This window comes from Pseudomonas sp. V98_8 (genome assembly GCF_029967975.1).
GTDB classification, from domain to species: domain Bacteria; phylum Pseudomonadota; class Gammaproteobacteria; order Pseudomonadales; family Pseudomonadaceae; genus Aquipseudomonas; species Aquipseudomonas umsongensis.
Genome location: NZ_JASCAE010000073.1, coordinates 1 through 47,021, shown reverse-complemented (window position 1 = coordinate 47,021; position 47,021 = coordinate 1). Strand labels below are relative to the sequence as shown.

At 62.8% G+C, this 47,021-nt stretch carries 21 protein-coding genes and 1 pseudogene; 15 read left to right on the top strand and 7 right to left on the bottom strand.

Going from position 1 to position 47,021, the window contains the following annotated elements; translation table 11 throughout:
- The first annotated feature begins 311 nt into the window (after positions 1-311).
- Positions 312-2,204 (top strand): penicillin-binding protein 2, encoded by a 1,893-nt coding sequence (gene mrdA / locus QLG10_RS22635; protein WP_282488065.1) that lies wholly within the window; start codon positions 312-314, stop codon positions 2,202-2,204.
- 190 nt (positions 2,205-2,394) lie between these two features.
- Here the strand turns inward: mrdA and QLG10_RS22630 are convergent, their stop codons facing one another.
- Both QLG10_RS22630 and QLG10_RS22625 read right to left on the bottom strand, forming a co-directional pair.
- A complete protein-coding gene (locus QLG10_RS22630) occupies positions 2,395-3,042 on the bottom strand; it encodes a c-type cytochrome (RefSeq protein WP_282488064.1) in 648 nt (215 codons plus the stop codon).
- A gap of 10 nt (positions 3,043-3,052) precedes the next feature.
- Positions 3,053-4,294: a molybdopterin-dependent oxidoreductase gene (locus tag QLG10_RS22625; protein WP_282488062.1), complete on the bottom strand. Its 1,242-nt coding sequence runs from the start codon at positions 4,292-4,294 to the stop codon at positions 3,053-3,055.
- A gap of 426 nt (positions 4,295-4,720) precedes the next feature.
- Between QLG10_RS22625 and QLG10_RS22620 the strand changes: the two genes are divergently transcribed.
- The 4 genes from QLG10_RS22620 to QLG10_RS22605 are packed head-to-tail and all read left to right on the top strand — an operon-like array spanning position 4,721 to position 10,334.
- On the top strand, positions 4,721-6,625 hold the full coding sequence (locus tag QLG10_RS22620; protein ID WP_282488061.1) for a sigma-54-dependent Fis family transcriptional regulator: 1,905 nt from the start codon (positions 4,721-4,723) through the stop codon (positions 6,623-6,625).
- Positions 6,625-8,343 carry an ABC transporter ATP-binding protein gene (locus QLG10_RS22615; RefSeq protein ID WP_110749385.1) on the top strand — a complete coding sequence of 573 codons (1,719 nt, stop codon included), beginning with the start codon at positions 6,625-6,627 and terminating at the stop codon, positions 8,341-8,343. Before QLG10_RS22620 ends, QLG10_RS22615 begins: the two co-directional genes overlap by 1 nt.
- 21 nt (positions 8,344-8,364) lie before the next feature.
- Positions 8,365-9,042, top strand: coding sequence for a S8 family serine peptidase (locus QLG10_RS22610; protein WP_282488060.1), 678 nt, complete (start codon positions 8,365-8,367; stop codon positions 9,040-9,042).
- Positions 9,039-10,334 carry an FAD-dependent monooxygenase gene (locus QLG10_RS22605; protein WP_110749381.1) on the top strand — a complete coding sequence of 432 codons (1,296 nt, stop codon included), beginning with the start codon at positions 9,039-9,041 and terminating at the stop codon, positions 10,332-10,334. Before QLG10_RS22610 ends, QLG10_RS22605 begins: the two co-directional genes overlap by 4 nt.
- Before the next feature lie 141 nt (positions 10,335-10,475).
- Here QLG10_RS22605 and QLG10_RS22600 read toward each other — a convergent pair whose 3' ends face one another.
- Positions 10,476-11,966 (bottom strand): aldehyde dehydrogenase family protein, encoded by a 1,491-nt coding sequence (locus tag QLG10_RS22600; protein ID WP_282488059.1) that lies wholly within the window; start codon positions 11,964-11,966, stop codon positions 10,476-10,478.
- Between the two features lie 500 nt (positions 11,967-12,466).
- On the opposite strand from QLG10_RS22600, the gene peaA reads away from it, so the two are divergent.
- From peaA to peaD, 4 genes are all read left to right on the top strand, one after another.
- Positions 12,467-14,047: a quinohemoprotein amine dehydrogenase subunit alpha gene (gene peaA, locus QLG10_RS22595; protein WP_282488058.1), complete on the top strand. Its 1,581-nt coding sequence runs from the start codon at positions 12,467-12,469 to the stop codon at positions 14,045-14,047.
- An 82-nt stretch (positions 14,048-14,129) separates the two neighbouring features.
- The gene (gene peaB, locus QLG10_RS22590; RefSeq protein ID WP_179055902.1) at positions 14,130-15,560 is read left to right on the top strand and encodes a quinohemoprotein amine dehydrogenase maturation protein; all 1,431 of its coding nucleotides are present in this window, start codon (positions 14,130-14,132) and stop codon (positions 15,558-15,560) included.
- A gap of 1 nt (position 15,561) precedes the next feature.
- On the top strand, positions 15,562-15,885 hold the full coding sequence (qhpC, locus tag QLG10_RS22585; protein WP_007971075.1) for a quinohemoprotein amine dehydrogenase subunit gamma: 324 nt from the start codon (positions 15,562-15,564) through the stop codon (positions 15,883-15,885).
- A 24-nt stretch (positions 15,886-15,909) separates the two neighbouring features.
- Positions 15,910-17,028 carry a quinohemoprotein amine dehydrogenase subunit beta gene (gene peaD / locus QLG10_RS22580; protein ID WP_188264640.1) on the top strand — a complete coding sequence of 373 codons (1,119 nt, stop codon included), beginning with the start codon at positions 15,910-15,912 and terminating at the stop codon, positions 17,026-17,028.
- Between the two features lie 121 nt (positions 17,029-17,149).
- Here peaD and QLG10_RS22575 read toward each other — a convergent pair whose 3' ends face one another.
- Positions 17,150-17,551: a lysozyme inhibitor LprI family protein gene (locus QLG10_RS22575; RefSeq protein ID WP_179055904.1), complete on the bottom strand. Its 402-nt coding sequence runs from the start codon at positions 17,549-17,551 to the stop codon at positions 17,150-17,152.
- A gap of 146 nt (positions 17,552-17,697) precedes the next feature.
- Here QLG10_RS22575 and QLG10_RS22570 point away from each other — a divergent pair, with 146 nt between their 5' ends.
- A complete protein-coding gene (locus tag QLG10_RS22570; protein WP_033042975.1) occupies positions 17,698-18,186 on the top strand; it encodes an SRPBCC family protein in 489 nt (162 codons plus the stop codon).
- 261 nt (positions 18,187-18,447) lie between these two features.
- On the opposite strand, the gene inhA is transcribed toward QLG10_RS22570, so the two are convergent.
- Positions 18,448-19,128, bottom strand: a complete 681-nt coding sequence (inhA, locus tag QLG10_RS22565; protein WP_248679197.1) for an isonitrile hydratase — start codon at positions 19,126-19,128, stop codon at positions 18,448-18,450.
- Between the two features lie 89 nt (positions 19,129-19,217).
- On the opposite strand from inhA, the gene QLG10_RS22560 reads away from it, so the two are divergent.
- A complete protein-coding gene (locus QLG10_RS22560; protein ID WP_282488057.1) occupies positions 19,218-20,201 on the top strand; it encodes a GlxA family transcriptional regulator in 984 nt (327 codons plus the stop codon).
- Positions 20,202-20,213: 12 nt separating this feature from the next.
- Here QLG10_RS22560 and QLG10_RS22555 read toward each other — a convergent pair whose 3' ends face one another.
- Together QLG10_RS22555 and QLG10_RS22550 are read right to left on the bottom strand one after the other, a co-directional pair.
- Positions 20,214-20,603, bottom strand: coding sequence for a hypothetical protein (locus tag QLG10_RS22555; protein ID WP_248679198.1), 390 nt, complete (start codon positions 20,601-20,603; stop codon positions 20,214-20,216).
- A gap of 236 nt (positions 20,604-20,839) precedes the next feature.
- A complete protein-coding gene (locus tag QLG10_RS22550) occupies positions 20,840-22,666 on the bottom strand; it encodes a glycoside hydrolase family 15 protein (protein WP_282488056.1) in 1,827 nt (608 codons plus the stop codon).
- A gap of 136 nt (positions 22,667-22,802) precedes the next feature.
- Between QLG10_RS22550 and QLG10_RS22545 the strand changes: the two are divergent.
- From QLG10_RS22545 to QLG10_RS22530, 4 genes and pseudogenes are all read left to right on the top strand, one after another.
- Positions 22,803-22,990, top strand: a pseudogene (locus QLG10_RS22545) (MFS transporter); the annotation flags it as partial.
- A gap of 237 nt (positions 22,991-23,227) precedes the next feature.
- Positions 23,228-23,962 carry an alpha/beta fold hydrolase gene (locus tag QLG10_RS22540; RefSeq protein ID WP_282488055.1) on the top strand — a complete coding sequence of 245 codons (735 nt, stop codon included), beginning with the start codon at positions 23,228-23,230 and terminating at the stop codon, positions 23,960-23,962.
- A gap of 228 nt (positions 23,963-24,190) precedes the next feature.
- The gene (locus QLG10_RS22535; RefSeq protein ID WP_282488054.1) at positions 24,191-35,170 is read left to right on the top strand and encodes a non-ribosomal peptide synthetase; all 10,980 of its coding nucleotides are present in this window, start codon (positions 24,191-24,193) and stop codon (positions 35,168-35,170) included.
- On the top strand, positions 35,170-46,929 hold the full coding sequence (locus QLG10_RS22530) for a non-ribosomal peptide synthetase (RefSeq protein WP_282488053.1): 11,760 nt from the start codon (positions 35,170-35,172) through the stop codon (positions 46,927-46,929). The genes QLG10_RS22535 and QLG10_RS22530 overlap by 1 nt, the downstream gene beginning before the upstream one ends.
- Positions 46,930-47,021: the final 92 nt, after the last annotated feature.

The following is a 47,021-nucleotide window of genomic DNA, read 5'->3' as shown; positions in this document are numbered from 1 at the left end:
ATCGTCAAGATTAAATTCCAAAACCCCTATCTGCGCATGCAGGTAGGGGTTTTGTCTTTGTGGCCATCGATAACCCTCTTGTAGGAGCGAGCATGCTCGCGAAGAAACGGAGAGCGCCACGGAATATCAGGCCCCAGCCTTATCGTTAACGCCCACCGTCGAAACGCCGCCCGGAGCATGCTCGCGCCTACACAACTTAAAGAAAATGACACGAAAGTGATCACTCCGTTTTGGTATGGTGCAGCTCGTTTTTTTAGCGGCCCGTTTTCAAACCAGGGATCGGTGTTTCTTTCCAAAGAGTTGCCACAGAAATGCCTCAGCCGATTCCGATCAAAGACCACGAAAAAGAGACGCGACTGGTCAACAAGCGACTGATGGCCTGCGCCTTGTTCGTCGGCGCCATTACCTGTGCACTGGTGGTGCGCCTGTACGTCCTGCAGGTGGTGGAATTCGAGTATCACTCCACGATTTCCGAAAACAACCGTGTGCATGTGCTGCCGATCACGCCTACCCGTGGCTTGATCTATGACCGCAATGGCGTAGTTCTGGCCGACAACCGACCCAGCTACAACCTGACCATCACTCGCGAACGTGCGTCCGATGTCAACCAAGAGCTGGACGAAGTCGTCAACCTGCTGCACCTGCCGGCTGAAGACCGCACGCTGTTCGACAAGGCGATGAAACAGGCGCGGCACCCGTTCGTGCCGGTGACCTTGTTCTATGAGCTGAGCGAGGAGCAGATTGCGGTGCTGGCGGTCAACGAGTTCCGCTTGCCGGGCATCGATGTCGAGCCGCAGTTCGTGCGCCATTACCCGTTGGGCGAACACTTCGCGCATTCGGTCGGCTATGTCGGACGGATCAACGAGAAAGAGTCCAAGGTTCTGGATACGGTCGAGTATCGAGGCACCCAATCCATCGGAAAGACCGGGATCGAAAAATTCTACGAGTCGCAACTGCACGGTCATGTCGGTTACGAGGAAGTCGAAACCAATGCCCAGGGCCGCGTGTTGCGCGTACTCAAGCACACGGATCCGGTGCCCGGTGAAAACATCGTCCTGAGCCTGGACGTCAAGCTGCAGGAGGCCGCCGAGCAAGCCTTGGGCGATCGTCGTGGCTCGGTGGTCGCGCTTGATCCGTCGACCGGTGAAGTGCTGGCCATGGTCAGCAACCCAAGCTTCGATCCGAACCTGTTCGTCACCGGTATCAGCTCCAGGGAATATTCGACGCTACGCGATTCCATTGACCGACCGCTGTTCAACCGCGTGCTGCGCGGGCTCTATGCGCCGGGCTCGACCATCAAGCCGGAAGTCGCGATTGCCGGGCTCGACGCCGGCATCGTCACGCCGCAGACCCGAGTCTTTGATCCGGGGTATTACCAACTCCCGGACTTCGATCACAAGTACCGCAACTGGAACCACAGCGGCGACGGTTGGGTGGACATGGACGCGGCGATCATGCGTTCCAACGACACCTACTTCTACGACCTCGCGCACAAGCTGGGCATCGATCGGCTGCATGACTACATGGCCATGTTCGGCCTCGGGGAAAAGGTCTCGCTGGACATGTTCGAAGAGTCTCCCGGCTTGATGCCGTCCCAGGCCTGGAAACGCGCCACGCGTCGTCAGCCATGGTTCCCTGGTGAAACCGTGATTCTTGGCATCGGCCAGGGATACATGCAGGTCACGCCGCTGCAACTGGCCCAGGCCACGGCCCTGATCGCCAACAAAGGCGTGTGGAACCGGCCGCACCTGGCCAGGACCGTGGACGGTGTCGCGCCCGTAGACGAGCATCCGATGCCGAACATCCTGCTCAAGGACCCACGCGACTGGGAGCAGGTCAACCACGGCATGCAGATGGTCATGCACGATGCCCGCGGGATCGCCCGCGCGGCGGCAGCGGGGGCGCAATACCGTATTGCCGGCAAGAGCGGTACCGCGCAAGTGGTGGCGATCAAGCAGGGCGAGCGTTATAACCGCGAGAAAACCCGCGAGCGCAACCGTGACAATGCCTTGTTCGTCGGTTTCGCCCCGGCCGAACATCCGCAAATCGTGATTTCGGTGATGATCGAAAACGGCGAGGCCGGTGGTCGTGTCGCCGGCCCTGTCGTGCGGCAGATCATGGACGCCTGGCTACTTGATCAGGACGGTCATCTCAAGCCGCAATACGCAGTGCCGAGCAAGGCACCAGGCGATCCTCACGTCTGAACCCTGCGTTCGGCATGGATGATCCCATGTCATCCATGCCTTGAAGATCGATCCTTTGTCAGGCCCTGTGTCGCGTTCTCCAATGTCGGAAAGCTGAGTGATCCAGGTCACGCTCCCGTGTAGGAGCGAGCTTGCTCTTGCAATGGAATGCGTCCAGACCTGTAATCAGGTCGGCTGTCTCACGGCCGGCTCACTGGTGCAGGATGAACGTCGCCAGGCTGTGCAGATCCTTCGGGCTTAACTGCGCGAAAGGCGGCATCGGGATATCCCCCCATTTGCCGCTACCGCCGTGCGCAATGCTGGACGTTACCTTGGCCAGGGCCTGCGGGTCGTTGGCGTACCTGGCAGCCACATCGTGATAGGCCGGGCCGACGACCTTGTGATCGATCGCATGGCAGGACAGGCACGCGTTGTTCTGCAGCAAGGCCGTGGCGTCGACTGTTGCCACAGGGGCTGGCGTGGGTTGGCCCGCCGACGGATTCGAGGCGGCTTGCACATCGGCATCGCTCGCCTTTGCACTGCCGTACGTGGCCGCCAGGTAGGCGCCAATAATGGTCACGTCCTGATCGCTGATCGGCGCACCGTACACGTGCTGCATCTTGCCCGCTTCTGCCGTCCACTGCGCCAGGCTCATGCCCGGAGGCTGGAAGCTGATGTAGTCGGCTGAATGGCAGATGGAACATTTCTGCTGGGCCAATGGGTAGCCAGGCAGCGCACTGGGTTTGAACGCAGCAGTTTCGGGCGGCAAGGTTATCGACAGTGGTGCTGCGCTGGTCATGCCAGCCAGGCAAATTTGCGCCGCGCACAGCCAGCGGGTCATGAATTTCATGGATTTCATGCAGCTCTCCTCAGGCGACGGTCACGTGGCTGGTTTCGATGACGTGGCGGCGGTAACCGGCAGGGTTCCAGTCGGCTTGCAGCGGTTGCGTCTCGCCCGCGCTGTTGCTGGCGCGCACCATCAACTGCGTGGCGCCCTTGCTGGTGAAGGTGATTGCCAGGGTCCACTCGCGGAAAGAAAAACGGCCAAGGTCCTGCCCGAGGGTGGCTTCACGCCAGACATTTCCGCCGTCGATGGATATTTCCACCTTGTTGACCCCGGCACCGCCATCGAACGCAATGCCCTTGAGCACCACGCTTTTATTCAACGGCAACACATCGCCCTGGTTAACGCTGGTGATGAAGCTGCGCACCGGTAGCTTGGAGATCGGCCGGGTTTGCGCCGGCGTGGTGCCGGGGGCGATGCAGAAGCAATCGTTATCCGGGACTCGATAACCTTTAGCCATGAAGAAGCCGTCGTAAACATGGTCGAGCACTTCGATCTCGCTCAGGTGCTTGACCCAGTACGTGCCGAAATAGCCGGGCACTACCAAACGTATCGGGTAACCGTTGAGGAAGGGCAGGTCGGTGCCGTTCATCGACCAGGCGATCATGGGTTCACCGTCCATGGCATGGCTGAAGTCCAGTGCCTTGATGAACTCCGGGGTACTTGGCAGCACGGGCTTGTCGAGGCCGCGGAACGTCACTTGCCTGGCATCGGTTTTCACCCCGGCCTTTTCCAATACGGCCTTGAGCGGCACCCCTATCCAGCGTGCATTGCCCATCGAACCATTGCCCAACTGAGCACCAAAGACGCGCGGCATCGAGAAACCTCTGCTGTTCCCCGAGCACTGATTGACGGCCACCACTTCTACCGGCTGCGCCAGCGTCTTGAGTTCTGCAAGGGACAGTGACAGCGGAGTGTCGACCGCACCCTTGACTGTCAAACGGTACGTATCCGGATCGATGCTGGTCGGGAAATTGGCCAGGTGATAACGCACGAAAAACGCGTCATTGGGCGTGATCGGCCCTTCGTTGAAGACTGCGAAGGGTGTTTCCAGGTGCGGTGGGCGAGTGGTCACCAGGGTCAAAGGCTGTTTTTGCGGGTATTGCACCAGCGGCCGTGGACCCGCCGCGAAGGTCACTTCTTCGGCGGTTTCGCCGGTTGCCCTGGCAATGCTTGCCAAGGGTGAAGCGGCCAAAGCCAGGGTGACAGCATCGCGTAGAACGCGTCGGCGGGTGAGCTTGCTGTTATCGAGAAAACTGAATTTCATTCTGCGCTCTCTTTGATTGTTTTTCTGAGATGCAACCGACAACCCCCGTCAGGGCTCAGAGGTATCGGGCTAGACGTGTCGCGTCACTGTTCGAAGAGCAAACCAGTATCGTCACGCGCAGGTTGTCTGCTTCTCATTGGGCGTCAGGGATTTAGCAATCGATGACAGTTTGGCGGCGCTGAGTCTTTCGGTGTCTGCTCCATGGCTTTCGCGGGCAAGCCCGCTCCCACAGTGACCGAGCTGAGTCAAAAAACTGGGAGCGATGCGAGCCTGTGGGAATTGGCTTGCCAGCGATGAACGATGCCCCGGTCCACCTGCCGGAACACAAGCGCCATGCGGCACTTGCCATCGCCCTTACGTTAACGTAAAGATTGCTCCAGGGCGCCGACGCATGAAGGCGCAAGGGCGGACGACCCGGAGCGCTTGATGACGCTAATAAAAACAAACTCCCCCAAATTGCACCGCGAAGCCCGGCTGGCCCGGGAAAAACTGCATCTGGAAGGCGAAGTCCCGGACGGCGTCCTGCGCGCGGAAATCGATGCTTCCTGGCGGCGCAGCCTCAGCCATGGCGTGCATTACAATGCCAAGCATGAGCTGGCGCTGGAATCGAGTGCCAGCGTCGATGTATTGCTGGCGAGCAATCGCCTGCTGATCGATGCAGCGTTGCCGGCGATCGATTACCTGGCCGAACGCCAAGGCAAGGAAGGGCTGATCATCCTCGCCAACTCCGACGCCACCATCCTTGCCGTCGAAGGTCGCGCCGACCGCCTCAAGGGCAGTGGCCTGCAAGACATCACCCTCGGCGCCTGCTGGAGCGAAGCCGCGCGTGGCACCAACGCCCTGGGCACGGCACTGGTCGAAGCCCGGCCAACCCTGATCGATTGCGGTGAGCATTACCTGGACCGCCTCAGTGACTTTTCCTGCACCTCGGTGCCGATCCATTGCCCCCAGGGCGACATCCTCGGCGTCCTCGACCTGACCCGCGAAGGCCCGCTGGGCCGCGCCCATGACAGCACCGCGCTGCTGGCCATGGCCGTCAGCCAGATCGAGAGCCGTGTCTTCAACGCCAGCTATCCGGACGAAATCGTCCTGGCGTTCCACAGTCGCCGGCAGTATCTCGAGTCGCCATGGCAGGGCCTGCTGGCGGTAAGCCTGGGCGGGCAAATCCTCGCGGTCAGCGCCCAGGCCTGTCAGCTGTTGCATGCCGAACGTTCAGCGCTGGTCGGTCGGCGCTGCGAAGAATTTCTTGGCGTCGATGGCCTGCAATTGCTGGCACGTCTGCACCAGGGCGGCGTCGGCAGCCTGCAGACCGCCAAAGGCGAATACTTCTACAAAACCCTGCGCGCGCCGCAACGTTCGATCAACGTCGGCAACCCACCCCGCAGCGTCGCAAAAACCGCCAAGGCGCAACCAGACCTGGAGGCCCTGGCCGGCAGCAATGCCCGTTATGCCCGTGCCTTGCGCATGGCCCGACAAGGCCTGGCCAACCAGTTGCCGGTATTGCTGTTGGGGGAAACCGGCACCGGCAAGGAAGTCATTGCCCGCGCCCTGCACATGGCCGGTAGCCGCTGCGACAAACCCTTCGTCGCGGTCAACTGCGCGGCGATCCCCGAAGGCCTGATCGAGTCGGAACTGTTCGGCTACCGCGAGGGCGCGTTCACCGGATCGCGCCGCGGCGGCATGGTCGGACGACTGCAACAGGCTCACGGCGGCACCTTGTTTCTCGATGAAATCGGTGACATGCCGCTGGCCTTGCAGGCCCGCCTGCTGCGCGTACTGCAGGACCGCAAGGTCGCGCCACTGGGCGCCGGCGAAGAGCAGGACATCGACGTCGCGCTGATCTGCGCGACCCACCGCGACCTCAAGCGCCTGGTGCAGGACAAGCACTTTCGCGAGGACCTGTTCTACCGGGTCAACGGCATCAGCGTGATGCTCCCGGCGCTGCGCGAACGTGAGGATTTCACTGCGCTGGTCGGCCGACTGTTGGTCCGGCTCGATGCGCCAAACGTAGTCCTGCACGACGACTTGAACCGCTTGCTCGAGGGTTATCACTGGCCGGGCAACATCCGCCAGCTGGAAATGGTCCTGCGTACCGCGCTGGCCATGCGCGAACCCGGGGAGACCGTGCTCAACCTCGATCACTTGCCCGACAGCATGCTCGATGACCTCAATGCCGGCGAACGACCCCAGGCCGGCAGTATCCGGGAAAACCAACTGGAGATGATCCGCCAGTCCCTGGACAGCCACCAGGGCAACGTCTCGGCCGCTGCCGACGCCCTGGGCATCAGCCGCGCGACTTTGTATCGCAAGCTCAAGCAGTTGCGCCCGTGATGCAGCGCCTGATCGTGCGGCTGATCGACAGCCAGAACCCCGAGGCCCTGCAGGCTGCGTTACGCTGGCTATACAGCTTTGTGCGCCCGCACCGCCTGGCGATTGCCGGGCTGCTGGGCCTGTCGGTCTGCGCCTCGGCGTTGGTGCTGGTGCAGCCGTGGCTGACCAAGTTGCTGATCGATGACGGCCTGCTGGCGCGCAATTTCCCGATGCTGGTGTTGATCGCCGGGCTGATGATCGTCGCGGGATTGCTGGGCACGGCGTTGTCGGGGATCAATCGTTACCTGCACACGCGCTTGTCCGGGCGCATGCTGTTCGCCCTGCGCGATGACCTGTATCGGCATTTGCAGACCTTGTCACCGAGCTTCTACGGCCAGCGGCGCATCGGTGACCTGATGTCGCGTCTCGATGGCGACGTGGCGGAGATCCAGCGCTTTGCCGTGGATTCATTATTTTCGGCGGTGTCCAGCGTGATCGGCCTGGTGGTGGCCGTGGCCATGCTGCTGACGCTGTCGTGGAAACTGTCGCTGCTGGCGCTGGTGCTGATTCCCCTCGACGTGCTGTGGCTGCGCTGGATGCGGCGCAAGGTCGAGCGCGATGTGCGCCAGTTGCGTGAACGCTCGGCGGACATGTCGTCATTCATGGTCGAGACGCTGCCGGTGATGAAGTTCATCCAGTCTGCCGGCCAGCAACAGCGCGAGGCGCGACGCCTGGAGAGCCTGGGCCAGGGCTACATGAGCCAGTTGCTGCGCCTGCAGGTCACCGAGTTTTTCACCCAGGCCGTGCCGGGCACGCTGACTTCGCTGTCGCGCGCCTGTGCGTTCCTGATTGGCGGGTATTGGGTCGTGCAGGGCACTTGGCAATTGGGCGCATTGATCGCGTTTTCCACTTACCTGGGGATGGCCGTCGGGCCGGTTCAGAGTCTGCTTGGGCTCTATGTCGCCATTCAGCGCATGACCGTCAGTCTCGGACGGGTGATGGAGTTGCGCGGCGAGGAAGCCACCGTACTCACACCCGAAACACCGAAACCGATGCCTAGCTCTGGCGAGTTGCGTTTCGACGATGTGCACTTCAGCCATCCCGGTCGCCCGACCACCCTGCGTGGCATCGAGGCGCGGATTCCCTACGGTTTGAAAGTCGCCCTGAGCGGCGGCTCCGGGGTCGGCAAATCGACCCTGATCGATCTGCTGCAACGCCACCACGACCCGCAGTCCGGGCGGGTGCTGCTGGGGGAGGTGGATGTGCGCGAACTCGACCTGTTCGAGTTGCGCCGGCGCATTGCCGTGGTCAGCCAGGACATCGTGCTGTTTCGCGGCAGCCTGGCCGACAACCTGGCCTACGCCGTGCCCGACGCCAGCCGCGAAGCGATCGCCGACGTCGCGCGGCTGGCGCAACTCGACAGCCTGATTGCGACCTTGCCCGAAGGACTCGACAGTCCGTTGGGGGAGCGCGGCCAGCAGTTGTCCGGTGGGCAGAAACAACGCATTGCCATTGCCCGCGCCCTGTTGCAGGACCCACTGATCCTGGTGCTCGACGAAGCTACCTCGGCGGTGGACGAAGCCACCGAGCGCGAAGTGATCGAAGCCATCGACCGCCTGTTTGCCGGGCGCACGCGCATCCTGATCAGCCATCGTCCCTCGACCCTGGCCGATGCCGATTTGCGCTTTGAATTGCTCGACGGCGTACTGGTGTCGAAAACGCTGTTGCATGAAGCCTGAGCCTTATGAAGCCTGAGCCTTATGAAACTTGAGCTGCGCATTGGTGTGGTGGACAGCGGTCACTCGACCGCGCAACGGGTGCAGGTCGTCGCTGGGCGGCGTTTTTCCCTGGTGGAAGACGGGCTGAGCGAAAGCGACTTGCGTGACGATCCGTTGGGCCATGGCAGCGCTGTGATCGAAGCCATCGGCCGGCGTGCACCCTCGGCACTGTTTTGCGTGGCGCAAGTATTCGACCGGCGCGGGGTGACCAGCGCCTTGCAGATCGCCACGGCCATCGATTGGCTGGTGGCGCAGGACGTGCGCTTGATCAATCTGAGCCTGGGTTTGCGCCAGGATCGCAACCTGTTGCGGGCTGCTTGCGCATTGGCGGTGGGCCAGGGTGTATTGCTGTGCGCGTCCAGCCCGGCCCAGGGGGAGGGGGTGTTTCCGGCGAATTATCCACAGGTGCTGCGGGTGACCGGGGATGCGCGCTGCGCCAAACTCGAATGGTCATGGCTCGACAGTGACCAGGCGGATTTCGGTGCGTGCGTGCACGGCACTTATCCGGGGCAGTCCGGCGCCAGTCTCGGTTGCGCGGCGTTGAGCGGGCACATTGCGGCATTCCTGGTGGAGAATCCCGACGCCAGCAATGAACAGGTGATCGATTATCTGCGCCACAACGCCCGTTACCGCGGCCCTGAACGGCGTATCGGGCCATGACCGCGATCGTCATCCTGGGCGCCGGGCCCGCGGGCGCGGCGGTAGCACTGGGGCTGCGACGACTGGGGTATGCGGTTACGCTGGTCAGCGAATGGCGGCGTTTTGCCGCCCTCGAAGGTGTTTCCCAGCGGGTGCTGGAGGCGTTGCGCGGCGCCGGACTGCAACAGGCGCTGGCGCAGGCGACGTTGCCCTCTCAACGGCAGGTGAACTGGAACGGCCAGCAGCATTCGCAGAACATCGAGTTCCTGCTCGACCGTCCGACCTTTGACTGCGGCCTGCGCGAAGCCTTGCGCCTGGCCGGTGTTGAGTTGATCGAGGGTCGGGTGTTGGTGGTCCAGGCACTCGCCAGCGGTCATCGAATCGAGATTGACGGTGGACAGGCAGTGATTGCGGACTTTCTGGTGGAAGCCCGTGGCCGCCAGGCGCCCGCCCTGGGTAAAGGCTTGCGCGGGCCGGAGACAGTCAGCCTGCTCAATCGCTGGCAGGGCACGCCGGGCAACACCGCCAGCGCCGTGGAAAGCCTTGAGGATGGCTGGGCATGGATGGCGCGACGGGCCGACGGCCAGTGTTATTGGCAATGGACGGTGGATGTGGCCAGCGCCGCTCTGCCGGGCAAGGCCCAGTTGCTCGAGTACTGTCGACAGCGGCGCCAGGCATCGTCGTTCGCCCAGGCGTTTTTCGCTGCCGACCCCGAGGTTGATTTGCAGTTGCATGCCCGCAGCAGCACGGCGATTCTCAGCCCGCAGGTGTGCGGCGACAATTGGATTCGGGTTGGCGATGCGGCGATGGCGGTCGACCCGTTGTCGGGCAACGGCATCTTCCAATCCCTGTCCTCGGCGTTGCAGGCGCCGACGGTGATCAACACCTTGTTGCGCAAGCCCGAGCGAGCGGCGCTGGCCCGGCGTTTTCATCAACAGCGGGTGGAGCAGCTGTTTCTGCGGTTTGCGCGGATAGGTCGGGATTTTTATGCCGATGAACAACGCTGGCTCAATCAGCCATTCTGGAAGGCGCGGCGGCAATGGCCGGATGCCGAGGTAGCCCATGCCGAGGCTGATTTCAATGCGCTGAAAATCGAGCGGGCGCCGGTGCTGCGTGAAGGGTTTGTCGATGAGGCCGAGGTGGTGATCACGGCGGATCAACCGTTGGGGATCTGGCATGTGCAGGGGGTTGAATTGGCGCCGTTGGTGCGGCGATTGCGAACCGAGCCTGCCGAACAAGCGCTGGCTGGATTGACTGTCGAGCAGGGCAGGATGATCAGGAGTTGGTTGTTGGCCCAGGGTTTCAAACCCTGAGATCTCTGGTTGTTCGGGCGGGCCCTATCGCGGGCAAGCCCGCTCCCACAGGGTTTTTTGGTGAAGCTGCAATCTACGACATCACACAAATCACTGTGGGAGCGGGCTTGCCCGCGATGGCGTCCGCAAGGACGCCGCCAATTACAGCTTGATCAACACCGACTTCAACTCGGTGTAATGCTCGATCGCCGCATACCCCATCTCGCGGCCGACCCCCGACATCTTGTAGCCACCAAAGGGCAGCGCCGGGTCCAGGGCGCTGTGGCAGTTGACCCACACTGAACCGGACTTGATCCGTGGGATCATCCGGTGCACCGCCGCCAGGTCATTGGACCAGATGCTCGCGCCCAACCCATAAGGGCTGTCATTGGCCATGCGCAGGGCATCGGCTTCGTCATCGAAGGGAATCGCCACCAGCACCGGGCCGAAGATTTCCTCCTGCACCAGCGAATGCTTTTGATCGACGTCGACGATCACCGTCGGCTTGACGAAAAAGCCCGGCCCGAACTGCTCGCCACCGCAGGCGATGGTCGCGCCGCTTTCACGGCCCTGTTCTATGTAGCCGTAGACCCGCGCCTGCTGCCGTGCCGAGATCAACGGCCCCATTTCCACGCTCGGGTCCAGGCCGTTACCCAGTTTCATGGCGTTGGCGATATCGCTGATGTCCGCCACCACATTGTCGAAATGCTTGCGCTGCACATACAGGCGCGAGCCTGCGCAGCAGACCTGGCCCTGGTTGAAGAAGATCGCGCTGGCGGCACCGGCTGCGGCGCTTTTCAGGTCGGCATCGGCCATCACGATCGTTGGCGACTTACCGCCCAGCTCCAGGGTCACCCGGGTCATGGAATCCATGGCGATCTTGCCGATCTGCTTGCCCACGGCGGTGGAGCCGGTGAAGGTCAGCTTGTCCACCAGCGGATTGTGAGTCAGCGCGGAGCCTGCGGTGATGCCGGTGCCGGTGACCACGTTGAACACGCCCTCGGGGTAACCCGCCTCGAGCACAAGCTCGGCGAGCTTCAGCGCGGTGAGCGGGGTTTCGTCGGCGGGTTTGAGCACCACGGTGCAGCCGGTGGCCAGGGCCGGGCCGAGTTTCCAGCAGGCCAGCAACAGCGGGAAGTTCCAGGCGACGATGGCGCCGACAACGCCCACCGCTTCGCGGCGGATGAAACTGTGGAACTGGTCGTTGGGCATCAGCGGTGCCGACACGTCGACCGTGGAGCCTTCGATCTTGGTCGCCCAACCGGCCATGTAGCGCAGGAAATCGATGGCCAGCTGCACGTCCATCACTTGCGCCACCGCCGCGCTTTTGCCGTTGTTCAGGCATTCCAGCTGCGCCAGGAGCTCGGCATCGCGCTGCATCAGGTCGGCGAGTTTCCACAACAGATTCTGCCGCTCCCGAGGGCGGGTGCGGGTCCAGGCCGAATCATCGAACGCCTGGCGGGCGGCGAGGACGGCGCGGTCGACGTCTTCCGGTGTGGCCCGTGGCACCACACACAGCACTTCGCCGGTGGCGGGGTTGTGCAGCGCCATGGTCTGGCCGTCGGCGGCCTCGACCCAGTCGCCACCGATGAGCATGCGCGGGGCGCGCTGGATAAATGCCGAAGTGGCGGGAAGCAGGTTGGGAAGCGACATGATGAAACCTCGTCTTGTTCGTGTGGCGAGGTCTTTCGCAATGGCTGTGCCAGATGTGTTTATTTGGGTGAAACATCGATTTGGTGGGGCTTGCGGGTTATTGACCAATGAAAAGGAGGTGAGCTGACGTCGCAAATTGCGACGCAGTGAGACATGCGAAGATCAAAAGATCGCAGCCTGCGGCAGCTCCTACAGGTGTATGCCGATTCCCGTGTAGGAGCTGCCGCAGGCTGCGATCTTTTGATCTTGATCCTATGCTTGTCTCAGAGTGCAACAGATGTCGCGATATTAGACGCGGGACGTCAGGTTTAGCAGTCGTCAATCACCCTGTATTTAACCTAAGCAATTGATAAAAAACACGATTCACAAGCTGGCACGCTCCGTGTATTGCTCATCGCAGACGTTTCTCCTGCCACCGTCAGCGGCTTGCCGCCGGCGGCAGAAACCCAAAAAACGATAAGCCACAAAAATAAGAAAGCACCGTGCGAGGTTCGACGTTGATGAAGAGAAAACTCCGTTCAGGCATGAGCGCCAGTCTGCTGGCCATCGCAGCTTGCGTGGCCCTGCATTCGCCTCACAGCCTGGCAGCCCGCGACGCCCAGACCATCCTCAAGGAAACCTGTCAGGGCTGTCATACCCCCGAAGCCGATAACGCCCTGAGCCGCATCAGCCACCAGCGCAAGACGCCGGAAGGCTGGCTGATGAGCATTGCGCGCATGCAGACCATGCACGGTTTGCAGATCAGCGATGAAGATCGCCGCACCCTGGTCAAGTACCTGGCCGATACCCAGGGCCTGGCGCCGAGCGAGACCGACGGCGTGCGTTATGCCCTGGAGCGCCGGCTCAACACGGTCGAGCAGTTCGACGACCAGACCAGCCAGATGTGCGGCCGTTGCCACTCCGGTGCGCGGGTGGCCCTGCAACGGCGTCCGGCCCAGGAGTGGGAACGCCTGGTGAACTTCCACCTTGGCCAATGGCCGTCCCTGGAGTACCAGGCACTGTCGCGCGACCGCGACTGGTTCGACCTGGCGCGCAAAGAGATGGTGCCGCTGCTGGCCAAGCGTTATCCGCTGGACAACCCGGCCTGGAAAAAATGGCAAAGCGCCGCGCCAAAAGCCGAAGCACTGGTGGGTGACTGGAGCTTCAGCGGTCACTTGCCGGGCAAAGGCGAACTGGCCGGTGTGATGAGCGTGAGCGCCGATGGCAGTGATACCTTCAAGGTCAGCGTCAAAGGCCAATACGCCGACGGCACGCCGTTCAACGGCGACGGCAGCGCGATTCTTTATACCGGCTACGAATGGCGCGGCAACGTCAGCATCGATGGCGTGACCATGCGCCAGGTGTTCGCCGCCCAAGGCAACGCCATGCAGGGCCGGATGTTCGAGGCAGAGCACGACGAGCGCGGCCTGGACTTCGTCGCGGCCAAGCAGGGTTCCCAGCGTTTGCTGGCGGTGCAGCCGGGCTATGTGAAGGCCGGCAGCGAAAGCGAAGTCACCCTGATCGGCAGCGGCCTGAGCGGCAAGCCGAACTTCGGCAAAGGCGTGGAAGTGCTCGAGGTCGTGGAGCAGAGTCCGGAGCGAATCAAGGTCAAGCTCAAGGCTGCCACCAATGCCCAGCCGGGCTTGCGCACAGTCACCGTCGGGACGCTCAAAGGGCCGAGCCTGTCGGTCTACAGCAAGATCGCCGAAGTCAAAGTCGTGCCTGAATTCTCCGTGGCACGGATCGGCGAGGGCGGTGGTTCGACGCCGAAAGTCCAGGGCCGTTTCGACGCCGAAGCCTGGGGCAAGGGCGCCGATGGCAAGCCTTATCGCATCGGCGTGTTCCCGGCGCAATGGAAGGTCGAGGCCTTCGATGATCGCGCCAAGGAAGATGAAGACGTCAAGTTCGCCGGCACCATGCAGGCCGACACCGGTGTGTTCACCCCGGGCGATGCCGGGCCGAACCCGGCGCGCAAGATGTCCACCAACAATGCCGGCAACCTCAAGGTGATCGCCGCCGTCGACGACGCTGGGAAATCCCTGACCGGCGAAGGCCACATGATTGTGACCGTGCAACGCTGGAACAATCCACCCATTCCTTGAGTGGTGCTGATCGACAGCGATTCAGACACTTTTCGGAATGACCGCACGCCCCGCCAAGCGGGGCCTGCACAGGAGGTTTGCAATGGGCGCTATCTTGAATCTGGTCGAACGCAACCTGCACGAAGTGCAGGTCGATGCCGACCGCATGCTGTTTCATATCCCCAGCAGTTCGCTGTTCGCCAGCGATGAACTGACGGGCACCATCATCGATACCCTGCGTGGTCCGGGTTGTACTTCGGACGACCTGATCCAGCGTCTGGACGGGCGTTTCAACGGCGAGGAGATCACCGAGACCCTGCGCGAGCTGATGGCCCTGGAACTGGTCAGCGACGGCTCGCCGCTGACCCCGGACATCGCCACCAAACGCGTCGAGCGCACGGCGATCAATACCGTGGTACTCAACGTCAACACCGGCTGCAACCTGAGCTGCACCTACTGCTACAAGGAAGATCTCGACAAGCCGTCGGCTGGCAAGAAAATGGACGTCGAGACCGCGATCGCCTCGGTGGAAATGCTGCTGCGCGAATCACCGGATGAAGAGCGTTTCACCGTGGTGTTCTTTGGCGGCGAACCGCTGAGCAACCGCAAGCTGATCGAGTACATGGTCGACTACTGCGAGAAACGTTTCCGCGAAGCCGGCAAGTTCGTCGAGTTCGTCATGACCACCAATGCCACGCTGCTCACCGAAGAGACCGTGGACTACCTCAATGCCCACCGCTTTGGTTTGTCAGTGAGCATCGACGGGCCGAAAACCGTGCACGACCGCAACCGCATCACCGTGGGCGGGCAGGGCACCTACGACGTGGTACGGCGCAAGGCCGAGATGCTGCTGTCGCGCTATAACAGCCGTCCGGTGGGCGCGCGGGTGACCCTGACCACCGGCGTCACCGACGTCGAAACCATCTGGGATCACCTGTTCAATGAACTGGGGTTTGCCGAAGTCGGGTTTGCCCCGGTGACGTCGGGCGATATCAGCAGCTTCAACCTCACCAGCGACGAACTGATCGAAGTCTTCGCCAGCATGAAACGCCTCGGTCGACGTTATCTGGAAGCGGCACTGGAGCACCGCAACATCGGTTTCTCCAACCTGCACCAACTGATCACCGACATCCACGAAGGCCACAAGAAAGCCCTGCCATGCGGCGCGGGCCTGAAGATGCTGGCGGTGGATCACAAGGGCGAATTGAACCTGTGCCACCGCTTTACCGGATCGAGCCTGCCGACCTTCGGTAACGTGCACAGCGGTGTGAAACAGGTGGAACTCAACGACTTCCTGTCCCAGCGCCTGGACCGCACCAATACCGGCTGCGAAGACTGCCAGATCCGCAACCTGTGCTCTGGCGGCTGCTACCACGAAAGCTACGCCCGCTACGGCGATCCGACGCACCCGACTTATCACTACTGCGAACTGATGCGTGACTGGGTCGACTTCGGCATCGAGGTCTACACCCGGATCATGGCTCACAACCCTGCGTTCATCAGCAGCTACATCACTCCGCGCAAGGCTCACTGATATGAAACATCTCAAGGCAATCAATAACAAAGCGTTGAAGCTGGATCAGGCCGCGGACGAGAACCGCATTGAAGAAGTGGTGGCGATGAGCTCCGTGGCGGGCTGTGCATCGACCACTGACCCGGGCTGGGAAATCGATGCGTTTGGCGGTGTGTCGTCGCTGTGCCAGCCGATGGAAGCCGACCTGTATGGGTGCTCCGACCCGTGCTGGTGGCCGGCCCAGGTGCCGGACATGATGAGCACCTACCCGGACTGGAACAAAGATGCCCAGGCGTCCAACGAAAACTGGCGCAACCTCGGCACTGTCTTCCCGAAAGACAAGTGATCAGATAATAAGAAGGATTCCAGCATGCACAGCATCAACGCCTGCGGCCTGGCCGCTTTCGCCCTCCTGAGCACCTGCGCGCTCAGTGTCCTGGCCGATGAAAACACCGCATTGCAAGACGGTCACGAGTACATGTTGACCACCAATTATCCGAACAACCTGCACGTGATCGACCTGGCCACCGACACCTTGTACAAGACCTGCAAGATGCCGGACGCCTTCGGTCCCGGCACCGTGCAGCTGTCGCCGGATCGCAAGACCGCCTACGTGCTGAACAATCACTATGCGGATGTCTATGGCGTCGAGCTGGACAGCTGCAAGCAGGTGTTCCACGCCAGCATCACCCAGAAACCGGGGGAGAAAGCCAAATCGATGTTCGCCTTCACCGTCAGCCATGACGGCAAGGAGCTGTACACCATCGCCAACCCGACGCTGATGATGAACGATCGCTACGAAGTGCAGCAGCCCCGGCTCGACGTGTACAAGACCGACGCCGGCATGGACGCCAAGCCGGTGCGCAGTTTCCCGGCGCCACGGCAGTTGACGATCATGCAGAGCGGTGACGACGGCACGCTGTACGTGGCCGGTGCGGATGTCTACAAGGTCAATGTGCAAACCGGCAAGTTCGACGTGCTGATCCCCAGCCGTCACTGGAAACGCCCGAACTACAGTGCGCCCGACGTGCTCTACGTGTGGAACCAGCAAACCTACCGGCATGATTTCTCGCTGCTCTACACCGCGGCGAAATTCAAGGACAAGAAGCAGGACCCGGCCACTGCCGAATACCTGTACGGCTTGTTCAGTGTCGACCTGAAGACCGGCAAGACCGAAACCACCGACTTCGGGCCCCTGACGGAAATCTACTTCAGCGGCATGCGTTCACCGAAGGATCCGAACCTGATGTTTGGCGTGCTCAACCGCTTGGCCAAGTACGACATCAAGGAAAAGAAGATGCTCCAGGCGGCGACGCTTGATCACTCCTACTACTGCATTTCCTTCAACAAGGAGGGCAGCAAGATCTATCTGGCCGGGACGTTTAACGATGTGGCGATCTTCGATGCCGACAGCTTGAAGCAGGTGGGCAAGATCAAGTTGCCGGGTGGGGATATGGCGATCACCACGGCGCAGATTTTTGTGCGGTAACTGCGGCGCCTGAACTGACGCCTTCGCGAGCAAGCCCGCTCCCACATTTGATTTGTGTCGTTCACAAATCCCCTGTGGGAGCGGGCTTGCCCGCGAAGAGGCCCTCAAAAACGCCGCAAATTCAAACCCCCGGCACCGGACACCCCAAATCCCCCTCCTGGCACTTCAGGTAAGTCTTGAACGTCTCCACCCGCGCCTTGGTCAATTCGGTCACGCAATTGCTGTAGATCAGCGGATAAACACTCCCACCCTCCACCCCGGAAGCCGAAAACTTGCACTCGGCATCGCGAAACGCAATCCACGAGCGCTGTGCACCCACCAGCAGCTTCTTGCTGTCGGGGTTCCCCTTCAAACGTGTGGTGATCTGCTGGTAAAGCGCATTCAACTCCTTGTCCGCCGCGGCATGCTGCTGCGCTGCACACTGGTTCATCGTGGCCTGGTCGCTGGCGTTATCGCAGTCCAGGGCCTGGGCCAGGGGAGTGAACAGCAAAGGTGTGAGTGCCAGAAGAAAGCGTGAGTACATGGAGGAGGCTCGCTGTGACGGGGGAATTTGCGCCAGTGTAGCGATGCAAAGACGACGATTTCGACAACTGACAGCGGATGAATACAACTTTCGGGCTGGACTTGTGGTCTTAGAGGCCTACTGTTGTTCATTACAGGAGGTGACGTATGAAACCAGTACCCAATAGTTTTGAACGCAAAATCATGCTCAAGTCGCCCCGCGCCCATGTATGGCGTGCCTTGGTCGATGCCGAGGCGTTCGGTCAATGGTTTGGCGTTGCACTTGAAGGCAGGCGGTTCATCGCCGGCGAGTGGACGCAGGGGCAGGTTACGTATCCCGGTTATGAACATGTGTTGTGGAACGTGCTGGTCGAGCGGGTCGAGCCCCAGCAATTGTTTTCCTTTCGCTGGCACCCCTACGCGGTCAATCCCAGGATCGACTACTCCCAGGAGCCCACCACGCTGGTCAAATTCGAACTTCAGGATTATGAAGACGGCACCTTGCTCAAGGTTTCCGAATCAGGTTTCGCTCACATTCCCGACGTACGCCAGAAGGAGGCGTATTACATGGACAGCCGTGGCTGGGAAGAGCAATTGAGCCGACTTGAACAATTCCTCGCCGAAAATGCCAAGGCCCGCGAGCGTGGGAGTGAGTGATGGCAGTGCAGCTATAGCGAATGTCTTACACGCGGTTACAACTATGTCGTCTGTTACATATTGGATCCGATGCGTATTCTGGCCCCATCCACTGAGGTACAGGGAGTGCTCTCAGGATCATGGATGATCGGCCATTGGCAAGGAATGCTGACGACAGGGAGTTGTAATGGTCTTGGAAGAACCCGCTTCGGCGGGTTTTTTTATGGGCGTCAGAAAAATCTGGCTGCTCGAACCGCAGTTCTCGCAGCCAGGATTTCCTTGTCAGCCGAGTTTCGCCGCCGCCCGCTCGGTGATTTGCGCTCGCAGTTTCAATGAGCCGGCGGCACGTAGACGAGCTTCCTCCAGCACGCTGGCGGGTGCCGTTTGCGGGCTACCGGCCTGAAATGGCGGCGCAGGTGCGTATTCCAGTTGAAGTTGCACCAGCTGCGCGGTGTCCTCATCGAACAGCTCTGCCGCCAGGGTCAGGGCAAAATCAATGCCCGCGGTAATTCCGCCACCGGTCAGCAGATTGCCGTCGCGCACCACCCGATCCGCCACCGCAATCGCTCCCAGTGGCGCCAGCAACTCGTGATACGCCCAGTGGGTGGTGGCGCGCTTGCCCTTGAGCAGCCCCGCCGCACCGAGCACCAGCGCCCCGGTGCAAACCGACGTCACATACCGTGCGTTGGCGGCCTGGGCCTTGATGAACGCCAGGGTTGGCTCATCCTCCATCAACGGCCCGACCCCGCTGCCACCGGGTACGCAAATCACATCCAGCGCCGGGCAGTCGTCAAAGGTAACGGTCGGTTTGAGCATCAGTCCGGTGCTGGCGGTGATGGGCATCAGGTCCTTCCAGATCAGATGCACCTTCACATCCGGTAGCGACGCCAGAACGTCGTACGGGCCGGTAAGGTCGAGTTGCTGCACCTGTGGAAACAACAGAAAACCGATCTGCAAGGTCATGGTGTATTTCTCCTGAAGTGGGTGGACGCCTTTACTGTAGGGGTCTAGGATTTGGCGTATCCGCCAATAACCCCACGAATTACGCCAACATGTTGAAAACCGTTCACGTGCTCGCCTTCGCCAATGTGCAAGTGCTTGATGTCACCGGGCCGTTGCAGGTGTTTGCGTCCGCCAATGACATCGCCCGCCAGCAAGGCTCGCCGCCCCCTTATGCGCCGTCGGTGATCACTGGCGGCGGCGGGGCGGTGATGTCGTCGGCAGGCCTGGCGTTGCTGGCCGAGCCTTTGCCCGAGCAGGGCAGCGACACCTTGATCATCGCCGGCGGCTGGGGCGTCTATGCGGCGGCACAAGACCCTTCACTGGTCAGTTGGGTGCGCGAACACGCGGCAAAGTGCCGGCGAGTGGCATCGGTGTGCACCGGGGCGTTTTTGCTGGCGGCCACCGGCTGGCTCGATGGCCGGCGGGTGGTCACCCACTGGACCCGTTGCGAACAGTTGGCGCAACAACACCCACGCCTGCAGGTCGAGCCCAATCCGATCTTTATCAATGACGGCCCGGTCTGGACCTCGGCCGGCGTCACCGCCGGTATCGACCTGGCGTTGGCGATGGTCGAAGCCGACCTTGGCCGGACCATGGCCCTGGACGTCGCCCGACAATTGGTGGTGTTCCTCAAGCGCCCTGGCGGCCAGTCGCAATTCAGCGTGACCTTGTCTTTGCAGAAAGAAGGTAACCGCTTCGACGAACTTCATGCCTGGATCAGCGAAAACCTCAGCAAGGACCTGGGCATTCCAACCCTGGCCAACCAGGCCGGCATGAGCGAACGCAGCTTCGTGCGCCACTACCGCGCCGACACCGGCCAAACCCCGGCCCGGGCCATCGAACAGATCCGCGTCGAAACCGCACGACGCCTGCTCAGCGATACCGGCGTGCCCATCAAGCGGGTAGCCGTGCAATGCGGATTCGGCAGCGAAGAAACCCTGCGCCGCAGTTTTCTGCGGGCCATCGGGGTGACTCCGCAGGCTTATCGCGAGCGGTTTTCGGTCAGTGCCGCAGCAGATCCAATAATGCCTTGAGTGTCAGCTTGATCACTCATTCGTTTCCGCCATCTGGTTGAAATACTTGGTCCGATCCGGTGTAAACGTCACGACCATTTTCGTGCGTGAACAGGTCAGCACGCGCTCTTCGCCCAGATCCACATCCAGATCTTCCCCGCGCAAGCCCTGCCATTGGGCGAGGTATTTGAGGGAGCCGTATTTCTCCAGCTTCTTCAGGCTGCGATTGACGCCACCTTTCCAGCCCAGCACCGGCAATTCGCCGGCACGGCATTGATGGGCGAGGTCGGGGAAGCGGGCAGCGCGCTGGCGGCCGACTTCCCAGCATTTGATCAGGCCCTTGTCGTGGGCGTCCCACAGTTCGTTGCGGTTCAGGCCGGTTCGAAGGGGGAGGTCGATGCTGCGGTGGATGCGTTGGGACATTCTTTTTCCTTGAATTCGGGTTTTGTTGGACAGCTCCGCTGTGCCCGTTGATTGGGGATGTTAGGTGGGGTTGTAGCGCCTGGCAAAAAGGTATTTCCGGGTGTTTTGTTTAAAAAATGTCGGACGCCGGCCTACACAAAACCGTTGCCGGACGTCAGATCTGTAGGAGCCAGGCTTGCCGGCGAAAGCAATTTCAAGGACGCCTTTGCCGGCAGCCTGGCGCCTACCGGTAATATTCAAGGCTGCCAAAAACCCTTCTCGCCGCTTAGCTTGCGATCCAGAAAACATGCCGCGCTGATCAACGCCAGGTGCGTCAGCGCCTGTGGCGTGTTGCCCATGTGCCGTGCCCGGCTGTCGAATTCTTCGGCGTACAGCCCCAGCGGGTTGGCGTAGCGCAATAGTTGCTCGAACTCCAGATGGGCCTTTTCCACCTGGCCAGCGCGGGCCAGGCATTCGACGTACCAGAATGAGCAGGCGGCGAATGCGCCTTCGGTGCCGGTCAGGCCGTCGATGTGTTTGTCGTCATTGTGGTAGCGGTAGACCATGCCGTCGCGCACCAGGTTTTTCTCGATGGCCTCAAGGGTCGCGAGCCAGCGCGGGTCCTTGGCGCTGACGAAACGCACCAGCGGCATCAGCAGCATCGCACCGTCGAGACCGGTGCCGCCGATGTGCTGCACGAAGTGCCCGCGTTCGTCGTTCCAGAAGTTTTGCCAGATGTCTGTGTAGATATCCTGGCGTGTCTGGTCCCAGCGGGCGAACGGCGCGGGCAACGAGCGTTTCGAGGCGAGACGGATCGCCCGGTCCAGGGCGACCCAGCACATCAGTCGCGAATGTAGGAAGTGGTGCTGTTCGCCGCGCATTTCCCAGATGCCGACGTCCTCCTGCTGCCAGGTTTCGCACACCTGATCGACGACTTCCACGGTGTGCTTCCAGCCTTCGTGGGAAATGGCTTCGCCGTATTTGTTGACCAGGTACACCGCGTCCAGCAGTTCGCCGAAGATATCCAGCTGGACCTGCGCATACGCCAGGTTGCCGATGCGCACGGGAGTGGCGCCGCCGTGGCCGGACAGGTGCGAGAGTTCGATTTCCGGCAGTTCCTGTCGGCCGTCGATGCCATACAGGATATTGAGTTTCATCGGTTTGCCGCGACAGTCGCTGACCCGCCCGCGCAACCAGCGCATATAGGCGTTGGCCTCTTCGGTGAAGCCCAGGCGCATGAAGGCATAGACGGTGAAGGATGCGTCGCGGATCCAGGTGTAGCGGTAATCCCAGTTGCGTACTCCGCCGAGGGTTTCTGGCAGGCCAAAGGTCGCCGCGGCGAGGATCGCGCCGTGTTTGCGCGAGGTCAAAAGCTTCATCGCCAGGGCCGAGCGGTTGACCATTTCCCGCCAGCGGCCGCGGTAGTTGGAGAGGCCGATCCAGTCGCGCCAGAACTTCAGCGTGCGTTCCAGGCATAGCGTTGTCGCCCCTTCCTTGAAGCGCGGATCGTCAACGGCACCCAGCAGGAACTCCGCGGTCTGGTCCTGCTTGAGGGTGAAATCGGCGACGGCTGCCTGCCCGTCAATGCGCAATGGCTGATCCGCCGCCAGGCGCAGGGACGGCTGGTCGGCGGCTTCGAAGATCACGTCCTGTTGATCCAGGCGGGCGAGGGTGTGGGCTCGCGCGTAGTCGTGGCGCACGGCGCAGTGCAGGTGAAACGTCCCTTGGCCGCTGACCACCCGGACCCGACGCATCAGCAGGGGCAGGTTGTCTTCGGTGTCGCCGATGGGCAACAGGTCGGTGATTTCCACCACGGCTTGATCACTGAGCCAGCGGGTTTGCAGCACGTTGGTGTCGGGCAGGTAGATTTGCTCGCGGCGGGCATCCGGCAAGTCCGGGGACAGCTGGAAAATACCGGCCTCGGGCGTGTCCAGCAGCGAACAGAAAATAGACGGGCTGTCGAATTCCGGCCAGCAGAAAAAATCCACGCTGCCCTTGTCATTGACCAGCGCGGCGCTGCGCATGTCGCCGATGATGCCGTGGGCGTCGATGGGGCTTTGGCGTTCGGGGTGATGGTCGGGCATTGGCGCGGGGCTCCGGGTTACATCGAGGACCTTAATAGCTGACTGGTTTGAGCGGTGGAGAGTTCATTAGTCTGGAGCACTGAGGGGGCTTCACATTTACCCAACAATTTGCAGTCCCTTATCGAGGCCGGACCCTATGGCCAATCCCTATCGCGAACTGTTCAAAGCCCCAGGCAGCAGGGTTTTCGTGCTGGCCGGGGCGGTGGCGGCGACTTTTGCCTTGGCCACGGCATTCTGTGTGCTGCAGGTGTCGCGGCTGTGGATCGGTTTGGCTGGCGCCGGGTCTTGCCGATGTCGGCGCTGATCGGAGGCGGCGCATTGTTGGGGGGGACTGGCGATTGCGGCGGGGGTTTCGTCCGCGGTTCAGCAGTGCAATGCTATAGCAATACCTGTAGGAGCGAGCATGCTCGCGATGAACGTCAACGATAACGCGGGGCATCAGACAGCCCGTGTCGCCCATGCGTCCATCGCGAACATGCTCGCTCCTACAGGGGGGGCATCCGACTAATTCCCCGGGGCGCTCGTCCGTTCTCTTAGCAGACAACTTTCGAGGAAAGCCCGGTGACCCCGCTGACATTGCTGTGCCTGCCCTATTCGGGCGCGAGCGCCATGGTCTATAGCCGCTGGCGGCGCAAGCTGCCGGAGTGGATCAAGCTGCAACCGGTGGAGCTGCCGGGGCGGGGGGCGCGCTTCGGTGAGCCCTTACACACCGACATGCGCCGTCTGGCGCTGCAATTGGCGCAGGAACATAAAGACACGCTCAGGGCGCCGTATGCCTTGTTCGGCCATAGCCTGGGCGCGTTGCTTGCGTGTGAAATGGCCCATGCATTTCGCTCGCTCGGCTGCCCTGAACCGGTGGCGCTGTTTGCCTCGGGCACGGCTGCGCCGACCCTGCGCGCCGATTACGACCGTGGCTTCGCCGAGCCCAAGACCGATGCCGAATTGATCGAGCAACTGCGCAGCCTCAACGGCACCCGCGAAGAAGTGCTGGCCAACCAGGAGCTGATGAGCCTGACGCTGCCGATCCTGCGTGCCGACTTCCAATTGTGCGGGCGCTTCGAGCCGCTGCAACGGCCGTTGCTCAACTGCCCGGTGCACGTACTCGGTGGTAGGGCCGACCGCGCCACCAGCGAGCAGTTGCTCGGCTGGCGCAAGGAAACCCTCGGCAGCTTTTCCGTGGACATGCTGGCGGGTGGGCATTTCTTTATCCATGAGCATGAAGCCAAGGTGCTCAAGGTGATCAAGGATCAGCTCGAGGTTCATCATCGGCGGCGTGCCATGGTCGCCGTGGGCTAACCCATCTCAAACTTCGCCCTATTCCCTGTGGGAGCGAGCCTGCTCGCGAAAACGATGGGTCAGCCAACATCAACGTTGAATGATCGAACGCATTCGCGAGCAGGCTCGCTCCCACAATGGTTTTCCTTCCTGATCGTTGTTCTCATTCGCTAATTTTTCCGGTTTGCATTCGTTTCATAGGGACGACGTGCCTTTGTGCTTCCTGCCTACTGATCCGGATGCTGAGAAATGAATGCTGAAGACTCCTTGAAACTTGCTCGCCGGTTTATCGGGTTGCCCCTGGAAAAGCGCCAGATGTTCCTTGCGGCCTTGCACAAGGAGGGCGTGGATTTCACCCGGTTTCCGATTCCTGCGGGCGTTGCGGCCGAGGATCGCCAGGCGCTGTCGTACGCCCAGCAACGCATGTGGTTTCTCTGGCAGCTGGACCCGCAAAGCGGCGCCTACAACTTGCCAGGTGCGGTACGCCTGACTGGCCGTCTGAACCCGCTGGCGCTGCAACAGGCATTCGCCAACCTGGTGGCGCGCCACGAAACCTTGCGCATGGTGTTCGCCGTGCAGGCCGACGACAGCCTGCTGCAAGTGCCGGCCGCGGCGCCGCTGCTGATCGAAGAGGTGGATTTCAGTGCCTTGCCGGCCGCCGAGCGCGAGCAGGCCGTGGCCGAAACCGCCGAGCGCCAATCGGTGCTGCCGTTCGACCTGGGCAGTGGCCCGTTGCTGCGCGTCACCTTGCTCAAGCTCGCCGAACAGGAACACGTCCTGCTGCTGACCTTGCACCACATCGTGTCCGACGGTTGGTCGATGAACGTGCTGATCGACGAATTCATCCGCTGCTACGACGCTTTCGATGCAGGGACGCCACCGCAACTGCCGCCGTTGCCCATCCAGTACAGCGACTACGCCCTGTGGCAGCGCCGCTGGCTGGAAGCGGGCGAACAGGCGCGTCAGCTCGACTACTGGCAGACGCAACTGGGCGACGAGCACCCGGTGCTGGAACTGCCCACCGATCACCCGCGTCCGGCGATGCCCAGTTATTGCGGCAGCCGTTATGAGTTCGCCGTCGACGGACAGCTGGCCGAGCAACTGCGGGCCACTGCGCAGAAACACAACATCACTCTGTTTATGCTGCTGCTCGGCGCCTTCAACGTGCTGCTGCACCGCTACACCGGACAGACCGACATCCGCGTCGGCGTACCGATCGCCAACCGCAACCGCGCCGAGATCGAAGGGCTGATCGGTTTCTTCGTCAACACCCAGGTACTGCGCACGCAGCTGGACGGCCAGACCCGGGTCGACGAACTGTTGCGCCGCATCAAGCAAACCGCACTCGGCGCCCAGGCCCACCAGGACCTGCCGTTCGAGCGCCTGGTCGAAGCGCTGAACCTGACCCGCAGCCTCAGCCACACACCACTGTTCCAGGTGATGTACAACCACCAGCCGCAGGTCGCGGACATTTCCACTGTGACCACGGCGTCCGGTCTGATGCTGGGAACGATCGAGAGGCAAGGGCGCACCACCCAGTTCGATCTCACGCTCGACACCTTTGAGAAGGGCGGCAAGCTGCACGCCGCGCTGACCTACGCCAACGACCTGTTCGACGCCGCGACCATCGCGCGCATGGCACAACATTGGACGCACCTGTTACAGGGCATGGTCAGCGATACACGGCAGCGCATCAGCGATCTGCCGCTGCTGGATCAAGCCGAATACCAACTCATCGTCCATGACTGGAACCGGGCCGACGGCAGTTTCGCCCAGGACCTTTGTATTCATGAGTTGATTGGACAGCAAGCGGCTACGTCCCCGGATGCGCTTGCCGTGACCTTCGCCACCCGCCAGCTGACTTATGGCGAACTCGACCAGCAAGCCAATCGCCTGGCACACAAGCTGATCGAGCTGGGCGTCGGCCCGGAAGTGCGGGTCGGCGTGGCCATGCAGCGTTCCGAGCAACTGCTGGTGGCCTTGCTGGCGGTGCTCAAGGCCGGTGGTGCCTACGTGCCGCTGGACCCGGATTACCCCGTCGAACGCGTCGCCTATATGCTTGAAGACAGCCGTGCTTTGGTGCTGCTGACCGAAGCGCAAGTGGCCAAAACCCTGAGCATGGCGAGCGATACCCAAGTACTGCTGATGGACAGCCTCTCGTTGGCGGCTTACCCCATCAGCGCCCCCGTCACCGGCGTCATGCCGGACAATCTGGCCTACGTGATCTACACCTCCGGTTCCACCGGCAAGCCCAAGGGCGTGGCGATTGCCCATCGCAACGTGTTGGCGCTGATCGACTGGTCGCAATCGGTGTACAGCCGCGACGACATTCAAGGCGTGCTGGCTTCGACCTCGGTGTGCTTCGACCTGTCGGTGTGGGAACTGTTCGTCACCCTGGCCAACGGCGGATCGCTGATCATTGCCCGCAACGCCCTGGAGTTGCCGCAGCTGCCGGCCCGGGATCAGGTGCGCTTGATCAACACTGTGCCGTCGGCGATCAATGCGTTGCAGCGCGACGGGCAGATCCCGCCGAGCGTGCGCATCATCAACCTCGCCGGTGAACCGTTGAAACAAAGCCTGGTGGACGCGCTGTACCGGCAGCCGAGCGTCGAGCACGTCTTTGACCTGTACGGTCCGTCGGAAGACACCACCTATTCCACCTGGACCCGCCGCGAGGCCGCTGGCCAGGCCAACATCGGCCGCCCGCTCAAACACACCGCCAGCTATCTGCTGGATGCGGATCTGCAACCGGTGCCGCAAGGCGTATCCGCCGAGCTGTACCTCAGTGGTGCGGGCATCACCCGTGGGTACCTGGCACGGCCAGGCCTGACCGCTGAAAAGTACGTGCCCAATCCGTTTTCCAGCAGCGGCGAACGCCTGTACCGCAGCGGTGACCTGACCCGTTATCAGGCCGACGGCACCCTGCAGTACGTTGGCCGGATCGACCATCAGGTCAAGGTCCGAGGCTTTCGGATCGAGCTGGGTGAAATCGAAGCGCGACTGTTGCAACAGGACGCGGTGCGCGAACTGGCGGTGTTGGCCCAGGACAGTATCAACGGACAGCAGATGGTGGCCTATATCGTGCCCAGCGACTCGGCGTTGCTGGACGACCTCGACGCGCAAGGGCTACTGCGCGAATCCCTGAAAGCGGCATTGCGTCAGCACCTGCCGGACTACATGGTCCCGGCGTTCCTGCTGTTCCTCAAGCAACTGCCGCTGACCCCCAACGGCAAGCTCGACCGCAAGGCGCTGCCGGCGGTGGACGGCAGCCAGCAACAACGCGAACACGTCGCGCCACGCAGTGCCCTGGAAATATCGCTCGCGGCGATCTGGCAGGACGTGCTGGCCATCGACAACGTCGGCCTGGAAGACAACTTCTTCGAACTGGGCGGCGACTCCATCGTCTCGATGCAGGTGGTCAGTCGTGCACGCCAGGCCGGGATCGTGCTCAGCCCCAAGGACCTGTTCCAGCACCAGACCATCCGCTGCCTGGCCCAGGCAGCGCGTAGTGGCGAGCAACAACTGTTCGACCAGGGCCCGGCCAGCGGTGCGGTGGCATTGGCGCCGGTGCAACACTGGTTCTTTGAGCAGGCTATCGCTGTGCGTCAGCACTGGAACCAGTCGCTGTTGCTGGTACCGCGCGAGGCGTTGAACGTCGAAGCGCTGGATCGTGCCCTGGAACATTTGCTGACCCATCACGACAGCCTGCGCCTGCGTTATCAGCAGACTGACAGCGGTTGGCAGCAGGCCTATGCCGCGCCGACCACCGACTCGGTGCTGTGGCAACGCCAGGCACAATCGGTCGAGCAGCTCAGCACCTTGTGCGACGAAGCCCAGCGCAGTCTCGATTTGCACAACGGACCGTTGCTGCGTGCACTGCTGGTTTCAATGGCTGACGGCAACCAGCGTTTGCTGCTGGTAATTCACCATCTGGCGGTGGACGGTGTGTCCTGGCGTGTGCTGCTGGAGGACCTTCAGCACTTCTATAACGGCGGCGCCGCATTGGCAAAAACCAGCTCGTATCAGCGCTGGGGCACGCGCTTGCAGTCGCATCTGCCAGTTTTTGAACGCAGCCTCGGCCACTGGCAGAACCAACTGCAAGACGCGCCAGATGACCTGCCATGCGAACGCCCGAACGGCGCGCTGGAAAACCGCTTCGAACATAAACTCGAACTCAAGCTCGATAGCGAGCAAACCCGCAAGCTGCTGCAACAGGCCCCGGCGGCTTACCGCACCCAGGTCAACGATCTGTTGCTGACCGCACTGGCCCGCGCCGTTTGCCTTTGGAGCGGGCAAGGCAGCGCGCTGATCCAGCTTGAAGGTCATGGCCGCGAAGACCTGTTCGATGACATCGACCTGACGCGTACCGTGGGTTGGTTCACCAGCCTGTTCCCGGTCAATCTCAAACCTGCTGCCGATCTCGGCGCCTCGATCAAATCCATCAAGGAACAACTGCGCAGGATCCCGGACAAGGGGCTGGGCTACGGCGCGCTGCGCTACCTCGGCAGCCCACAGGCACGCGCCGAACTGGCGGCGTTGCCGCAACCGCGCATCACCTTCAACTATCTTGGGCAGTTCGACCGTCAGTTCGAAGCAGGGGCGTTGTTCACCCCGTCTACCGAAGGCAACGGCATCGCGCAGGACCCGTCGGCCCCACTGGGCAACTGGCTGGTGGTTGAAGGCCAGGTCTACGGCGGCGAGTTGTCCCTGAGCTGGGGCTTCAGCCGTGAGATGTTCGACACTGCGACCGTCCAGCGACTGGCCGATGTTTACGCGCAGGAACTGATCGCGCTGATCGAACATTGCTGCACCCTTGAAGCCGCGCAAGCCACGCCATCGGACTTCCCGCTGGCGCGCATCGATCAGGCGCAACTGGACGGGCTGCCGCTCGCCATTGCCAATCTTGAAGACCTGTATCCGCTGTCGCCGATGCAACAGGGCATGCTGTTCCACACCCTGTACGAGCCGCAGGTCGGCGCCTACATCAGTCAGTTGCGCCTGGACATCGGCGGGTTGGACACCGAGCGATTTACCCGCGCCTGGCAAGCCGCGGTTGAGCGTCATGACAGCCTGCGCAGCAGCTACCACTGGCAAGGCCTGGATACCGCACATCAGGCGATTGCCCGACAGGTCGCGTTGCCGCTCCAAGTGCTTGAAGCCACTGACACCGACGCACTGGCCGACGCCGAGCGCGCGCAAGGATTCGAGCTGGGCATGGCGCCGCTGTTTCGCCTGAAACTGGTACGTACCGGCGCTGATGCCTGGCACCTGATCCACACCAGTCACCACATTCTGATGGACGGCTGGAGCAACGCACAGTTGTTGGCCGAAGTGATCCAGCACTACGCCGCCGGCCAGCCGCTGCCAGTGCCAGCCGGTCAATACCGCGACTACCTGGGCTGGTTGCAACAGCAATCGGCAACTGCCGGCGAGCAGTTCTGGAAAGCCGCATTGGCACCGCTGCAAGCGCCGACCTTGCTGGCTGAAGCCTTGCGTCCACCGGTAGACGCGACGGGCAGCGAAGAGCATCGCCTCACACTCGACTGCCGCGCCACCCAGCATCTGGCCGACTTCGCCCGCCAGCACAAAGTCACCCTCAACACCCTGCTGCAAGCGGCCTGGAGCCTGTTGCTGCAACGCTACACCGGCCAGGATTGCGTGGTGTTCGGCGCCACGGTGGCCGGACGTTCGGCGCCGTTGCCGGGGATCGAACAACAGCTGGGCTTGTTCATCAACACCTTGCCGCTGGTGTGCGCGATGAAACCGGACCAGACCGTCAGCCAATGGCTGGGCGAACTGCAAGGCCTGAACCTGGCCATGCGCGAGTTCGAGCATGTGCCGCTGTACGACATTCAGGGCTGGGCGGGGCAGCAGGGGGCTGCGTTGTTCGACAGCCTGCTGGTGTTCGAAAACTTCCCGGTGGCCCAAGCGCTGAAACAGGGCGCGCCGGCCGGGTTGTCGTTCGCCAACCTGCACAACCACGAGCGCACCCACTATCCGTTGACCCTGGGCATCGAATTGGGCGAAGGCCTGGGGCTGGAGTTCAGTTATGACGCGGCGCGTTTCAGCGCGACGCAGATCGCCCAGTTGTCAGCCAATTTGCAGCACCTGCTGATGCAATTGGTGGCATCGCCGCAGGCGGCTTTGGGCTCGCTGGAACTGCTGGACGTCGATGGAAAGAACGCGACGCTCGCGATCAGCCAGCCACCTGCGGTCGAGTTATCCACAACGCTACTGGCCCACGAACAGATCGCCGCGCGAGCCGCTGCCACTCCCGATGCACTGGCATTGCAAGTGGACGGTCACACCCTTAGCTACGGCCAACTCGATGCACAAGCCAACCACCTGGCCCAGCGCCTGATCGACAACGGCGCCGGCCCCGGCAAGCGTGTCGGCCTGGCCGTGCGCCGTGGTCCGCAACTGATCGTCAGCCTGCTGGCGGTCCTGAAAAGCGGCGCGGCCTACGTCCCCCTCGACCCGAAATACCCAACTGAACGCCTGGCCTACATGATCAACGACAGCCGCCTCGACGTGCTGCTCCACGAATCCGGCCTGCTCGAAGATGTGCCAAACGTACAACGCCTAACCCTCGAAGACACCACAACCCCTGTAGGCGCGAAGCTTGTTCGCGAAGAGGCCCGACCAGCCGCCGAAGATCTCGCCTACATCATCTACACCTCCGGCTCCACCGGCCAACCCAAAGGCGTCGCCATCACCCACGCCGCCCTGCGCGAGTTCTGCCAGACCGCCGCCGACTACTCAAGACTGTCACCCACCGATCGCGTCTTGCAATTTGCCACTTTCAGCTTCGACGGCTTCGTCGAGCAGTGCTTCCCGGCGTTGTGCGTCGGCGCAACCTTGATCATGCGCGGCGATGACCTGTGGGACGCTGGCCGACTGGCCTCGGAAATCGTCGAGCAAGGCGTAACCGTGGCGGATTTGCCGGCCGCTTATTGGTTCTTGCTGGCCCGCGAATGCGCCAGCGGTGTCGTGCCAAGCCTCGGCGATTTGCGCCAGGTACACGTCGGTGGCGAAGCCATGTCGGTGGAAGGCCTGCGCCTGTGGCATCAAGCGGGTTTGAGCCACGTGCGCCTGCTCAACACCTACGGGCCGACCGAGGCGACTGTGGTGTCGAGCGTGCATGAATGCCGATTGGCCGATGCCAGCGATGCCTTTGGCATTCCAATCGGTCGCGGCATCCCTGGCCGTGCGCTGTACTTACTGGACGCTGCCGGCCAGCTACTGCCGGCCGACGGCGTTGGCGAGTTGTGCATCGGCGCACCGGCCTGCCTGGCGCAAAGTTATTTCGACCGTCCGGCGCTGACCGCCGAACGTTTCCTGCCGGATCCCTTCGCCCGCGAACCGGGCGCACGGCTGTATCGCAGCGGCGACCTGGCGCGCTACAACGGCAATGGCGACCTGGAATACGTCGGGCGTATCGACCACCAAGTGAAGATTCGCGGTTTTCGCATCGAAATGGGCGAGATCGAAGCCTGTCTGCAAGCCCGGGACGAGGTGCGCGAGGCCGCCGTCATCGCCCAGGACGGCACCCAACTGGTGGCCTACATCGTCGCCAGCAGCACGGTGGTTGCGCAGGCTGAATACCTGGAAGGGCTCAAAGCCGCCCTGCAGCGATCGTTGCCGGAGTACATGGTACCCAACCACATGGTCCTGCTCGACAGGTTGCCGCTCAACAACAACGGCAAGCTCGACCGCAAGGCCTTGCCACGGGTTAAAGCGGGCGATGTGCAACGCGACTTTGTTGCCCCGATGCAAGGGTTGGAAACGCAACTCGCGCAGATCTGGCAAACAGTGCTGCAGGTCGAGAAAGTCGGTCGCGACGACAACTTTTTCGAGCTCGGTGGCCACTCATTGCTAGTGCTGCAAGTGATCTCCCGCGTGCGCCAGCAACTGCAACTCGAGCTGTCGGTGAGCAGCCTGTTCTCGGCGGCGAATCTGGCGCAGTTCGCCGAGCGCGTTGCGCAAGCGAACCTCAGCGGACAACCGCCGCTGCAACGCGCATCGGACGATCAGCCGCGCCTGCTGTCCTACGCCCAGCAACGCCAGTGGATTCTCTGGCAACTGGACCCGCACAGCGCGGCCTACAACATTCCGGCGGCGCTGCGCCTCAAAGGCCCGCTGAACCGCCAGGCCCTGCGCAACACCTTCGCCCGGTTGCAGGTTCGCCACGAAACCCTGCGCACCACCTTCGAACAGGATGGTCAGCGGGCCCGTCCAGTCGTGCATGTCGAGCTGCCGTTGCAGTTCAGCGAACAGCTAATCAATGAGTCGGCAATCAACACTGCGGTGGCCGCAGAAATCGCCCGGCCGTTCGATCTGCGCAACGGCCCGCTGTGGCGCTGTATGCTGCTGCACGTCAGCGCCGAAGACCATGTGCTGGTGCTTACCGTGCATCACATCGCCGCCGATGGCTGGTCGATGCAGGTGATGGTCGATGAATTCAGCGAGCTATACCAAGCTGCCGTTGAAGGGCGTGCGGCCAACCTGTCGGCACTGCCGGTGGCTTACAGCGACTACGCCCGTTGGCAACGCGACTGGCTGGAGGCCGGCGAGGGCGCGCGGCAACTGGCGTGGTGGCGCGAGCAACTGGCGGGTAGCCAGGCGCCGCTGGAGTTGCCGAGTGAACTGACCCGTCCGGCACGGCGTAGCGAGCGCGGTGCCAGCCTGATGTTGAACATCGATCGCCAGTTGCTGGCCGGTTTGCGCGAGCGTGCGCATGAACAACAAGTGACGCTGTTCATGCTGTTGCTGGCGAGTTTCCAAGCCGTACTGCACCGCCAGAGCGGTCAGTCGAGCATCAGTGTCGGGGTGCCAAGTGCAGGGCGTTCGCGCCTGGAAACCGAAGGCCTGATCGGCTTCTTCATCAATACCCAGGTGCTGCGCGCCGAGATCGACGGGCAGCAACCGTTCAGCAAGTTGCTGCAACAGGTCAAGCAAACGGCATTGGACGCCCAGGCTCATCAGGACTTGCCGTTCGAGCAACTGGTCGATGCCCTGCAACCGGACCGCAGCCTCAATCACAGTCCGTTGTTCCAGGTGCTCTACAACCATCAGCAAAAACTGGGTGCCAGTGTCGAGCGCGCGGTGGCCGATTTGCAGGTCGAGCGTCTGCACTGGCAGCAGCACACCGCGCAATTTGATCTGGTGCTCGATACCCAGGAGCAGGGCGATGAACTGGACGCCAGCCTGAGCTACGCCACCGACCTGTACGACGAGGCCTCGATGCAGCGCTTCGCCGAACAGTGGTTGAACCTGTTGCGCGCAGTGGTCGAAAACCCACAGCAGCGCGTCGCCGAACTGCCGCTGCTGCAAGCACCGCAATACGGCGAATTGATCCAGCACTGGAACCCGACCTTCGAGGCACAAGCGCAATCGCCCACCTTGCATCAGCTGTTCGAAGCCCAGGCCGCGCAACGCCCGGACGCCATCGCACTGACCAGCGAAGGCGAGCAGCTGAGCTACGCCGCGCTCAACGCCGAGGCCAATCGCCTGGCTCGCAAACTGCGCGAGCAGGGTGTCGGCCCCGAAGTGCGGGTCGGTATTGCCACCGAGCGGGCAATGCCGCTGGTGGTCGGCTTGCTGGCGATTCTCAAGGCCGGTGGCGCCTACGTGCCGCTGGACCCGCAATACCCGGCCGAGCGCCTGAGCTACATGATCGATGACAGCGGCATTGGGTTGCTGTTGACCCAATCTCACCTGATCGACGGCTTGCCGGCCCGCGAAGGCGTGCAGGTTCTTGATCTGACGGCGTTGCAGTTGGCCCCCTACAGCGCCGACGACCTGGCGCTGTTGGCGACCCCGGACAACCTCGCCTACATGATCTACACCTCCGGCTCAACCGGCCGACCCAAGGGCGCCTTGCTCAGCCATGGCAACGTCGGGCGCCTGCTCACGGCCACCGCTGGCGAATTCAATTTTGGCGTGGACGATGTCTGGACCCTGTTCCATTCCTGCGCCTTCGATTTCTCGGTGTGGGAGTTGTTCGGCTCGTTGTGCACCGGTGGGCGCCTGGTGATCGTGCCGTACTACATCAGTCGCGAACCGCAGGCGTTTCACCGCTTGCTCTGCGATGAAGGGGTGACTGTGCTGAACCAGACCCCGACGGCCTTCCGCCAGTTGCTGCCGATCGCCTGCGCCAGCCCGCGCCAACTGGCATTGCGCCAGGTGATCTTCGGTGGCGAAGCGCTGGAAGTGGCCAGCCTGCGTCCCTGGTTCGAGCGCTTCGGCGACCGGCATCCAACCCTGGTCAACATGTATGGCATCACCGAAACCACGGTGCACGTGACCTACCGCGCGATCCGCGTGGCCGACCTCGACGGCAAGGCCCAGAGCCCAATCGGCCTGCCGATTCGCGACTTGCGCTGGTACTTGCTCGACAGCCAGTTGCAACCGGTACCGGTGGGGGTGGCGGGCGAGTTGCACATCGCCGGCGCCGGCCTGGCGCGCGGTTATCACGGGCGTAGCGGCCTGACCGCCGAGCGTTTCGTGCCAAGCCCCTTCGATGCGGCGCAACGCCTGTATCGCAGTGGCGACCTGGCGCGCCAACGTGTCGACGGCAGCATCGACTACCTGGGGCGGATCGACCAGCAAGTGAAGATCCGCGGGTTCCGTATCGAACTGGGCGAGATCGAAGCGGCCGTGCTGGCGCAGCCGGGCGTGCGTCAGGCGGTGATCAGCGTGCATGTCGACGACGGCGGCCCGCAGCTGTGTGCCTACGTTGTCGCCGAACACACCCCGAACGATCCGATCGCCTGGCGCGACACCCTGCGCGCCGCACTCAGCGTCGATCTGCCGGATTACATGGTGCCAAGGCACTGGTCGTTGCTCGATGCCTTACCGCTGACCAGTAACGGCAAGCTCGACCGCAAGGCCTTGCCGGTGCCGGATGCCGAAACCTGGCAGCGTCCGTTCGCCCCCCCCGAAGGCGAGCTCGAACAGCAACTGGCGGCGATCTGGGCCGAGGTATTGGGCGTTGCCCGGATCGGCCGGCGCGACAACTTCTTCGAATTGGGCGGGCATTCGCTGCTCGCCGCCCAGGCCAGTGCCCGCGTGGAACTGGAACTGGGCATTGAGCTGCCGCTGCGCGTGCTGTTCGAAAGCAACGACCTTCAGGCTTATGCCGCCAACGCCTGGCAACAAGCCCCGACTGACAACGCTGCACGCCTGGATGCGCTTGAGTCGCTTCTGGACGAGATGGAGATCAACTGATGGAACACAGCACCGCCTCGCGTATCGCCTCTCGCTTCGCTGGCCTGCCGGCCGACAAGCGCCGTGAGTTTCTGGCAAAAATGCAGGAGCAGGGCGTGAGCTTCGGCCAGTTGCCGATCCCGCCCGCCACCACGCCGCAAGCGATTTTCGAATTGTCCTATGCGCAGCAGCGTCAATGGTTCCTCTGGCAGCTCGACCCGCAGAGCAGCGCCTACAACATTCCTGCGGCCCTGCGTCTGCAGGGGCCACTGAATCTTGGGGCGTTGCAACAGAGTTTCGACCTGCTGCTGGAGCGTCATCAGAGCCTGCGCAGCCGTTTTATCGAGGAAGACGGCCAGGTGATGCAAGCCCTGGCGAGCTTCAACACGCTGCCCATCGAACAGCACGATCTGCGCGCCGAGCCCGAGACGCTACGGCTTGAATCGGCGATGAAAAAAGTCGAGGCGGAGATTGCCCGGCCGTTCGACCTGCAACGCGGCCCGCTGTTGCTCGTCAGCCTGTTGCAGCTGGACCTTGATGACCATGTGCTGGTGCTGACCCTGCATCACATCGTCACTGATGGCTGGTCGATGGGCGTGCTGGTCGAAGAATTCTCAAGGCTCTACGCGGCCCATTGCCAAGGCCAGAGTGCTGGACTTGCAGCGTTGCCGATCCAGTATTCGGACTATGCGGCCTGGCAGCGGCGCTGGATGGAAGCCGGCGAGCTTGAACGTCAACTCGATTGGTGGCGTGAAAAGCTCGGCAGCGAACAGCCGTTGCTGGCGTTGCCCACCGATCGCCCGCGTCCGGCACAACCGAGCCAGCACGGCGCTCGTCTGGACTTCGCCCTGGATGCCACGCTCGCCACCGGCCTGATGTCCCTGGCCAGACAGCGCGGCGTCACGCCATTCATGCTGTTGCTGGCCAGTTTCCAGGCCTTGCTCTATCGCTACAGCGGCCAATCCGACCTGCGCATCGGTGTGCCGATCGGCAACCGCAATCGCACCGAGACCCGTGGTTTGATCGGCTTTTTCGTCAACACCCAGGTGATGCGCGCCGAACTCGATGGCCAGCTGCCGTTTAGTCAACTGCTCGACCAGACCCGCGCCTTTGCCCTGGATGCCCAGGATTACCAGGACCTGCCGTTCGAGCGCCTGGTGCAGGCGCTGCAAGGCGAACGCAGCCTGAGCCACAGCCCGTTGTTCCAGGTGATGTTCAACCACCAGCAGGCCAAACCCGCAGCGGTCAGCGGCTTACTGGCCGGCTTGCAGGTCGAGGCGCTGAACGCCACGGCGCACACCACCCAGTTCGACCTGCAACTGGACACCCAGGAAGAGGGCGACAAGCTGTTCGCCAGCCTGACCTACGCCACCGACCTGTTCGACGCCGAACGCATCGAGCACCTGGCCCGGCATTGGCGCAACCTGCTGGCCGGGGTGCTGGCGAACCCGCAAACCCCGCTGGCCGAATTGCCGTTGCTCGATGCCGACGAGCACCTGCGCATCCTCGACGACCTCAACGACACCGCTCAAGACTATCCGGGCGAAGTCTGCGTACAGCGGCATTTCGAAGCGCGGGTGGTGGAAAATCCCCAGGCGACGGCGCTGGTGTTCCAGGGCCAGTCCCTGAGCTACGCCGCGCTCAACCAGCGGGCGAACCGCCTGGCCCATCACTTGCGCGCCCAGGGTGTCGGCCCGGAAGTGATCGTCGGGATCGCCTGCGAGCGTTCGCTGGAAATGGTCGTCGGCCTGCTGGCGATCCTCAAGGCGGGCGGCGCCTACGTGCCGCTGGACCCGCAATACCCGCTCGATCGCCTGGATCACATGATCGAGGACAGCGGCATTGCCCTGCTGTTGACCCAGGAGCACCTGCTGGCGCAACTGCCGACGCCGGACAGCGTGCGCACCCTGTGCCTGCAAGCGCATTCCGAGTGGCTGAGCGAACTGCCGGGCGATGATCTGCCCAACCTCGCTGTCGGCGAAAACCTCGCCTACATGATCTACACCTCCGGTTCCACCGGAAAACCGAAAGGCGCGGGCAACCGTCATGTAGCCTTGCATAACCGCCTCGAGTGGATGCAGCAGGCCTACAACTTGCTGCCGAGCGACCGCGTGCTGCAAAAGACGCCCTTCAGTTTCGACGTGTCGGTCTGGGAGTTTTTCTGGCCACTGATGAAAGGTGCGACGCTGGTCATCGCCGCTCCAGGCGAGCATCGCGATCCGCAACGCCTCGCTGCACTGATCGTCGAGCAAGCCATCACCACGCTGCACTTCGTGCCGTCGATGCTCTCGGCCTTCATCGCTGCCGATGAGGCGCTGGCCTGCACCTCACTGACCCGCATCATCTGCAGCGGCGAAGCATTGCCGATGGAACTGCAACGCCAGACTCTGCGCGCTCTGCCGCAAGCCCGACTGTACAACCTGTATGGCCCGACCGAAGCGGCGATCGACGTGACCCACTGGACCTGTGTGGAGGAGAGCCGCGACAGCGTGCCGATCGGCCGGCCGATCGCCAACCTGCGCACCTTGATCCTCGACAGCGAACTGCAACCTTTGCCGCTGGGCGCGGTGGGCGAACTGTACCTGGGCGGTATCGGCCTGGCCCGGGGTTATCATCGCCGTGGCGCGTTGACCGCCGAGCGTTTCGTGGCCGACCCGTTTGGCAGCGGCGAACGTCTGTACCGCACCGGCGACCTGGCGCGCTACCGTGCCGATGGCGCCATTGAGTACGGCGGGCGGATCGACCATCAGGTGAAGATTCGCGGCCTGCGTATCGAACTGGGGGAAATCGAAGCGCGCCTGCAAGAACATGCCAGCGTGCAGGAAGCCGTGGTGCTGGCCCTCGATGGCCCGAGCGGTAAGCAGCTGGTGGCATACATCGTGCCGCAGGATCGTGCGTTACTCGGTGCCGATGCGGTGCGGCAAGGCAGCTGGCGCGAATCCCTGAAAAGCCATCTGCTCGGCAGCCTGCCGGACTACATGGTGCCGGCGCAGACCGTGCTGATCGAACACATGCCCCTGAGCCCCAACGGCAAACTCGAGCGCAAGCGCCTGCCGGCCCCCACCGCGCAGGTCAGCCAGCGCGGGTTCGAAGCCCCGCGCAGCGAACACGAGCGCGTGCTGGCGCAGATCTGGCAGGACGTGCTGGGCCTGGAGCAGGTCGGGCGCCAGGACAACTTCTTCGAACTGGGCGGTGACTCTATCATTTCGATCCAGGTGGTCAGCCGCGCACGGCGTGCCGGTCTCGGCTTGCAACCGCGCGACCTGTTCCAGCAGCAGACCTTGCAGGCCCTGGCCGCTGTCGTGAAAGAACAGGCGGCGCCCCTGGCGCATCAAGGGCCGGTGGACGGCGTGCAGATACTCACGCCGATCCAGCGCTGGTTCTTCGAGCAAGCTATCCCGCAGCGCGCCCACTGGAACCAGGCGGTGTTGCTGACGCCGCGCGAAACCCTCGAACTGCCACGCCTGCAAGGCGCCTTGCAACGGGTGCTCAAGCAACACGATGCCCTGCGCTTGCGTTTCAGCCAGGTCGACGGGCAATGGTCGGCGCGCTACGTCGGCGCTGACAGTGCCGATGTCATCGACATGCTCTGGACCGCTCGCGTTGCCAGCGATGCGTCGCTCGAATCGGTGTGCGACGAAGCCCAGCGCAGTCTCAGCCTGCAAGACGGGCCATTGCTGCGCGTGGCGCTGATCGCCCAGGCCGATGGAGCCCAGCGTTTGCTGTTGGTCATCCACCATCTGGCCGTGGACGGGGTTTCCTGGCGGGTGCTGCTGGAAGATTTGCAGGCCGCTTATCAAGGCCAGGCACTGCCCCCCAAAAGCAGTGCCTTCCAGGCCTGGGGCGAAAAGCTCGATGCTTATGCGAAGTCCGAAACGGCCATGAAGGAATTGAGCGGGTGGCAGAGCCATCTGCACGGTGCCAGTGACTCGTTGCCGTTGGCCAATGCACAAGCGAATCAGGCCGGGCATTTGCGCCAAGGCGTCAGCGTCGGTCTGGACCGCGAGCAGACCCGCCAACTGCTGCAACAGGCGCCGGCGACCTATCGCACTCAAGTCAATGACCTGCTGCTGACCGCATTGGCGCGTACCCTCAGCCGCTGGACCGGCAACGAGTCGGCGCTGATCCAGCTCGAAGGCCATGGCCGCGAAGCGCTGTTCGACGACATCGACCTGACCCGCACCGTCGGCTGGTTCTCCAGCCTGTTCCCGGTGCGCCTGACGCCGACCGCCGACCTCGGCGGCTCGATCAAGGCGATCAAACAACAACTGCGAGAAATCCCCGGCAAAGGCCTGGGTTACGGCCTGTTGCGCTACATGGGCGATGCAGCGGCGCAAGCGGCCCTGACGGCATTGCCACAGGCCCGGGTGACCTTCAATTACCTCGGCCAGTTCGACCAGAGCTTTGCCAAGGATGCCTTGTTCACGCCGGCTCGCGAATTCAGCGGCGCTGCGCAGTCGGCGCATGCGCCGTTGCCGAATTGGCTGTCGGTGGACGGCCAGGTCTATGGCGGTGAACTGAAACTCGACTGGACCTTCAGCCGCGAATGCTTCGAGCTGCGCGAAATCGAAGCCCTGGCGAACGATTTCTGCGCTGAACTGTTGGCGCTGATCGACCATTGCCTGAGTGACGGAGCGGGAGGCGTGACCCCGGCGGACTTCCCGCTGGCGCGCTTGAGCCAGGCACAACTCGACGCGCTGCCAGTGCCGCCCGGGCAGATCGAGGATGTGTACCCGCTGTCGCCCATGCAGGCGGGTCTGCTGTTCCACAGCCTGTATGAGTCCGAATCCGGCGCCTACGTGAACCAGCTCAGTGTCGAAGCCCGTGGCCTCGATGCCGATCGTTTGGGCCGTGCCTGGCAAGCCGTGCTCGACAGCCACGCGATCCTGCGCAGCAGCTTCCACTTCCCCGAAGGTTTCGAGGCGCCGGTGCAACTGGTGCATCGTCACCTGCGATTGCCGCTGACCTGCCTCGACTGGCGCAACCGCGTCGATCAGGCCGAGGCGCTGGTGCAACTGACCGACAGCGAACGCCTGCAACTCGATCCGACCCGCGCACCGCTGATGCGCCTGACCCTGGTGCGTCTGGACGACGAGCGCCAGCAACTGATCTACACCCACCATCACCTGCTACTCGATGGCTGGAGCCATTCGCTGCTGCTCAGTGAAGTCCTGCAGCGTTATGCCGGTCAGGACGTCGCGGCGCCAACCGGGCGTTTCGCCGACTACATTGGCTGGTTGCAACGTCAGGATGCCCAGGCCGACGAGCTGTTCTGGCGCGAGCAACTGGCGACACTCGACAACCCGACCCTGTTGGCTGAAAGCCTGACCCATAACAATCTGTCGGACAACGTATTTGCCGATCACCGCCAGACCTTCGACGTCGCCACCAGCAAGCGCTTCAGCGACTTTGCCCGTCAGCAGAAAGTGACGCTTAACACCTTGGTGCAAGGTGCCTGGGCACTGCTGCTGCAACGCTACAGCGGCCAACGCAGCGTGGCGTTCGGCGCCACGGTGGCGGGGCGTCCGGTGGATTTGCCGGGGGCGGAAAGCCAGCTCGGGCTGTTCATCAACACCCTGCCGGTGATCAGCAGTCCGGACGCCGTCGAAAGTGTCGAGCAATGGCTGACGCGTTTGCAGGCGCAGAACCTGGAACTGCGTGAACACGAATTCACCGCGCTGGGCGATATCCAGCGTTGGGCCGGACGGGCCGGCGAGCCACTGTTCGACAGCTTGCTGGTGTTCGAAAACTTCCCGGTGGCCGAGGCCTTGCAGCAGGGCGCACCGGCTGGCGTGAGTTTCTCGATTCCACAAAACCACGAGCGCACCAACTTCCCGCTGACCTTGGCGGCCACCGTGGAAAACCAACTCAGTATCAACTGGAGTTACCAGTGCAGCCACTTCGGCCACAAGGCGATTGTGCGCATGAGCGAGCACCTGGCCGCGTTGTTGACGGCGATGGTGGCTGCACCACAAGCGGCCTTGAGCGAGCTGGACCTGCTGACCGAGGTGGAGCGCACGCAGCAATTGCTGGAGTGGAACCCGCCGTTCACCGCAGAAAGAAATCCGCTGTGCGTGCATCAACTGATCGAGGCCCAGGCGATTATCCGACCTGACGCCACGGCGCTGATCTTCAATGACCTCGAGCTGAGCTTCGACCAACTCAATCGCCGTGCCAACCAGTTGGCCCATCGCCTGCGCGCCTTGGGTATCGGCCCGGAAGTGCGGGTCGGCCTGGCCATGCAGCGCTCGCCAGAGATGATCATCGGCCTGCTGGCGATCCTCAAGGCCGGAGGCGCCTACGTGCCGCTGGACCCGGCCTACCCGGCGCAGCGCCTGCGCTACCTGATGGACGACAGCGGTATTTGCCTGCTGGTCAGCCAATCCTGGCTGCGGGAAAAACTGCCACTGCCCGAAGGCTTGCCGGTGCTGGAAATCGACCGCGAAGCGCTGGCGGGCGTGCCTGAGAGCAACCCGGTCAACCTGACCTGTGGAGAAAACCTCGCCTACCTGATCTATACCTCCGGTTCCACCGGGCGGCCCAAAGGCGTCAGCGTGGCCCACGGCCCGTTGGCCATGCACTGCGTAAAGATCGGCGAGTTGTACGGCATGACCCCGGACGACCGCGAACTGCAATTTGCCTCGATCAGCTTCGACGGCGCCCACGAGCGCTGGCTGACGCCCCTGGTGTTCGGTTCGGCGGTGATGCCGCGCGACGACGAGTTGTGGAGCGTGGAGCGCACCTGCGCCGAGATCGAAAAGCACGGTATCACCATCGCCTGTTTCACCCCGACCTACCTGGGGCAGATCGCCGATTTCATGGGCGAAGCCGGGCGTGACCTGCCGATCCGCTCCTACACCCCGTGCGGTGAGGGCATGGCCAAGCATGCGTTCGACGAAGTGCAGCAAGTCCTGCAACCCAAGCGCTTGATCAACGGTTATGGCCCGACCGAAACGGTGATCACGCCGCTGATCTGGCTGGCCTATCCGGACACCGAATTCGACTCGGCGTTCATGCCGATTGGCCGGCCGGTGGGCAACCGCAGCGCCTACATCCTCGACAGCGGGTTGCAGCCGTTGCCGGTTGGCGTGGCGGGTGAGTTGTACCTGGGCGGCGAGGGCGTTGCCCGTGGTTATCACCAGCGTCCTGACCTGACTGCCGAACGCTTCGTGCCCGATCCGTTCGTGCCGGGGGCGCGTCTGTACCGCAGTGGCGACCTGGCGCGGTTCCGTGCCGATGGTGTCGTCGAATACCTGGGCCGTATCGACCAGCAAGTGAAGATTCGCGGCTTCCGTATCGAACTCGGCGAAATCGAAGCCTGCCTGCTCGAACATGAAGGCGTGCGTGAAGCCTTTGTGATTGATCGCGACGGTCCGGTGGGCCGGCAACTGGTGGGCTACGTGGTGCCGCGCGATCCACTGGCTGACGAGCAGGCGCTGCGTGACGCTTTGACGGCGCACCTGCGCAGCCGCTTGCCGGCGCACATGCTGCCGGCGCATCTGATGTGCCTGGCCGCGTTGCCGCTGACGCCGAATGGCAAGCTCGATCGCCAGGGTTTGCCAGCGCCTGAGGCGACTCGACACACTCAGGATCAAGTGGCCGCCGCGTCGCCTGCCGAAGCGCTGTTGGTGGACATCTGGCAGGACTTGCTCGGCCTGGACTCGGTGGGCGTCACCGAAAACTTCTTCGAACTGGGCGGTGATTCGATCATCTCGCTGCAAGCGGTGAGCCGGGCCGGGCAGCGCGGGCTGGTATTCAGTCCCAAGCAGTTGTTCGAGCAGCAGAGCATTCGTGCACTGGCCGCCGTGGCGAGCCGTCGTGAAGCCGTGTTGGTCGAAGTGCCTGCAGTCGAGGAATTTTCCTTGGTGCCGCACATCGATTCCACCGCCCGCGAAGGCTTACAAGACTTGTATCCGCTGTCGCCGATGCAGCAGGGCATGCTGTTTCATTGCCTCGAATCGCCGCAGCTCAACCCCTACGTCAACCAGTTGAGCGTGGCGGTGGGCGGCCTGCAGGTGCCGCGATTCCGCGCGGCGTGGCAAGCCTTGATCGAGCGTCATGAAGTGCTGCGCGCCGCGTTCCGTTGGCGCGATGGCCTGGCCGATCCGCTGCAAGCGGTGTTCGCCAGCGTCGAGTTGCCGATCGAGGAACTCGACTGGCGTGAGCACCGCGACACGGAAAAGGCGCTGGGCGAACTGGCCGCCGCCGAACAGGCCAAGGGTTTCGACCTGAGCTGCCCGCCGCTGATGCGCTTTATCCTGGTGCGCCTGGGTGAAGAACGGTACCAGATGATCTGGATCTACCATCACCTGCTGCTCGATGGCTGGAGTGCCTCGCGCCTGCTGGGCGAGATGCTGCGCCTGTACCACCACGACAGCCTGCCGGCGCTGACCGGGCGTTACGCCGACTACATCGCCTGGTTGCAGCGCCAGGACCAGGCGCAGTCAGAAACCTTCTGGCGTGAGCGCCTGGCGTCGCTCGAGGCACCGACCATCCTGGCCTCGGCTTCGGGTGCCGCAGGTTCCGGCCACGGCGTGATGTACAGCGACCTCGACGCCGAGGCTACGCGCAAGTTGCACCGTTTCGCCAAACGTCAGCGCGTCACCCTCAATACCTTGGTGCAAGGCGCCTGGCTGTTGCTGCTGCAACGGCACAGCGGCCAACGCAGCGTAGCGTTCGGGGCCACGGTGGCGGGGCGGCCGACGGGGCTGGCCGGTGCCGAGGACATGCTCGGCCTGTTCATCAACACCTTGCCGGTGATTCAGGTCCTCGACCCGCACCAGCCGCTGGGCGAGTGGCTGCGCGACTTGCAGGACTACAACCTGGCCGTGCGCGACTACGAACACACGCCATTGTCCGACGTCCAGCGCTGGGCGGGGCAGGGTGGCCAGGGTCTGTTCGACAGCATCATCGTGTTTGAAAACCATCCGGTGGACCGTGCCTTGAAAGGGGGCGAGGAAGGTGAGCTGCGCTTCGCCGAAGTCGGCAGCGGCGGCGTCACCAACTTCCCGATGGACTTGATGGTCAGCGCCAACGATCAGGGCCTGGAAGTCGAGTACCTGTACCTGCGAGATCGCTTCAGTGAACAGCAAGTGCAGCGCATTCGCGCACAGTTGGAAGGTTTGCTGCGTGCGTTGTCAGAGGATGCGGACTGTCTGCTCGGTAACATCGGCCTGCCCGAAGCGCGCGTGAGCCTGCCGCAAGGCTGCAGCGACAACCCTGATCTGCTGCACAGCTTCAATCAGCATGTGCGCAACCAACCGCAGAAAATCGCCTTGTTCTGTGAGGATCGTGAAGTCAGCTACGCCGATCTTGAACAGCAGGCCAATGCGCTGGCGCAGCTGTTGATCAGTCGAGGCATTGGCCCGGAAAGCCTGGTGGCGGTAGCCTTGCCCCGTTCGGAACGCACCCTCGTCGCGTTCCTTGCCGTGCTCAAGGCCGGCGCGGCCTATCTGCCGCTGGACCTGTCATACCCGGCCGAGCGCCTGGCCTACATGCTCGATGATTCGGCCGCCAGCCTGCTGCTGTGCGACAGCGACCTGGATGATCGCCTGGTACTGGCCGACAGCCCGCCACGCGTGTTGCTGGATCAGACGAGCCTGGTTGGCAACATCGAGTGCCCGGTTTCCCATCCACTGTCGGGACACCTGGCGTACCTGATCTACACCTCCGGCTCCACCGGCCAGCCCAAAGGCGTGGCGGTGGAACGTGGACCGATTGCCCGGCATTGTCGCGGCATCATCGACCTCTACGAACTGGCGCCGCGCAGCCGCGAACTGCACTTCATGTCGTTCGCCTTCGACGGTGCCCAGGAACGCTGGCTGAGCGTGCTGTTGGCCGGTGGCAGCCTGGTGATTCGTGAAGACAATCTGTGGACCCCGGAACAGACCCTGGAGGTGCTGCACCGCCACAATGTTACCGTCGCCTGCTTCCCGCCGGCGTACCTGCAACAGATGGCCGAAGTGGCCGAGCGTCTGGGCAATCCGCCGGCGGTCGAGGTGTATTGCTTTGGCGGTGATGCGGTGCCGGACGCCAGCTTCGAGCAGGTCAAGCGCGCCCTGCGCCCGCAGCGCCTGGTCAACGGCTACGGCCCGACCGAAACCGTGGTCACGCCGCTGCTGTGGCGTGCGCAAGCCAGCGAAACCTGCGAGGCGGCCTATGCGCCGATTGGCCGTGGTGTGGCGGGCCGTGGCCTGTACATCCTCGACGCCGACCTCAATCCGTTGCCGGTCGGTGTCAGCGGCGAACTGTACCTGGGCGGCGAATGCCTGGCACGGGGTTATCACCAGCGACCGGGCATGAGCGCCGAGCGTTTCATTGCCGATCCGTTCGCGGCCGGTGGTCGCATGTACCGCACCGGCGATCTGGTGCGCCAGCGCGAGTGTGGGTTGATCGACTACCTTGGCCGGCTCGACCAGCAAGTGAAGATCCGCGGCTTCCGCATCGAACTGGGCGAGATCGAAGCCCGTCTGCGTGATTGCGTTGCAGTGCAGGATGCCGCCGTGGTGGTGCACGACACGCCGACCGGCAAACAGTTGGTCGGGTATGTGGTGGCCGCCGCTGCTGCCGCTGCCGGACTGGATCGGCGATTGAAAGCCGATCTGCAAGCGCAACTGCCGGACTACATGGTGCCAGCGCGAATCCTGGTGCTGGCGCGCTTCCCGCTGTCGGCCAACGGCAAGCTTGATCGTCGTGCACTGCCGGTGCCGGAATGGACGCTTGGCGGTTACCGCGCGCCGCGTAACGCGCTGGAATGCGCGCTGGCGACGATCTGGCAAGAGGTATTGGGCGTGCCGCAAGTGGGCATCGACGACAATTTCTTCGAACTCGGCGGCGACTCATTGCAGGTGCTTAAAGTCATCTCGCGGGTGCGCAGCCAGCCGCAACTGGGCTTCGAACTGAAACTGCGCGACCTGATGCAGAAACCCTGCATCGCTGAACTCAGCGGCTACCAGGCTGCCGAGACTTCGAGTGCGCCGGACCCGTTGCTGGCCTTGAATGGTCGGGTGGCGAAGGTGCCGGCGCTGTTCTGCCTGCACGCCGGGTTCGGCACGGTGTTCGACTACGAGCCGCTGGCCCGTCGCCTGGAAGGCCGGCGCACGGTGTACGGCCTGCAATGCCGCATGCTGCTCGACCCGCAATGGCAGGATGTGTCGTTGCTGGCGATGGCGCAGGCCTATGTGCAGCGAATCCGTACACAACAACCTCAAGGCCCGTACTACCTGCTCGGCTGGTCGCTGGGTGGCGCGTTGACGCAACTGGTTGCCCATGAACTGGAGTCGCAAGGGCAGGCGGTCGCCTTTGCCGGGCTGGTCGACACCTATGTGGCGGGTACTGCGAAAGCGGGGGACTGGCGCGAAGATCTGGCGGACTTCCTGAAGTTTGTCCTCGGTCAACCGTCTGAACAAGCACAGGCATTGATTGCCTTGAAAGCCGCGGGCCTGAACGAGCGCGAAGGCGCCGCCGCGGTGATCGAAGCGGCGATGCATGGCTCTAATGACCACGCAGCGCTGGGCACCAGTGAACTGACGCAGATCTTCGCCACCGGCTCGTCGCTCAAACAACTCGCCCTGGCCCAGCGGCAATTGCCGAAGGTACAGGTCGGTACCCATCGATGGTGGATGGCCGGGCGCGACGACGAACGCCGGGTGTTCGAAGCCCAGGTGGGGCATCACGGAGTGGATCGTCTGTTGGCGGGTGGGCACTACGAGTTGCTGCGCGGTGAAGAGTTGCTCGACGAACTTGAACAGCTATTGGAGCACAGCCCGGCTATCGCGTAACCGCCAGTCATGCGCAAAACCCATGTGGGAGCGGGCTTGCTCGCGAATGCGGAGTGTCAGCGACATGAATGTTCACTGACACTCCGCATTCG

Bases quoted from the DNA above. Each gene is read 5' to 3' on its own strand.
- mrdA (WP_282488065.1), top strand. From the start codon at position 312: ATGCCTCAGCCGATTCCGATCAAAGACCACGAAAAAGAGACGCGACTG.
- QLG10_RS22630 (WP_282488064.1), bottom strand. From the start codon at position 3,042: ATGAAATCCATGAAATTCATGACCCGCTGGCTGTGCGCGGCGCAAATT.
- QLG10_RS22625 (WP_282488062.1), bottom strand. From the start codon at position 4,294: ATGAAATTCAGTTTTCTCGATAACAGCAAGCTCACCCGCCGACGCGTT.
- QLG10_RS22620 (WP_282488061.1), top strand. From the start codon at position 4,721: ATGACGCTAATAAAAACAAACTCCCCCAAATTGCACCGCGAAGCCCGG.
- QLG10_RS22615 (WP_110749385.1), top strand. From the start codon at position 6,625: ATGCAGCGCCTGATCGTGCGGCTGATCGACAGCCAGAACCCCGAGGCC.
- QLG10_RS22610 (WP_282488060.1), top strand. From the start codon at position 8,365: ATGAAACTTGAGCTGCGCATTGGTGTGGTGGACAGCGGTCACTCGACC.
- QLG10_RS22605 (WP_110749381.1), top strand. From the start codon at position 9,039: ATGACCGCGATCGTCATCCTGGGCGCCGGGCCCGCGGGCGCGGCGGTA.
- QLG10_RS22600 (WP_282488059.1), bottom strand. From the start codon at position 11,966: ATGTCGCTTCCCAACCTGCTTCCCGCCACTTCGGCATTTATCCAGCGC.
- peaA (WP_282488058.1), top strand. From the start codon at position 12,467: ATGAAGAGAAAACTCCGTTCAGGCATGAGCGCCAGTCTGCTGGCCATC.
- peaB (WP_179055902.1), top strand. From the start codon at position 14,130: ATGGGCGCTATCTTGAATCTGGTCGAACGCAACCTGCACGAAGTGCAG.
- qhpC (WP_007971075.1), top strand. From the start codon at position 15,562: ATGAAACATCTCAAGGCAATCAATAACAAAGCGTTGAAGCTGGATCAG.
- peaD (WP_188264640.1), top strand. From the start codon at position 15,910: ATGCACAGCATCAACGCCTGCGGCCTGGCCGCTTTCGCCCTCCTGAGC.
- QLG10_RS22575 (WP_179055904.1), bottom strand. From the start codon at position 17,551: ATGTACTCACGCTTTCTTCTGGCACTCACACCTTTGCTGTTCACTCCC.
- QLG10_RS22570 (WP_033042975.1), top strand. From the start codon at position 17,698: ATGAAACCAGTACCCAATAGTTTTGAACGCAAAATCATGCTCAAGTCG.
- inhA (WP_248679197.1), bottom strand. From the start codon at position 19,128: ATGACCTTGCAGATCGGTTTTCTGTTGTTTCCACAGGTGCAGCAACTC.
- QLG10_RS22560 (WP_282488057.1), top strand. From the start codon at position 19,218: ATGTTGAAAACCGTTCACGTGCTCGCCTTCGCCAATGTGCAAGTGCTT.
- QLG10_RS22555 (WP_248679198.1), bottom strand. From the start codon at position 20,603: ATGTCCCAACGCATCCACCGCAGCATCGACCTCCCCCTTCGAACCGGC.
- QLG10_RS22550 (WP_282488056.1), bottom strand. From the start codon at position 22,666: ATGCCCGACCATCACCCCGAACGCCAAAGCCCCATCGACGCCCACGGC.
- QLG10_RS22535 (WP_282488054.1), top strand. From the start codon at position 24,191: ATGAATGCTGAAGACTCCTTGAAACTTGCTCGCCGGTTTATCGGGTTG.
- QLG10_RS22530 (WP_282488053.1), top strand. From the start codon at position 35,170: ATGGAACACAGCACCGCCTCGCGTATCGCCTCTCGCTTCGCTGGCCTG.